This is a genomic window from Pseudomonas sp. BF-R-01 (assembly GCF_019946615.1).
GTDB classification, from domain to species: domain Bacteria; phylum Pseudomonadota; class Gammaproteobacteria; order Pseudomonadales; family Pseudomonadaceae; genus Aquipseudomonas; species Aquipseudomonas migulae.
The window spans coordinates 1-57,020 of sequence record NZ_JAGYFX010000033.1 but is presented as its reverse complement, the minus strand read 5'-3'; the positions used below and the strand labels follow the sequence as shown (position 1 = coordinate 57,020).

At 59.9% G+C, this 57,020-nt stretch carries 53 protein-coding genes (1 of these 53 running past the window's edge); 26 read left to right on the top strand and 27 right to left on the bottom strand.

The genetic code is table 11. The annotated features are described in order from the left end of the window. Positions 1-194, bottom strand: partial view of a dihydroorotase gene (pyrC, locus tag KGB27_RS14705; protein ID WP_008036439.1) — the start only. It extends 853 nt beyond the left edge of the window; only the first 194 of its 1,047 coding nucleotides appear in the window; its start codon is at positions 192-194; its stop codon lies off the left edge, out of view. Positions 195-353: 159 nt separating this feature from the next. Between pyrC and KGB27_RS14700 the strand changes: the two genes are divergently transcribed. Both KGB27_RS14700 and KGB27_RS14695 read left to right on the top strand, forming a co-directional pair. Further along, positions 354-1,262 (top strand): flagellar protein MotY, encoded by a 909-nt coding sequence (locus KGB27_RS14700; RefSeq protein ID WP_008036440.1) that lies wholly within the window; start codon positions 354-356, stop codon positions 1,260-1,262. A gap of 129 nt (positions 1,263-1,391) precedes the next feature. Then, the gene (locus KGB27_RS14695) at positions 1,392-2,609 is read left to right on the top strand and encodes an argininosuccinate synthase (RefSeq protein WP_008032151.1); all 1,218 of its coding nucleotides are present in this window, start codon (positions 1,392-1,394) and stop codon (positions 2,607-2,609) included. Positions 2,610-2,746: 137 nt separating this feature from the next. Here KGB27_RS14695 and KGB27_RS14690 read toward each other — a convergent pair whose 3' ends face one another. Beyond that, positions 2,747-3,382, bottom strand: coding sequence for a hypothetical protein (locus KGB27_RS14690; protein WP_223555094.1), 636 nt, complete (start codon positions 3,380-3,382; stop codon positions 2,747-2,749). A gap of 487 nt (positions 3,383-3,869) precedes the next feature. Here KGB27_RS14690 and KGB27_RS14685 point away from each other — a divergent pair, with 487 nt between their 5' ends. Further along, a complete protein-coding gene (locus tag KGB27_RS14685; protein WP_008032148.1) occupies positions 3,870-4,496 on the top strand; it encodes a response regulator transcription factor in 627 nt (208 codons plus the stop codon). Positions 4,497-4,586: 90 nt separating this feature from the next. On the opposite strand, the gene KGB27_RS14680 is transcribed toward KGB27_RS14685, so the two are convergent. From KGB27_RS14680 to metG, 8 genes are all read right to left on the bottom strand, one after another. Continuing rightward, complete coding sequence (locus KGB27_RS14680) at positions 4,587-4,766, bottom strand: PA3496 family putative envelope integrity protein (protein ID WP_007898493.1); 180 nt, start codon at positions 4,764-4,766, stop codon at positions 4,587-4,589. A gap of 107 nt (positions 4,767-4,873) precedes the next feature. Beyond that, complete coding sequence (nth, locus tag KGB27_RS14675) at positions 4,874-5,512, bottom strand: endonuclease III (protein WP_008032146.1); 639 nt, start codon at positions 5,510-5,512, stop codon at positions 4,874-4,876. A gap of 25 nt (positions 5,513-5,537) precedes the next feature. Then, on the bottom strand, positions 5,538-6,047 hold the full coding sequence (locus tag KGB27_RS14670) for an Rnf-Nqr domain containing protein (protein ID WP_223555091.1): 510 nt from the start codon (positions 6,045-6,047) through the stop codon (positions 5,538-5,540). Then, complete coding sequence (locus tag KGB27_RS14665) at positions 6,040-6,651, bottom strand: RnfABCDGE type electron transport complex subunit G (protein WP_223555089.1); 612 nt, start codon at positions 6,649-6,651, stop codon at positions 6,040-6,042. Before KGB27_RS14665 ends, KGB27_RS14670 begins: the two co-directional genes overlap by 8 nt. Then, positions 6,648-7,637 carry an RnfABCDGE type electron transport complex subunit D gene (locus KGB27_RS14660; protein ID WP_223555087.1) on the bottom strand — a complete coding sequence of 330 codons (990 nt, stop codon included), beginning with the start codon at positions 7,635-7,637 and terminating at the stop codon, positions 6,648-6,650. The genes KGB27_RS14665 and KGB27_RS14660 overlap by 4 nt, the downstream gene beginning before the upstream one ends. Next, positions 7,624-8,844 (bottom strand): electron transport complex subunit RsxB, encoded by a 1,221-nt coding sequence (gene rsxB / locus KGB27_RS14655; RefSeq protein WP_223555085.1) that lies wholly within the window; start codon positions 8,842-8,844, stop codon positions 7,624-7,626. Before rsxB ends, KGB27_RS14660 begins: the two co-directional genes overlap by 14 nt. Continuing rightward, positions 8,841-9,410, bottom strand: a complete 570-nt coding sequence (locus KGB27_RS14650) for an electron transport complex protein RnfA (RefSeq protein ID WP_223555083.1) — start codon at positions 9,408-9,410, stop codon at positions 8,841-8,843. Before KGB27_RS14650 ends, rsxB begins: the two co-directional genes overlap by 4 nt. A 129-nt stretch (positions 9,411-9,539) precedes the next feature. Continuing rightward, positions 9,540-11,591, bottom strand: a complete 2,052-nt coding sequence (gene metG / locus KGB27_RS14645) for a methionine--tRNA ligase (RefSeq protein WP_207285853.1) — start codon at positions 11,589-11,591, stop codon at positions 9,540-9,542. 267 nt (positions 11,592-11,858) lie between these two features. Here metG and apbC point away from each other — a divergent pair, with 267 nt between their 5' ends. Then, entirely contained in the window at positions 11,859-12,953 is a 1,095-nt protein-coding gene (gene apbC / locus KGB27_RS14640) for an iron-sulfur cluster carrier protein ApbC (RefSeq protein WP_192417145.1), read from the top strand. 120 nt (positions 12,954-13,073) lie between these two features. Here the strand turns inward: apbC and KGB27_RS14635 are convergent, their stop codons facing one another. Continuing rightward, positions 13,074-13,832, bottom strand: coding sequence for an SDR family oxidoreductase (locus tag KGB27_RS14635; RefSeq protein ID WP_223555081.1), 759 nt, complete (start codon positions 13,830-13,832; stop codon positions 13,074-13,076). Between the two features lie 164 nt (positions 13,833-13,996). Between KGB27_RS14635 and KGB27_RS14630 the strand changes: the two genes are divergently transcribed. The 4 genes from KGB27_RS14630 to groL all read left to right on the top strand — a co-directional run bounded on the left by KGB27_RS14630 (position 13,997) and on the right by groL (position 17,505). Then, complete coding sequence (locus KGB27_RS14630) at positions 13,997-14,728, top strand: HugZ family protein (protein ID WP_223555079.1); 732 nt, start codon at positions 13,997-13,999, stop codon at positions 14,726-14,728. A gap of 66 nt (positions 14,729-14,794) precedes the next feature. Beyond that, on the top strand, positions 14,795-15,271 hold the full coding sequence (locus tag KGB27_RS14625) for an FxsA family protein (RefSeq protein WP_008032127.1): 477 nt from the start codon (positions 14,795-14,797) through the stop codon (positions 15,269-15,271). Between the two features lie 247 nt (positions 15,272-15,518). Beyond that, the gene (locus KGB27_RS14620) at positions 15,519-15,812 is read left to right on the top strand and encodes a co-chaperone GroES (protein WP_008032125.1); all 294 of its coding nucleotides are present in this window, start codon (positions 15,519-15,521) and stop codon (positions 15,810-15,812) included. Between the two features lie 49 nt (positions 15,813-15,861). Then, the gene (gene groL, locus KGB27_RS14615; protein ID WP_008032122.1) at positions 15,862-17,505 is read left to right on the top strand and encodes a chaperonin GroEL; all 1,644 of its coding nucleotides are present in this window, start codon (positions 15,862-15,864) and stop codon (positions 17,503-17,505) included. Between the two features lie 168 nt (positions 17,506-17,673). Here groL and KGB27_RS14610 read toward each other — a convergent pair whose 3' ends face one another. Then, the gene (locus KGB27_RS14610) at positions 17,674-18,417 is read right to left on the bottom strand and encodes a phosphatase PAP2 family protein (protein WP_223555077.1); all 744 of its coding nucleotides are present in this window, start codon (positions 18,415-18,417) and stop codon (positions 17,674-17,676) included. Positions 18,418-18,636: 219 nt separating this feature from the next. On the opposite strand from KGB27_RS14610, the gene colR reads away from it, so the two are divergent. The 5 genes from colR to KGB27_RS14585 all read left to right on the top strand — a co-directional run bounded on the left by colR (position 18,637) and on the right by KGB27_RS14585 (position 22,359). Next, the gene (colR, locus tag KGB27_RS14605) at positions 18,637-19,320 is read left to right on the top strand and encodes a two-component system response regulator ColR (RefSeq protein WP_008032118.1); all 684 of its coding nucleotides are present in this window, start codon (positions 18,637-18,639) and stop codon (positions 19,318-19,320) included. Further along, positions 19,310-20,590, top strand: a complete 1,281-nt coding sequence (locus KGB27_RS14600) for a sensor histidine kinase (protein ID WP_008036469.1) — start codon at positions 19,310-19,312, stop codon at positions 20,588-20,590. Before colR ends, KGB27_RS14600 begins: the two co-directional genes overlap by 11 nt. 152 nt (positions 20,591-20,742) lie before the next feature. Next, a complete protein-coding gene (locus tag KGB27_RS14595) occupies positions 20,743-21,411 on the top strand; it encodes a class I SAM-dependent methyltransferase (protein WP_192228591.1) in 669 nt (222 codons plus the stop codon). A 4-nt stretch (positions 21,412-21,415) separates the two neighbouring features. After that, a complete protein-coding gene (locus KGB27_RS14590) occupies positions 21,416-22,129 on the top strand; it encodes a lipopolysaccharide kinase InaA family protein (protein WP_008036472.1) in 714 nt (237 codons plus the stop codon). 2 nt (positions 22,130-22,131) lie between these two features. After that, the gene (locus tag KGB27_RS14585; protein ID WP_032832295.1) at positions 22,132-22,359 is read left to right on the top strand and encodes a hypothetical protein; all 228 of its coding nucleotides are present in this window, start codon (positions 22,132-22,134) and stop codon (positions 22,357-22,359) included. A 156-nt stretch (positions 22,360-22,515) separates the two neighbouring features. Here the strand turns inward: KGB27_RS14585 and KGB27_RS14580 are convergent, their stop codons facing one another. The 10 genes from KGB27_RS14580 to KGB27_RS14535 all read right to left on the bottom strand — a co-directional run bounded on the left by KGB27_RS14580 (position 22,516) and on the right by KGB27_RS14535 (position 37,376). Next, positions 22,516-25,551, bottom strand: coding sequence for a multidrug efflux RND transporter permease subunit (locus KGB27_RS14580; RefSeq protein WP_223555075.1), 3,036 nt, complete (start codon positions 25,549-25,551; stop codon positions 22,516-22,518). A 14-nt stretch (positions 25,552-25,565) separates the two neighbouring features. Further along, positions 25,566-26,714 carry an efflux RND transporter periplasmic adaptor subunit gene (locus KGB27_RS14575; RefSeq protein WP_223481233.1) on the bottom strand — a complete coding sequence of 383 codons (1,149 nt, stop codon included), beginning with the start codon at positions 26,712-26,714 and terminating at the stop codon, positions 25,566-25,568. A gap of 213 nt (positions 26,715-26,927) precedes the next feature. After that, the gene (locus tag KGB27_RS14570; protein ID WP_223555072.1) at positions 26,928-28,028 is read right to left on the bottom strand and encodes a DUF1513 domain-containing protein; all 1,101 of its coding nucleotides are present in this window, start codon (positions 28,026-28,028) and stop codon (positions 26,928-26,930) included. A gap of 14 nt (positions 28,029-28,042) precedes the next feature. Next, entirely contained in the window at positions 28,043-29,107 is a 1,065-nt protein-coding gene (locus KGB27_RS14565) for an imelysin family protein (RefSeq protein WP_008036511.1), read from the bottom strand. 25 nt (positions 29,108-29,132) lie between these two features. Beyond that, entirely contained in the window at positions 29,133-30,560 is a 1,428-nt protein-coding gene (locus KGB27_RS14560; protein WP_223555070.1) for a di-heme oxidoredictase family protein, read from the bottom strand. A gap of 294 nt (positions 30,561-30,854) precedes the next feature. After that, a complete protein-coding gene (locus KGB27_RS14555) occupies positions 30,855-32,204 on the bottom strand; it encodes an imelysin family protein (RefSeq protein ID WP_223555067.1) in 1,350 nt (449 codons plus the stop codon). 239 nt (positions 32,205-32,443) lie between these two features. After that, positions 32,444-34,495, bottom strand: coding sequence for a putative bifunctional diguanylate cyclase/phosphodiesterase (locus KGB27_RS14550; RefSeq protein ID WP_008036514.1), 2,052 nt, complete (start codon positions 34,493-34,495; stop codon positions 32,444-32,446). 1,099 nt (positions 34,496-35,594) lie between these two features. Further along, positions 35,595-36,191 carry a superoxide dismutase gene (locus KGB27_RS14545; protein ID WP_008034365.1) on the bottom strand — a complete coding sequence of 199 codons (597 nt, stop codon included), beginning with the start codon at positions 36,189-36,191 and terminating at the stop codon, positions 35,595-35,597. Positions 36,192-36,366: 175 nt separating this feature from the next. After that, the gene (locus KGB27_RS14540) at positions 36,367-36,969 is read right to left on the bottom strand and encodes a LysE/ArgO family amino acid transporter (RefSeq protein WP_192228597.1); all 603 of its coding nucleotides are present in this window, start codon (positions 36,967-36,969) and stop codon (positions 36,367-36,369) included. A gap of 5 nt (positions 36,970-36,974) precedes the next feature. Continuing rightward, positions 36,975-37,376: an ACT domain-containing protein gene (locus KGB27_RS14535; protein WP_008034352.1), complete on the bottom strand. Its 402-nt coding sequence runs from the start codon at positions 37,374-37,376 to the stop codon at positions 36,975-36,977. A 96-nt stretch (positions 37,377-37,472) separates the two neighbouring features. Between KGB27_RS14535 and KGB27_RS14530 the strand changes: the two genes are divergently transcribed. The 4 genes from KGB27_RS14530 (at position 37,473) to KGB27_RS14515 (ending at position 41,365) form a co-directional block, all read left to right on the top strand. After that, entirely contained in the window at positions 37,473-38,366 is an 894-nt protein-coding gene (locus tag KGB27_RS14530; protein ID WP_008034351.1) for a LysR family transcriptional regulator ArgP, read from the top strand. Between the two features lie 54 nt (positions 38,367-38,420). Beyond that, entirely contained in the window at positions 38,421-39,413 is a 993-nt protein-coding gene (locus tag KGB27_RS14525; RefSeq protein ID WP_008034350.1) for an NAD-dependent epimerase/dehydratase family protein, read from the top strand. A gap of 108 nt (positions 39,414-39,521) precedes the next feature. Continuing rightward, positions 39,522-40,397, top strand: coding sequence for an ATPase (locus tag KGB27_RS14520; protein WP_008042021.1), 876 nt, complete (start codon positions 39,522-39,524; stop codon positions 40,395-40,397). A gap of 119 nt (positions 40,398-40,516) precedes the next feature. Then, positions 40,517-41,365, top strand: a complete 849-nt coding sequence (locus KGB27_RS14515) for a cache domain-containing protein (RefSeq protein ID WP_008042015.1) — start codon at positions 40,517-40,519, stop codon at positions 41,363-41,365. A gap of 107 nt (positions 41,366-41,472) precedes the next feature. Here the strand turns inward: KGB27_RS14515 and KGB27_RS14510 are convergent, their stop codons facing one another. Then, positions 41,473-42,990 carry an MDR family MFS transporter gene (locus KGB27_RS14510; protein ID WP_008042013.1) on the bottom strand — a complete coding sequence of 506 codons (1,518 nt, stop codon included), beginning with the start codon at positions 42,988-42,990 and terminating at the stop codon, positions 41,473-41,475. A 79-nt stretch (positions 42,991-43,069) separates the two neighbouring features. After that, complete coding sequence (pobA, locus tag KGB27_RS14505) at positions 43,070-44,254, bottom strand: 4-hydroxybenzoate 3-monooxygenase (RefSeq protein WP_223555099.1); 1,185 nt, start codon at positions 44,252-44,254, stop codon at positions 43,070-43,072. 188 nt (positions 44,255-44,442) lie between these two features. Between pobA and KGB27_RS14500 the strand changes: the two genes are divergently transcribed. Further along, positions 44,443-45,339 (top strand): helix-turn-helix domain-containing protein, encoded by an 897-nt coding sequence (locus tag KGB27_RS14500; RefSeq protein WP_008042009.1) that lies wholly within the window; start codon positions 44,443-44,445, stop codon positions 45,337-45,339. 9 nt (positions 45,340-45,348) lie between these two features. Here the strand turns inward: KGB27_RS14500 and KGB27_RS14495 are convergent, their stop codons facing one another. Continuing rightward, entirely contained in the window at positions 45,349-45,525 is a 177-nt protein-coding gene (locus KGB27_RS14495; protein WP_008034333.1) for a hypothetical protein, read from the bottom strand. A 195-nt stretch (positions 45,526-45,720) separates the two neighbouring features. After that, complete coding sequence (locus KGB27_RS14490; RefSeq protein WP_223555065.1) at positions 45,721-46,626, bottom strand: LysR family transcriptional regulator; 906 nt, start codon at positions 46,624-46,626, stop codon at positions 45,721-45,723. 211 nt (positions 46,627-46,837) lie between these two features. Between KGB27_RS14490 and KGB27_RS14485 the strand changes: the two genes are divergently transcribed. After that, positions 46,838-47,713 carry an MBL fold metallo-hydrolase gene (locus KGB27_RS14485; RefSeq protein WP_223555063.1) on the top strand — a complete coding sequence of 292 codons (876 nt, stop codon included), beginning with the start codon at positions 46,838-46,840 and terminating at the stop codon, positions 47,711-47,713. A gap of 41 nt (positions 47,714-47,754) precedes the next feature. After that, positions 47,755-48,369 carry an NAD(P)-dependent oxidoreductase gene (locus KGB27_RS14480; protein ID WP_223555061.1) on the top strand — a complete coding sequence of 205 codons (615 nt, stop codon included), beginning with the start codon at positions 47,755-47,757 and terminating at the stop codon, positions 48,367-48,369. Between the two features lie 88 nt (positions 48,370-48,457). Here the strand turns inward: KGB27_RS14480 and KGB27_RS14475 are convergent, their stop codons facing one another. Further along, positions 48,458-49,339, bottom strand: a complete 882-nt coding sequence (locus tag KGB27_RS14475) for a LysR substrate-binding domain-containing protein (protein WP_008034326.1) — start codon at positions 49,337-49,339, stop codon at positions 48,458-48,460. A gap of 160 nt (positions 49,340-49,499) precedes the next feature. On the opposite strand from KGB27_RS14475, the gene KGB27_RS14470 reads away from it, so the two are divergent. From KGB27_RS14470 to KGB27_RS14445, 6 genes are all read left to right on the top strand, one after another. Next, the gene (locus tag KGB27_RS14470) at positions 49,500-51,137 is read left to right on the top strand and encodes a 5-guanidino-2-oxopentanoate decarboxylase (protein ID WP_223555059.1); all 1,638 of its coding nucleotides are present in this window, start codon (positions 49,500-49,502) and stop codon (positions 51,135-51,137) included. Further along, on the top strand, positions 51,134-52,582 hold the full coding sequence (locus KGB27_RS14465) for an aldehyde dehydrogenase family protein (RefSeq protein WP_223481223.1): 1,449 nt from the start codon (positions 51,134-51,136) through the stop codon (positions 52,580-52,582). Before KGB27_RS14470 ends, KGB27_RS14465 begins: the two co-directional genes overlap by 4 nt. Positions 52,583-52,882: 300 nt before the next feature. Then, complete coding sequence (locus tag KGB27_RS14460) at positions 52,883-53,986, top strand: extracellular solute-binding protein (RefSeq protein ID WP_008034320.1); 1,104 nt, start codon at positions 52,883-52,885, stop codon at positions 53,984-53,986. A 142-nt stretch (positions 53,987-54,128) separates the two neighbouring features. Next, positions 54,129-55,037, top strand: a complete 909-nt coding sequence (locus KGB27_RS14455) for an ABC transporter permease (RefSeq protein WP_223555057.1) — start codon at positions 54,129-54,131, stop codon at positions 55,035-55,037. Beyond that, the gene (locus KGB27_RS14450; RefSeq protein WP_223415988.1) at positions 55,034-55,882 is read left to right on the top strand and encodes an ABC transporter permease; all 849 of its coding nucleotides are present in this window, start codon (positions 55,034-55,036) and stop codon (positions 55,880-55,882) included. The genes KGB27_RS14455 and KGB27_RS14450 overlap by 4 nt, the downstream gene beginning before the upstream one ends. 17 nt (positions 55,883-55,899) lie before the next feature. Then, positions 55,900-56,955 (top strand): ABC transporter ATP-binding protein, encoded by a 1,056-nt coding sequence (locus KGB27_RS14445; RefSeq protein WP_192228606.1) that lies wholly within the window; start codon positions 55,900-55,902, stop codon positions 56,953-56,955. The last annotated feature ends 65 nt before the right edge of the window (positions 56,956-57,020 follow it).

Here is a 57,020-nt window from a genome sequence, read left to right as displayed (position 1 = left end):
GGACGTGCAGCGAGAATCCGCTGGCGATAGCCGTCGGCTTCAGCGGCGTTGCGCACCGGAGGTACCAGGTTGGGCATGATGATGGCGCGACCAAAGGTGCGCGCGACATCCGCAACGGTATTGGTCAACACGGCACCATCGCGAAGATGAATATGCCAGTCGTCGGGACGCAGCAGGGTCAGGCGGTCGGACATGAGGGGATTCCAGGCGGGTCAAACTGAAGGGAATGCTACCGGAAAAGACTCTCTCAGGCACTCGCTATCAAGTTTTGCGGGAAGCTTCCGATATCCAACAGGTATGCCGTAAACATGTGTGTGTCGGTCTTTTTGTTGTAGAAGCCAGTGGAGCCTCCCGTGCGCCAGCGTTATTTAGCCTTGCTCAGCGTGTTTGCCAGCCTTCCCGCGATGGCGCTCACTTTCCAGACCCGTCTGGAGAGCATCGAGTGGACGGTCGAAGGGGACAAGTTCGAGTGCCGCCTGACTCAACCGATCACTGATTTCGGTTCGGGTGAGTTCGTGCGCCGCGCCGGCGAGCAGGCGACGTTTCGTCTGAAAGCCTATAACTCGATGGTCGGCGGCGGCTCGGCGACCCTGCTGGCAGCCGCAGCGCCCTGGCAGCCGGGGCGGGGCGACATCAATCTGGGCTCCGTGCGGATTGGTAGCGGCAATGTGCTGTTCAACAGTTCGCAAGTTCAGGCCGGACGCCTGATCAGTGGCCTGATGGATGGGCGCAGCCCGGTCATTCGACATTCTTCGGGCGATGGCCGAGTGTCGGAAGTGCGGTTGTTGCCGGTCAAGTTCAGCAAGGCGTTCAACGATTATCAAAGCTGTGTGGCGAAGCTGCTGCCGAAGAATTTCGAGCAAGTCAAACAAACGCAGATCGGCTTTCCCGGCGACGGCCTGGATCTCGACGCACAGGCCAAGGCTCAGTTGCAGGTCATGCTGGAGTTCATGAAGGCCGATCCGACGGTCAATCACATCGAACTCGACGGCCACTCCGACAACAGCGGCAATCGCCTGGCCAATCGTGACCTGTCGCGGCGTCGGGCCCTGGCGGTCATGGAGTTCTTCAAGGCCAACGGTTTTCAGGAATCGCAGATCACTGTGCGCTTTCACGGCGAGCGTTATCCGTTGGCACCCAACACCAATGCCGCCAATCGGGCGAAGAACCGTCGGGTCAATGTGCATCTGGCGCGGGTCGCACCCACCGAGCAGCCGGCGCCTCAGACAACCGCATCGGCGAGCCCCGCGAAGACATACTGAACCGGCTGTCATCGTCGCCCGCTCGACATAATCTGTCGCTTCGTCGTCATAAGCTGTCGCGCCTCTGTAAATTATCCTGCATGACCGGTAGACTTGACGGCTTTCCGTAGAACCCCGTGGAGTGATGGCATGGCGGACGTAAACAAGGTCGTTCTGGCGTATTCCGGCGGCCTGGACACTTCGGTGATCCTCAAGTGGCTGCAGGATACTTATAACTGTGAAGTGGTGACCTTTACCGCTGACCTGGGTCAGGGCGAAGAGGTCGAGCCGGCTCGCGCCAAGGCTCAGGCCATGGGCGTAAAAGAAATCTACATCGACGATCTGCGCGAAGAATTCGTGCGTGACTTCGTATTCCCGATGTTCCGCGCCAACACCGTTTACGAAGGCGAGTACCTGCTGGGTACTTCCATCGCTCGTCCGTTGATCGCCAAACGCCTGATCGAAATCGCCAACGAAACCGGCGCTGACGCCATTTCCCACGGTGCCACCGGCAAGGGTAACGACCAGGTTCGTTTCGAACTGGGCGCTTATGCCTTGAAGCCAGGTGTGAAAGTGATCGCTCCGTGGCGCGAATGGGACCTGCTCTCCCGTGAAAAGCTGATGGATTACGCTGAAAAGCACGCGATCCCGATCGAGCGTCATGGCAAGAAGAAATCCCCGTACTCGATGGATGCCAACCTGCTGCACATCTCCTATGAAGGCGGCGTGCTGGAAGACACCTGGACCGAGCACGAAGAAGACATGTGGAAATGGACCGTCTCCCCGGAGAAGGCTCCTGACAAGGCGCAGTACCTCGAACTGACTTACCGTAACGGCGACATCGTTGCACTGGACGGCGTCGAAATGACTCCGGCCACCGTGCTGGCGACCCTGAACCGTATCGGTGGCGAACACGGTATCGGCCGTCTCGACATCGTCGAGAACCGTTACGTGGGCATGAAGTCCCGTGGCTGCTACGAAACCCCTGGCGGCACCATCATGCTGCGCGCCCACCGTGCGATCGAATCGATCACGCTGGACCGCGAAGTGGCTCACCTCAAAGACGAGCTGATGCCTAAATACGCCAGCCTGATCTACACCGGTTACTGGTGGAGCCCTGAGCGTCTGATGCTGCAACAGATGATCGATGCGTCCCAGGCTCACGTGAACGGCGTCGTGCGCCTGAAGCTGTACAAGGGCAACGTGATCGTCACTGGCCGCAAGTCCGACGAATCGTTGTTCGATGCCAACATCGCGACCTTCGAGGAAGATGGCGGCGCCTACAACCAGGCCGACGCGGCGGGCTTCATCAAGCTCAACGCGCTGCGCATGCGTATCGCGGCAAACAAAGGTCGCAAGCTGTTCTGAGATCTTTGACACGCTGATGGAATGTGTGGCCTTGTCCAGGACAAGGCCACACATTTGAAAACAGGGATTTTCTGTCTGACATTGCGATTCAACATTCTTGTTGTTTTAAATTCCTTCCTGTCCGCCCCCCATTGATCCTAAAGAGCAACTGCCTGCTGTGTGTCAGCCCGGCAATATTGATCAATGACCGTCACGTCACGTGAACTCAAATTGTAAGCAATACAGAACGTTGCGCTGCTGCGTTTTTTTGCGTTTCGGCAAAACTTGAGTGCGCTTTCTTTCAGTAACGTCTCCGATTCGGCAACAACGAGAAACACGACAACGTGTGCCGGATTCCCCTTGGGCTGGCGAAGCTTTTCCAGAAGGGCGCGGAACTCATTTTTTTTGTTCATCCACCGCGCATCAATGATGTGCAGATCCTTGAGTGACTCAGGCAGCCGAATAGGGTACTGAACCGAGAGACTTGGCTGTAAGCCGATCTCGTCGGGCGGATCTTGCGCGTTACCTGAACGCTCTGCGTTGTCCATCACCTTTATGAAATGCTTTCCCTTTTCAAAGTCGGAAGGCGCGTAAAGCGATCGATAATTGAAGTTAAGGGTGGCGAAGAAAAGAAAAAGCAAATAAAAGGGAAAACTGATCAAAAACCAGATGTAGATCTCTTTATCTTCGTCATCGAGGAAGGGTAGAGAGATGGCGGCCGATGTTTCAGACAGTGTTGCGAATATCGCGATGACTGTCATGGGGTTGGTGATTCGTTGTTTGAGTTTTATCATATTTTTTACTCATATTAGTTCGTCTTTTCTCATTGTGTTAGTTGGTGGTTGTTAGGGTGTAGAGTTTATATGGTAGCGGTGGATTTATAGTTCGGATATATCAGTTTTGCTATTCATTTATTGTTAATTGGCTTTTGATGTAAGGTTTTGTGTTTGATGTTTCTGGTGTGGTGGGTAGGCCGGGAAATATCAATTACCCTACAAGGGTAGACTAATCGTTGGCGTGTGTCGGATCATCTTGGTCAACTGTTGTTGTGTGGCGCGCTGGTTGTAAGCCGAAACAAAAAACTGTTGAATACTGAAATATCATGAGACAGATAAAGTTTCTGGCGCGCTGTGTTTCAAGATTTTTTGTAAGATTATTCCGCGATGTTTGTAGGGAATGTCTCTCGGTGCGGGTGGCCGGGGGGAGCGGCATGCCATGGGTGAAACGACTAGGCTATTGTGCGGGCTCTAAAAATTCGAACAGCGAAAATTGGACTTGCCCATGAATAAAGTGCTGATCGTGGATGATCACCCCGTCATTCGTCTTGCGGTACGTATGCTGATGGAGCGTCATGGCTACGAAGTCATTGCAGAAACAGATAATGGCGTGGATGCATTGCAACTAGCTCGTGAACATATGCCGGATATTGTCATCCTGGATATTGGAATACCCAAACTGGATGGGCTGGAAGTCATTGCACGTCTGGCATCGGCAGCGATGCCAATGAAAGTACTGATATTGACTTCACAGGCTCCCGGGCATTTTTCGATGCGTTGCATGCAATCCGGTGCTGCAGGATATGTTTGCAAACAACAGGACCTCACTGAGTTGCTCAGTGCAATAAAGGCGGTATTGTCGGGCTACAGTTACTTTCCCAATCAAGCCTTGCATACCGTGCGCTCCAGTCTGGGGAATGCCAGTGAAGCCGATATGGTGGATCGTCTTTCGGGGCGGGAGATGATGGTCTTGCAACAGTTGGCTCGCGGCAAGACCAACAAGGAAATTGCCGATGGAATGTTCCTCAGCAATAAAACCGTCAGTACTTACAAGACGCGGCTGTTGTTGAAACTCAATGCGCGGTCCCTGGTTGACCTGATCGAACTGGCTCAACGCAATGGGTTGGTATGACTGGGCCAGTGCTTGACGGGGCGTAAAGAGTGGGCGTTTTCAAGGTTTCGCACCTAGTAAAAAGCCTCCGTTTCGGGAGGCTTTCAGGTGTCATAGGTCAAAATCGTAATCGGCCAATTGCTTTTGCAGTCGGCGCTCCTCCAGCAGATTGTCGATGGTGCGGCGTTTGCTCAGGTTGGTCTTTGCCACTTCAACCACCGGTTCCGCGTCATCGGCCTCAACGGGTGTGAAGTCGTCTTCTACGTCCAATTGCTCTTTGCCAGTGCTCATAAGGTTAACTCCAGGCTAAGACTGCCTTTGGCGCTCCTTATATCGATAATCGCCTCGCGGGTAAAAAAGATTTTTTCAATCGATAAATCAAAAAACCTAATAGCGCCTCAATCGTCCGAAGTCTTGTGCTTGTATTCGCACAGGTCTTCTATCCGGCAACTGCCGCAGCGAGGCTTGCGAGCCAGGCAAACGTAACGCCCATGAAGAATCAGCCAGTGATGGGAATCGAGCAGATATTCCTTCGGCACGAACTTCATCAGTTTTTTCTCGACCTCGACCACATTCTTGCCGGGAGCGATGCCAGTACGATTGCTGACCCGGAAAATATGCGTGTCCACGGCCATGGTCAGTTGGCGGAATGCAGTATTGAGCACCACGTTGGCAGTCTTGCGGCCGACACCGGGCAACGCTTCGAGCTCTTCACGGGTCTGCGGCACTTCCCCGCCATGGCGTTCCACCAGCAAGCGGCAGGTTTCGATTACATTTTTTGCCTTGCTGTTGAACAGGCCGATGGTCTTGATGTACTCGGACAGACCTTCCACGCCCAGGGCGTAAATCGCCTGCGGCGTATTGGCCACCGGGTAGAGCTTGGCGGTGGCTTTATTGACGCCGACATCGGTCGATTGTGCCGAGAGAATCACCGAGATCAGCAATTCGAATGGCGAGGAGTAGGCCAGTTCGGTCTTCGGCTCCGGGTTGTCTTCATGCAGCCTGCGGAAAATTTCCAGACGTTTTGCGGCATTCATGGGCAGTGCGTTTCCTCGAAAGCGATCAATGTGAGGGAGTCGGGCGGGGCCAGGCTTGCCAGGCGGCGATCAGCAGGCCCAGCAGAATGAATCCGCCAGGTGCCAACGTGGCCAGGCGCAAGCCTGCGTCGCCGAGGATTTCGCGCAGCAGGCCCAGGCCGACCATCAGCGCGCCGAACAGGACACACAGGCGCAGGCGCTCACGCCATGCACTCTGGAAAAAACCGGTGTGTTCCAACATGACGCACTGCAAAGCGATCAGTGCTGCATAAAACCCCGAATGCTGGTGCCATTGAAGTGACCAGACCTGCGCGGCGAGTTCTGCACAACCGGTCAGCGTGGCCGCCAGCAGGACGCCTGCGAACAAGCGAGCCGCCGGGATCAGTCGGGATCGCAAGGCAGCCATGCTCGCACCAAACGCACTGATCACCACGATGAATATCAACCACACACCCAGTGCGGTCACTAACGAGTCAGTGGCGCCGATCAGCGGCGCGAGCATCAGCGAGTTCTGTAACTTCGCGGACTTATTCATGGCGGTCGCTCCCGATCAGCTGGCGCGAGTGTTCATCAAAGTAGCGCAGAGCCTCGTGGATCGCATTGATCACGGCTCTGGAGGTAATGGTCGCGCCAGCGATTTGATCAAATTGCCCCTGATCCTTTTTCAACGCCCAACCGCTGTCGGCGGGTTCATTCAAGGATTTGCCAGTGAACGCCTGAAGCCAGCTATTGGGCCAGTCGGCGATACGCGCACCCAGGCCCGGGGTTTCCGATTGTTTCAGGGTCTTGACCCCTAGCAACTTGCCGTTCGCGTCAATGGCGATCAGCAAATCGATGGAGCCCGCATACCCGATCGTCTGGCTGCGCAGCAGGACCGCAACGGGTTGGCCGGCCTTGGTGGCGAGGTAGCCGCCCAGCAAGGTGCTGTTGGTCAACGCCAGGTTACCGAGGTGCAGCGGCTGCTCCAGCGGTTGATTGTCGTAACTGTCGGAAGGCAGCAAATCGAGCAGGTTGCGGCTGTCGATCCGTCGTTGTTCGGCTGCGATACGTGGCGCGCTGCTGTACTGCACAAGCCAGGTCGCGCCAATCCCCAGGCTTGCCAGCAACAGCAGAATCACAACGCTCGACGTTCGGCTCATGGCGAAAGCTGCTCCTGCCTGGACGCGACAAACCGCTCCAGCGCCGGCACGCAAAGATTCATCAACAACACTGCAAACGCAACGCCGTCCGGATAGCCGCCCCAAGTGCGAATCAGGTACGTCAGCAATCCCACGCCCGCGCCGAACAGCAGTCGGGCGCCAGGGATTTTTGCACCGGACACCGGCTCCGTGACGATAAAGAATGCGCCCAGCATGCTCGCGCCCGTGAGCAGATGAAACAGGGGGGAACCATGGGAGTCTGAGCCCGAACCGTTCCAGCACAGCAGGCTGATGACGAACAGGCTGGCAAGCATGCCCACCGGCGCATGCCAGCTGAACACCCGCCGTTGCAGCAGAAACAAACCGCCCGCCAGAAACGCCAGGTTGACCCATTCCACGCCGCGCGCGCCGAAGTGACCGAACGCTGGATTGCCGGCGAAGAGTTCGTCCATGGTCAGGCTTTTGTTGATTCGCAAGCTGTCCAGCGCCGTGGCCTGGACCCACGCATCCGGTGTCTGGCTGAGGCTGAAACCGAACACTTGCTGCAGACCACCGAGCAGGTCCATGCCGTGGGACGAAGGCCAGTGAGTCATTGGTTGGGGAAAGGTCACCAGCACGAAAGCGAAACCGAGCATCGCCGGGTTGAACGGGTTTTTCCCTACACCGCCATACAGTTGTTTTCCGATCAGCGCGAATGCCGCGGCGCAGACCGTCAGCCACCATGGGCAATACGGCGGCAAAGCCAGGGCCAGCAACGTCGCACTGACCAGTGCGCTGCCATCGCTCAAGGTCGGTTTGATCTGGCGTTTGCGCAGCCATAACACCGCCGCTTCAACGGCCAGCGCGGTAACGCCGGCCAGGATCAAATTGATCAACACGCCCCAGCCATACAACCAGAACAGCACCAGCATTCCCGGCACGGTGGCCAGCAACACCAGCTTCATGGCCTGCTGAAGGCGCTCGTCGACCGATTCAAGGGGCGACATAGGCATCCACCTGACGCTCGGCTTCTTGCAGGCGGGCGCGTGCCTTGTCCATTACCTCGGCGGGAGTGTCAGTGCGACGTTCGAGTTTGCTGACATCCGCGCGAGCGTAGGCCAATTCGGTTTTCAGCTGTCGAAGCTGGCTGTCGATGGGGCGTTTTTCGATACGCGCCAGGTCAGGTAAAGGCTGCTCGCTTGCAGTTTCTGCCGCGTTCAGGGCTTTTTCAGCGTCGCCGAGTGCGCGCTCCAGGGCTTCGATCTGCTCGGCCGGCGCGTCACTGGTTTGCGCTTTCTTGAGTTCGGCGCGGCGCATGGCCAACTGTATTTTCGCCCGCTTCAGATCCGCGTCTTTCACTGGCGCCGCAGGCGCAGCGGCGGGTGGTGCGCTGTTTTCCAACTGCGCCAAGGCGTGTTCAGCGGCGTCGAATTGCTGTTGCAGGACGATCAGTTGCGACTGCTGTTCGAAGGTCGGCGGATGGCCGAACGCCTTGAGCGATTTGTTCAGTTGCGCGCGGCTCATCGCGAGATCGATTTTGGCTTTCTTCAACGCCGCGTCGGCATTGGCCGCTTTCTGCGCACGAACTCTTTCCAGCGCGGCTTGAACCGGGTCGAGCGTTGTCACTTCACTGTGCTGCTGTTGCGCAGCGCGATGTGCCCGGGCCTGACGCTCGGCGAGTTTCTGTTCTTCTTCGCGGTGCAAGCGGGCGTTGCGCTGTTCAAAGCGACGCCGGGCGTGATTGCGTTTGGCGGTACGCGCCTGTTGTTCTTCAGGGCTGAATGCCAGGCCACCGACAATCGGCAACACCGTGGCCAGCGGTAACGGCCGCATTTCGATGCAGTCCACCGGGCAAGGAGCCACGCAAAGGTCGCAACCGGTGCATTCGTCGATGATCACCGTGTGCATCAATTTCGCTGCGCCGACGATGGCGTCTACCGGGCAGGCCTGAATGCACTTGGTGCAACCGATGCACTCGGCTTCGCGGATGTAGGCGATTTGCGCCGGGGCCGAACCGCGACTGACGTCCAACTCCAGCACCGGCACTTTCAGCAACTCAGCCAAGGCTGCGATGGTTTCGCTGCCGCCGGGCGGGCACTTGTTGATCGGCTCGCCGCTGGCGATGCCTTCTGCGTACGGCTTGCATCCGGGATGGCCACATTTGCCGCACTGGGTCTGCGGCAAGAGGGCGTCGATGCGTTGAATCAGACTCATGTTTTGATCAGTCCGCTGAAACCGAGAAAAGCCACTGCGATCAGTCCGGCGCCGATCAGGTCGATCGGCAGTCCGCGAAAGGGCAGGGGAACATCGTTATCGAGGGTGCGCTGGCGCAAGTCGCTGAACAGACTCAGCACCAGCCAGAACCCCAGCCCGGCGCCGAGGCTCAGGGCTGTGGCGTGGAAAAATCCGTAGTTTTCCTGGGCGTTGATCAGCGCCAGACCGAGCACGCCGGCATTGCCGAGCAGCAGCGGCCAGAGCCCTTCGAACGAAAGCGTCGAAAACACTTTCGGCAGCAGCTTCAGCAGCGGTGTGATCAACAACACGCTCAGCGGCAGAAACGCGAACAAACGCAGCGAAGTCAGCTCAAGCGGCGCCAGTAGCCAGTGGTAGAGCGCGTAGCCGAGCATTCCGACGATCAGCATCAGGCACGTCGTCGCAATGCCCAGCGCATGCACCTGGCGGCGCTCGGAGCCCAGCAGCGGATCGACGCCCAGCGGCCAGTGCAACACGACGTTGTTGATCAGGGCAGCGCTGATAAGCGTAAGAAGCATCTCGGTCATGATCGTGCCGGAAGAAAGAAGCCTTGCTAACAAGGTTAGGCATTATCCGGCAAGGAAGGAGGGGGGGCCAGACATGAAAATCCCACAGTCGCGTCGGGCACGACTGTGGGATCGGTTTGCCGCAGGATCTTACTTGATACGCTGACCTGGCTTGGCACCGCTGTCGGGGCTGAGCAGGTAGATTTCTTCACCGCCAGGACCGGCCGCCATCACCATGCCTTCGGAGATGCCGAACTTCATTTTCCGTGGCTTGAGGTTGGCGATCATCATGGTCAGGCGACCATCGAGCTTGGACGGGTCCGGGTAAGCGCTCTTGATCCCGGAGAACACGTTGCGTTGCTCGTCACCGATGTCGAGGGTCAGGCGCAGCAGCTTGTCGGCGCCTTCCACGGCTTCGGCCTTGACGATCAGCGCAACGCGCAGGTCGACGGCGGCAAACGCATCGAATTCGATCTCTGGCGACAGCGGATCCTTCGCCAGTTCGCCGTTGCCGGCAGGTGCAGCTTCGCCGGTGTCGGTCTGGCTGGCGGTCAGGTCTTCTTTCGAAGCGTCGGTCATGGCTTGCACTTTCACCGGGTCGATGCGGGTCATCAGCGGCTTGAACTCGTTCAACTGATGGTTGCTGAGCAGGGTCGCGTGATCGTTCCAGGTCAGCGGCGCGACGTTGAGGAACGCCTCGGCATCGGCGGCCAGCAGTGGCAGCACCGGTTTGAGGAAGATCACCAGTTGGCGGAACAGGTTGATGCCCAGCGCGCAGATCGCCTGGACTTCGTCGTGCTTGCCTTCCTGTTTGTTCAGCGACCAAGGCGCCTTGTCGGCGATCCAGGCGTTGGCGCGGTCGGCCAGGCCCATGATCTCGCGCATGGCACGGGCAAAGTCACGAGCCTCGTAGGCTTCGGCGATGCTTGGCGCTGCGGCGAGGAAAGCTTCGGTCAGTTCTGGCGCGGCGTTACCGGCTACCAGCACGCCGGCATTGCCTTTGTGGATGAAACCGGCGCAGCGGCTGGCGATGTTGACGACTTTGCCGACGAGGTCGGAGTTGACCTTCTGCACGAAGTCTTCGAGGTTCAGGTCGAGGTCGTCGACGCCGCGTCCCAGTTTGGCCGCGTAGTAGTAACGCAGGTATTCCGGCGACAGGTGATCCAGGTAGGTCCGGGCCTTGATGAAGGTGCCGCGGGACTTGGACATTTTCTGACCATTGACGGTCAGGTAGCCGTGCACGTTGATGCCGGTCGGTTTACGGAAACCGGCGCCTTCGAGCATCGCTGGCCAGAAGAGGGCGTGGAAGTTGACGATGTCCTTGCCGATGAAGTGGTACAGCTCGGCAGTGGAATCCTTGCCCCAGAACGCATCGAAATCCAGCTCCGGCGTGCGGTTGCACAGGTTCTTGAAGCTGGCCATGTAACCGATTGGCGCGTCCAGCCAGACGTAGAAGTACTTGCCCGGCTCGCCTGGGATTTCGAAACCGAAGTACGGCGCATCGCGGGAGATGTCCCACTGTTGCAGGCCGGCATCCAGCCATTCGGCGATCTTGTTGGCGACGGCGTCTTGCAACGTGCCGCTGCGGGTCCAGGTTTGCAGCATTTCCTGGAAGTCCGGCAGTTTGAAGAAGAAGTGCTGGGAATCCTTGAGCACCGGGGTGGCGCCAGAGATGGCCGACTTCGGATCCTTCAAGTCAGTCGGTGCATAGGTCGCGCCGCATTTCTCGCAGTTGTCGCCGTACTGGTCTTCGGTGCCGCATTTCGGGCAGGTGCCCTTGATGAAGCGGTCGGCCAGGAACATTTTCTTTTCCGGGTCGAAATACTGCGTGATCGAGCGCGTAGCGATGTGCCCGGCGTCGCGCAGCTTCAGGTAGATCTGGCTCGACAGCTCACGGTTTTCTTCGGCGTGAGTGGAGTGGAAGTTGTCGAAGTCCACCAGGAACTCGGCAAAGTCGGCGCTGTGTTCAGCCTGGACGTTGGCGATCAGTTGTTCCGGGGTGATGCCTTCCTTTTCCGCGCGCAGCATGATCGCCGAACCGTGGGCGTCGTCGGCGCAGACATAAATGCATTGGTTGCCGCGGTGCTTCTGGAAGCGCACCCACATATCGGTCTGGATGTATTCCAGCATGTGGCCAAGATGGATCGAACCATTGGCATAGGGCAGGGCGCTGGTGACGAGGATCTTGCGTGGCTCGGACATGGGGCTCGGCTACTTGATGAAACGGAGGTCGGCCACTATAAAGCGCCGGCGCATATTTTTCACCCCGTGCGCCTGTTTCATTGGATGACTGACGTGGATTCATGCGATGCGCCGCGTTCCTGTAGGAGCCCGGCTTGCCGGCGATGGCGCCTTCTAGTCAGCTATCGTCGGAACGCCGGCTCCTACAGATCTTTTCGACATGCCGCCAAACGATCAGAACAGGTACGATACCCGCCTGATTTTCCAGTCTTGCTATCGGAGTTGCCCATGAGCGCCGTCAATCGCGCAGCGGTGGAAGCCGTCCTTCGCCAATACACCGACCCTTACCTGAACCAGGACCCGGTCAGCGCCGGGTGCGTGCGCAACATCGACATCCAGGGTGATCGCGTCAGCGTCCAGCTGGAGTTGGGTTACGCCGCCGGCCTGTTCAAAAGTGGCTGGGCGCAGATGCTGCAGATGGCCATCGAAGGCCTCGACGGCGTCACCAGCGCCCGCGTTGATATCACCAGTGTGATCGCTGCACACAAGGCTCAGGCACAGATCCCGGGCCTGGCCAACGTCAAGAACGTCGTGGCCGTGGCATCCGGCAAGGGCGGCGTGGGCAAGTCCACCACCGCCGCCAACCTCGCGTTGGCCCTGGCCCGCGAAGGCGCCAAGGTGGGGATTCTGGATGCGGACATTTACGGCCCGAGCCAAGGCATCATGTTCGGCATTCCCGAAGGCACCCGACCAAAGGTCAAGGATCAGAAGTGGTTCGTGCCGATTGAGTCCCATGGCGTCGAAGTGATGTCCATGGCGTTTTTGACCGACGACAACACGCCGATGGTCTGGCGCGGGCCGATGGTCTCTGGCGCACTGTTGCAACTGGTGACACAAACCGCCTGGGGCGATCTGGATTACCTGGTCATCGACATGCCGCCTGGCACCGGCGACATCCAGCTGACCCTGGCACAGAAAGTCCCGGTGGCCGGCGCTGTCATCGTTACCACCCCACAAGACCTGGCGTTGCTGGACGCGCGCAAAGGCGTGGAGATGTTCCGCAAGGTCAACATCCCGGTGCTGGGCGTGGTGGAAAACATGGCGGTGCACATCTGCTCGAACTGCGGGCATGCCGAGCATCTGTTCGGTGAGGGCGGGGGCGTGAAGCTGGCCAGCCAATATGGCGTCGAGCTGCTGGCCTCTTTGCCGCTGGCGATGGCCATTCGTGAACAGGCCGATGGCGGCAAGCCAACGGTCATTGCCGAGCCGGACAGCCCGATCGCGCTGGTGTATCAGGAACTCGCCCGCCATGTCGGCGCGCGGATCGTGTTGCAGGAAGCGGCGACCCCGGCGATGCCGAACATCACCATCAGCGACGATTAAACGCGATCCAATTGTGGGAGCGAGCCTGCTCGCGATAGCGGATTAACATTCAACGGATGCGTTGACTGGCACACCGTTATCGCGAGCAGGCTCGCTCCCACATTGGTTTTGCGGTGTTGGTTAGATGCGCAACCCGCCATCCATTTCCAGGATCCGGCCGGTGTAGTAGTCGTTCTCGAAAATGTACGCCGCCGAATGGGCGATCTCTTCCGGCTTGCCCATGCGCTTGAGCGGAATCCCGGACGTCATTTTCTCCAGCGCTTCAGGCTTCATGCCCAGCGTCATCTCGGTCTCGATAAAGCCCGGTGCAATGCCCGCAACGCGGATGCCGTAACGCGCCAATTCCTTTGCCCAAGTGACGGTCGCCGCAGCAACCCCGGCCTTGGCTGCCGAGTAGTTGGTCTGGCCGACGTTGCCGGCGCGGGAGATCGACGAGATGTTGATGATCGCGCCGCTATTCTTCAGCTCGACCATTTTCGCCGCGACTTCGCGGGTGCACAGGAATACGCCGGTCAGGTTGACGTCGATGACCGCCTGCCATTGGGCCAGGCTCATCTTGGTCATCTCGCCGTCCTTGACCTTCAACAGCAGCCCGTCACGCAGGATCCCGGCGTTGTTGATCAGCCCATGGATCGCGCCGAAATCTTCGGCCACCTGGGCGACCATGTGCGTCACTTGCTCTTCATTGGCCACGTTGCACAGGTAGGCGCGGGTCTCGACGCCCTTGGCCTTGCACGCGGCAACGGCGTCATCGAGCTTTTCCTGGTTCAGGTCAACCAGCGCAAGCTTCGCGCCTTTACCGGCTAAATACTCGGCCATCGAACGGCCTAAACCCTGGCAACCGCCAGTGATAATGATTACTTTGTCAGTGAGTTGCATTCGCGTGCCCCAGTTGCAGGTTGGAGTGGTCTTCCTTCTAGAGAGCCTCTCGATCTGCACCTGATGTGGCCTGGTTGCACATGAGAACTGCCCCGATGGCGGACTGGAACTTTCAGCAGTCGCCTGTCCGTTTTTTCGACGGATTCTATATAAGGAGTCATAAATTGAGCGTTGAAGCGGCCAAGAATGCCCGAGAATTGCTTCTCAAGGAATACCGCGGAGTGCTGTCGACGCACTCCAAGGCGATGCCCGGTTTCCCGTTTGGCTCCGTGGTTCCTTACTGTCTGGACGAGCAGGGCCGGCCGCTGATCCTGATCAGCCGCATCGCCCAGCACACCCACAACCTGCAGAAAGACCCGAAGTGTTCGCTGTTCGTCGGTGAGCGCGGGGCCGAGGACGTGCAAGCGGTCGGCCGCCTGACGTACCTCGCCGAAGCAGAAAAACTCGAGGACGCGGCTGCAATTGAATCGGCCGCTGAGCGCTACTACCGTTACTTCCCGGATTCGCAGAATTACCACAAGGCCCACGATTTCGATTTCTGGGTGCTCAAACCCGTGCGTCACCGTTACATCGGTGGCTTCGGCGCGATTCATTGGGTCGATCAACTGACGTTGGCCAACCCGTTCGCCGGCAAGGCCGAGGTGAGCATGGTCGAGCACATGAACGCCGATCACGCCAAAGCCATCGCCCACTACGTCGAACTGGCGGGGCTGCCGAAAACCGAGCCGGCGCAATTGGCCGGGATCGACACTGAAGGCATGCACCTGCGCATTGGTCAGGCGCTGTACTGGCTACCGTTTCAAGCCCCGTGTAATACGCCGACACAAGTTCGGGAGGCCTTGGTTTTCCTGGCTCACGCCGAACATTGGCCGAAAAATGAAGTGGCCGGAGCTTGAATTCACGAAAGGGCGACGTCATCTAGGGAAGACTGGCAAGGCATTCTTGCGTTGAGGAACCTTTTGATGCGCCCTTTTTTATTGCTCTTTGTACTGTTTCCGGTGTTGGAGCTGTTCGTATTCGTCAAGGTCAGCGGTGCGATCGGGTTTTTCCCGGCGCTGCTGCTGGTCATTCTCGGCTCGATGCTCGGCGTGTTCGTGCTGCGCATCGCCGGCCTGGCCACTGCGCTGCGTGCGCGTGAAAGTCTGAACCGCGGCGAACTGCCAGCCCAGACCATGCTCGAAGGCCTGATGCTGGCCCTGGCCGGTGGTCTGTTGATTCTGCCGGGCTTCGTCACCGACGTGCTGGGCCTGATCATGCTGCTGCCGATCTCGCGTCGACTGCTGGCCAATAAAATGCGCCAGCGCGCCGAAGAGGCGGCGATCCGTCAGCGTGCGTTCGCCGATGATCTTCAGCCGCGTGGCGGTCCTGCCCCGCGCGAGCCGTTGGGCCGAGAGCCGAACGTGATCGAAGGTGAGTTCGAACACCGCGATTCCAAGTAAATCGTTTCACCTGCACGGCACCTTCGGGTGCCGTGTTCGTTTTCGGGGCATCAACGTAAAAAATTTCGATCCCCGCCCTTGTAATAAGCTTATGCGCCCTTATGTAACGGTCACCGCAAGGTTTCTGGCAATCACGCCAGACAGACTTCCGCGGTTCGCTTGACGAGCCGCACCCGGCACCGCCGGATTTGTTAAACCCGCCGGGACTACACCGGCCGATGAAAACCACAATTAGGAGAGATCGACAATGAAGCTTCGTCCTCTGCATGACCGCGTCGTCATCCGTCGCAGCGAAGAAGAAAAGAAAACCGCTGGCGGTATCGTCCTGCCAGGTTCGGCTGCTGAAAAAGCCAACAGCGGCGAAGTGCTCGCTGTAGGTACCGGCCGCGTGCTGGACAACGGTGAAGTGCGTGCGCTGGCCGTGAAAGTGGGTGACAAGGTTGTGTTCGGCCCGTACTCCGGCAGCAACACCGTGAAAGTCGACGGCGAAGACCTGCTGGTAATGGCTGAGAACGAGATTCTCGCTGTTATCGAAGGCTGATTCCCCGCTCATTTTCCCGCTACTACAAAGTATTTAAGGAATATCGATCATGGCTGCTAAAGAAGTTAAATTCGGCGACTCCGCCCGCAAGAAAATGCTCGCCGGTGTAAACGTCCTGGCTGACGCAGTAAAAGCGACCCTGGGCCCTAAAGGCCGTAACGTGATCATCGAGAAGAGCTTCGGCGCTCCGACCATCACCAAGGACGGCGTGTCCGTCGCCAAAGAAATCGAGCTGAAAGATCGCTTCGAAAACATGGGCGCGCAGCTGGTCAAAGACGTTGCCTCCCGTGCCAACGATGACGCAGGCGACGGCACCACCACCGCTACCGTTCTGGCTCAATCGATCGTCAACGAAGGCCTGAAAGCCGTCGCTGCCGGCATGAACCCGATGGACCTCAAGCGCGGTATCGACAAAGCGACCATCGCTATCGTCAAAGAGCTGAAAGCCCTGTCCAAGCCATGCGCTGACACCAAGGCAATCGCTCAGGTCGGCACCATCTCGGCCAACTCCGACAACTCCATCGGCGACATCATTGCCGAAGCCATGGAAAAAGTCGGTAAAGAAGGCGTGATCACCGTTGAAGAAGGCTCGGGCCTGGAAAACGAACTGTCGGTTGTTGAAGGCATGCAGTTCGACCGTGGCTACCTGTCCCCGTACTTCGTCAACAAGCCAGAGACCATGACTGCCGAGCTGGACGGTCCGCTGATCCTGCTGGTCGACAAAAAGATCTCGAACATCCGCGAAATGCTGCCAGTACTGGAAGCCGTTGCCAAAGCCGGCCGTCCACTGCTGATCGTGGCCGAAGACGTTGAAGGCGAAGCCCTGGCGACTCTGGTTGTGAACAACATGCGTGGCATCGTCAAAGTCGCAGCCGTCAAGGCTCCAGGCTTCGGCGACCGTCGCAAGGCCATGCTGCAGGACATCGCTGTTCTGACTGGCGGTACCGTTATCTCCGAAGAGATCGGTCTGAGCCTGGAAAGCACTACCCTGGAACACCTGGGTAATGCCAAGCGCGTAATCCTGTCCAAAGAAAACACCACCGTGATCGACGGTGCCGGCGTTGAGGCTGACATCCAGGCTCGCGTTCTGCAGATCCGTCAGCAAGTGGCCGACACTTCGTCCGACTACGACCGTGAAAAACTGCAAGAGCGTCTGGCCAAGCTGTCCGGCGGCGTTGCAGTGATCAAGGTTGGCGCTGGTTCCGAAGTTGAAATGAAAGAGAAGAAAGCCCGCGTTGAAGACGCCCTGCACGCTACCCGTGCAGCCGTTGAAGAAGGCGTGGTACCTGGCGGCGGCGTGGCACTGGTTCGCGCTCTGCAGGCTATCTCCGAGCTGAAAGGCGACAACGATGACCAGAACGTTGGCATCCAGTTGCTGCGTCGCGCTGTAGAAGCTCCACTGCGTCAGATCGTTGCCAACTCCGGCGACGAGCCAAGCGTAGTTGTGGACAAGGTCAAGCAGGGTTCGGGTAACTACGGTTACAACGCTGCCACCGGCGAATACGGCGACATGATCGAAATGGGTATCCTGGACCCGGCCAAAGTGACTCGTTCGGCTCTGCAAGCGGCTTCGTCGATTGCCAGCCTGATGATCACCACCGAAGCCATGATCGCCGAGATCAAGGAAGACGCACCAGCTGGCGGCGGCATGCCAGACATGGGCGGTATGGGCGGCATGGGCGGCATGATGTAAGCCAGCCTTACCCCGTACGAAAAAACCCCGCCTGCGAAAGCAGGCGGGGTTTTTTATTGCGTGCCGGAAAGTTGTGTTGCTTTTGAGGACCCCTTCGCGGGCAAGCCTCGCTCCTACAGGTTCTGCGCGATCCTTGTAGGAGCGAGGCTTGCCCGCGAAGGCGTCAGATCAGGCGCCGACAGGTTCTGCCTTGGTTACTCGATCAGCCTTCAACGCCGGTCGATAAAGGATGTAGTAATACGACCCCAGACAAATCAGCCAGCAGAAAATCGCTGTCCACACGTTGTGCGAGAAAAAATGCGCGCCCTGCAGCATCCGGCCGATGGAAAACACCGTGCCCAGCGCAAACGCGAACACCAGCGCCTTGCGCGCCAGACGCGGACGTCGGTCGCGCAGCACGAAAAACAGCGCAAACAACGTGAAACCGGTGGCGGCATGGCCACCTGGCCAGCAACGGCCGGGTTTTTCGGTAGGTGGGCGCGGGCTGAGCAGTTCGCTGTAGGTTTCATGACCGCCGAATTGCTCCAGGCTCCATGGGCATTGAACCGCGGTCACCGCTTTGACGGGCGTGACAAAAGAGGTCGCCAGGCCAAGGGACAGCACCAGGCAGCCCAGTTCCCGTTTGAACGGTTTGAGCCGGCCGATGAAAAAGGCGCCGATGAAGCCGAAGATGGCCAACACTGAAAACGCGATGACCACCTGTTTGGCGCGGTCATGCAGGATGTTTTCGAGGAAGTAACTGTGCCGTCCGATGAAATCCCCCGCAGCCGGGTCGTAGAACATCCTCGCCAGGTCCATGTCCACGGACGTCAGTTCGAGCAGCACCAGAATGATCGCCGCAACGGCGGGCACACCCAGGCACACCCAGAAGTTCAGAGGGCGAGAGGCGGGGCGGGCAGTGGTCGAAACCATGGCAGTTCCTTGGTCGGTTAAATGTTCTTGAGAGCGCAGCCGCGCGGAGTTTGGGCCTGTTTCTGTCGCTGCTGTGTGAACCGATAGTGAAAAAATCGTCAACGTCACACCGGGTTTATCAATGGGTTTGGCCACTGCACACAGTTCTGGCTCTGCGCCACGCCAGGCCTTAAGCTGCGCGGGCCAAGACGGCCGTTACTGTGTACGGAGGAGGTGCCCATGCGAATTCTATTGGTTGAAGACAACCGCGATATCCTGGCCAATCTGGCCGATTACCTGGGGCTCAAAGGCTACACCGTGGATTGCGCGCAGGACGGTTTGTCTGGCCTGCACCTGGCAGCCACCGAGCACTACGACTTGATCGTGCTCGACATCATGTTGCCCGGCATCGACGGCTATACGTTGTGCAAACGCCTGCGCGAAGACGCTCGCCGTGACACCCCGGTGATCATGCTGACCGCTCGCGATCAATTGGACGACCGGCTGCAAGGCTTCAAGTCCGGGGCGGATGATTACCTGATCAAGCCTTTCGCCCTGTCTGAACTGGCCGCGCGGATCGAAGCGGTGATGCGCCGGGCGCAGGGCGGCGGTCGTCGTACCCTGCAAGTCGGCGATCTGAGCTACGACCTCGATACCCTGGAAGTCACCCGCGAAGGGCGCTTGCTGAAACTCAACCCGGTCGGCCTGAAACTGTTGGCCGTGCTGATGCAGAAAAGCCCGCACGTCTTGCGCCGGGAAATTCTCGAAGAGGCCCTGTGGGGCGATGACTGCCCGGACAGCGACAGCCTGCGCAGCCACGTCCACCAATTGCGTCAGGTGATCGACAAGCCGTTCGCCAAGCCGTTGCTGCAAACCGTACACGGTGTGGGTTATCGCTTGGCCGAGGGCCGTGATGGAGTTTAAACAGAGCCTTGCTCAACGGATCATCATCGCCTTTGCGCTGATGAGCGCATTGGTGGCAGGCGCCTTCGCCATGGGCATTGTGGCAACCGTGCACCTGGTGGAAGAAAAACTGATTTCGGCAGGTCTGGGTGGCGATCTGCAACGTCTGTTGTTGATGGACAGTGTCTCGGACTGGAGCCATCGCCCCGAACCAGACCAGCTGTTCTACTTCAGCGGCGGGCCGGGCGATTTCGACTTGCCCAAGGATTTGCGTCATCTGGAGCCGGGTTTTCACGAGGTGTTCCGGGAGCAGCTGTCGTATCACGCGATGGTCGAAGTCGTCGACGGCCGGCATTATGTGCTGCTGCAAGACCAGAGTGATTTCGAAGAGCGTGAGCGGGTGCTGTTCGCGGTGGTGCTGGTGGGCTTCGTCTTGAGCCTGGCGTTGGCGGTGTTCCTCGGCTGGGTCCTCGCGCGCAAAGTGATGGCGCCGGTGGTGCGCCTCGCTCGGCAGGTGCGTCACCGCGATCAGCTCCTGGGGCTGGCGCCCCCGTTGGCACCGGACTACGCCGCTGATGAAGTGGGCGAGCTGGCGGTAGCCTTCGACGCCACCCTCGGGCGCTTGCGGCAGGCATTGACCCGGGAGCGATTGTTCACCAGTGACGTCAGCCACGAATTGCGCACGCCGTTGATGGTGCTGGCCAGTTCCTGTGAGCTGTTGCTGGAAAACCCCGGCATCGACCAGCGGGGTCGGGCTCAGGTTGAACGAATCGCCCGCGCCTGCGAAGAGATGCGTGAGCTGGTGCAAACCTTCCTGATGCTGGCCCGCGCCCAACATGAAGACGCCAGCATGGCGCCGCAGCAGTCCTTGAGCCAGGTCGCCGGCGGGCTGCTCAATTTATGGCGAGAACCGATCGAGGCAAAAGGGCTGTCGCTGATATTTGAACCGGGCAATCCGGCCAGCACCTGCTACAACGCAACCCTGTTGCACGCAGTCATGGGTAACCTGCTGCGTAACGCGCTGCATTACACCGAACGGGGCTTCATCCGCTTGACGCTGACGACCGCCGGTTTCACGGTCGAGGACAGTGGTGTGGGCATTCCCGAGGAAAAACGCGAGGCGATGTTCGAGCCGTTCGTGCGTGGCAACGAGAAGCGCGGTGAAGGCCTGGGGCTGGGCCTGTCGCTGGTGCAGCGGATCTGCGAGAACCAGGGGTGGAATGTCAGCCTGACGAACATGGAGCCCAATGGCTGTCGTTTTCAGGTGACGTTGAGTCAGCGCGATAGTTGATTTCGTTGCTGGCCCTCGGCCACTGCCATCAACCTGTAAAACCTCGAAATAAGTCGGGGTTTTACACCACGATTTTTTCACGAAGGCATGACCTGGCGCTGACACACCATTCCTTAGGGTAGTGGTCATCAGAAACGCAGGAGCCCTTCGTGATGGCTGGCCCGATCAAACTTGATTTTTCCGAAAAATACGACGATCAACACGCTCAGAAATACCTGCGCAAACATCAGGACGGACTCGGTCGCCGACTGTCCCATTGGCGTGACGAGCAACTGGCGCGCAAGGCTTTGACATTGGCCGGTGAACCTGGCCTGGTTCTCGATTTACCCTGCGGTGCCGGGCGCTTCTGGCCACTACTGGCGGAAAAAGCCAATCGGGTGATTATCGGTGCGGACAACTCCGAGTCCATGCTGAAAATCGCTTTGAAGGCGCAACCGGCCGATGTGGTGAAACGGGTACAACCCTTGCACACATCTGCGTTCGACATTGCCTTGCCTGATAACGCCGTCGACAGCATTTTTTGTATGCGTTTGCTGCACCACATCGGTGAAGCCGAGCATCGACTGGCCATTTTGCGTGAGTTCGAACGCGTCACGCGTGACAGCGTGATTATTTCGTTGTGGGTGGACGGCAATTTCAAAGCCTGGAAACGCAGGCGGCTTGAAAAAACACGTGGGCATCTCGGTTACCAAAACCGATTTGTGTTACCGGCGGCTACGGTCGAAAAGGAGTTCGAGCAAGCGGGTTTTCGAGTCCAGGAACAACTGGACTTTTTACCGCTCTATGCCATGTGGCGGGTTTATGTATTACGCAAGAGGTAACTCAATGGCAGTGCAGTGTGCAGCAGAAACGGACGTCGCTTCCCAAGACCGCTTTGACTATTTCTGGAATCAGCGCGGTGAGTGGGTTGAAGAACCCAACGTCCGTCGCGGCGGCGAAAGTGGCGTGCAGCGTATCAAGAGCAGCAAGGGACAACTGCTTTACGTCAAACGTCAGACCGGACATATCTATCGGAGTTGGCTGCATCCTTTCGGTCGGCCGACGGTGTTGCGTGAGCGAGATGCGCTCATGGGCATGCGCCTGATCGACGTGCGCGTTCCGGAAATCGTTTTCTGCGGTGCGCAGCATGACCCGGTTCACAAGTGGCGCGCATTGCTGGTGACTAAGGCACTGGACGGTTTCGAAGAAATCGAACACTGGTATGCAGGTGGTGGTCGCGAACGTCATGGCGAGGCGGTGCATGATCGGGTCCTGAAGGATCTGGCCGAGAATCTGGCTCGCATGCACAAGGGCCGCTGGCAGCACGGCTGCCTCTATATGAAGCACGTATTCGTACGCGTCACTGGTGAGGGCGAGGCCGCCAACGTCGAGATTGCCATGCTCGATCTGGAGAAGAGCCGGAAGCGTTTGACCGCCCGTCGCGCCGCTACCCATGACATGCGGCAACTGCGCCGCCACTCGTCGTTCAGCGACACGGACTGGAAAAATCTCGTCTACCTTTATGAGATGGCGTTTGGCAGCGCTATCAAAGGTTTATAGCAATGAAACTCGAAATTGCTAGAGGTTTGTTCCTGATAGGAGCCTTGGCAGTTGCTTCACTGGCGGTGGCGGCTTGGGAGCAGCCCCGCACGCAGGTCCTCAGTTCAGTGAGCGGGGACGTGCGTTGTCCGATGCCACGGGTTGCGAAGGCGACCGTTGCAACCCAACCCGATCATGATCTATTGCTGTTCATGTTCGGACTTTCTCAAGGACTGAGGCCGCAGAGTTGACCAGATTGAAGCCCAAATAAAAGGCCTCGCAAATGCGAGGCCTTTTTCATTTCCGTGTCTCTTACGCTCTGTAGGAGCCGGCTTGCCGGCGATGGAGTGTCAGTCGACATCACCGCCGCTGACACACCATCGCCGGCAAGCCGGCTCCTACAAGGATTATGCGTTCACTGGTTTATCGGGTTTAGCCAGCAACGTGTACACGCACGGCAGCACAAACAGCGTAAACAACGTCCCGATCGACATCCCCGTGGCGATCACTGTGCCGATGTCGAACCGGCTGACAGCGCCCGCGCCCGTGGCAATGATCAACGGCACCATGCCAAACACCATCGCCGCGGTGGTCATCAGCACCGGACGCAGACGAATGGCCGCTGCTTCCTCAACCGCTTCGCGCGGCGTCAGGCCCTTGTCCTTGCGCAACTGGTTGGCGAACTCGACGATCAGGATCCCGTGCTTGCTGATCAATCCGATCAACGTCACCAGCCCGACCTGGGTGTAGATGTTCATGCTCGACCAGCCGAGGAACAGCGGGATCAGAGCGCCGCAGATCGACAGCGGCACGGTCACCAGAATCACCAGCGGGTCGCGGAAGCTTTCGAACTGCGCCGCCAGCACCAGGAAAATGATCGCCAATGCCAAGGCAAAAGTGACCCACAACGCACTGCCTTCCTGCACGTACTGCCGCGATGCACCGGCATAGTCGACGGCAAAACCTGCGGGTGCCTCTTCCCGGGCAATCTGACGCACCGCGTCGAGGGCTTCACCCATGCTCACCAGCGGGACCCCGGACAGGATCGCCGAGTTGAGCTGCTGGAACTGATTCAGTTGCCGTGGGCGTGCCCGGTCGGTCACGGTAATCAGGGTCGACAGGGCCAGCAGTTCGCCCTTGGTGTTCTTCACGTAATAGTTGTTCAGCCAGTCGGGGTTGTCCCGGAAGGGCCGTTCGACCTGCGCGATGACTTTGTAGCTGCGACCTTCAATGGTGAACCGGTTGATCTCCGCCTCGCCCAGCAACGTCGCCAGCGTGCCGCCCAGATCCTGCATGGACACGCCCATCTGCGCGGCCTTCGCCCGATCGATATCGACCACGACTTCGGGTTTGTCAAAGGCCAGGTCAACGTCGACGAAGGCAAACTTGCCGGACTCCATCGCGCGTTTTTTCACCCGGTCCATCACTTGCAGCAACGACTCGTAATTGTTGGCGGTATTGACGACGAATTGAAACGGCAGCCCTTCGCCGGTCCCGGGCAGGGAAGGCAGGTTGAAGCCGAAAATCTGCAACCCTGGAATGCTTTCCAGTTTGCTCTGGACCGCAGGCAGGATCTGCATTTGCGTGCGCTCACGCTCGTTCCACGGTTTGAGCAGGAAACCGCCAATCCCCGATTGCACGCCGTTGAAGCCGTTGATCTGGAACGAGGAGTAGTACTCGGGAAACGCCTTGAAGATGCTGACGAACTCGTCGGTGTAGGTGTTCAGGTAATCGAGGTTGGTCGGCTGCGGAGCGCTGGCCAGCATGAAAATGACGCCCTGGTCCTCGTCCGGTGCCAGTTCCGATTTGGTGAAGTTGAGCAGCACCGGAATCAGGCACAGCACGATCACCGCGAACACCAGCACCACCGGCCGCGTGTTGAGCGTGCCGTGCAGCATGCGCTGGTAGCGGCGCTTGAGACCTTCGAAAATCAGGTCCAGCCGGTGAGCGAGGCCGCTGGGGTTTTCGTCGTGGCGCAGCAGAAAGGCGCACATCATCGGCGACAACGTCAGGGCGACGATGCCGGAGATCACCACCGCACCGGCCAGTGTCAGGGCGAACTCCTTGAACAGCGCCCCGGTGAGGCCGGTCAGGAAGCCGATCGGGGCGTAGACCGCCGCCAGGGTGATGGTCATCGAGACCACCGGCATGGCGATTTCCCGGGCACCTTCAATGGCGGCATCCAGCGGCGTCTTGCCTTCTTCGATGTGACGGTGGATGTTTTCCACCACCACGATGGCGTCGTCCACCACCAGGCCAATGGCCAATACCATCGCCAGCAGGGTCAGCAGGTTGATCGAGTAGCCCATCATCTGCATGAAGAACATCACGCCGATCATCGACAACGGAATGGTCACCACCGGGATCACCACCGAACGCAGCGCACCGAGGAACAGAAACACCACGACGATCACGATCAACACCGCTTCGAACAGGGTTTTCACCACTTCGTCGATCGAGGCCTGGATGAACAGCGTGGCGTCGTAGGCAATTTCACCCTTGAGGTTCGGCGGCAGCTGGGCTTCCAGGTCCGGCATGATCTTGCGCACTTCCTTGATCACGTCCAGCGGGTTGGCGCCGGGCGTTGCCTTGATGCCGATGTACACCGAGGGCGTGCCACCGAAGGAGCTGATGGTGTCGTAGTTTTCCGCGCCCATCTCGACCCGCGCGACATCGCTGAGCAGCACCCGGCTGTCACCGTCGACCTTGAGCGGAATCGCGGCGAAGGCTTCGGCGGATTTGAGCTCGGTGTTGGCGTTGATGCTGGTGACCACGTACTCGCCTTTCACTTCGCCGGCGGCGGAGAGGAAGTTGTACTTGCGCACGGCATCGGTCACATCGCTGGCGCTGAGGCCGAAACCCGCCAGTTTCACCGGGTCCAGCCACAGGCGCATGGCGAATACCTGGTTGCCGAGAATCTCGGCTTCGGCCATGCCTGGCAGGGTCGCCAGTTTTGGCTGAATCACTCGCGACAGGTAATCGGTAATCTGCGGGTTACTCATTTCCTTGCTGAAGAAGCTGATGTACATCAGCGCCGACGCATCGGCGGCTTCCTTGCTCAGTACCGGGTCTTCGGCGTCCTGAGGCAACTGGTTTTTCACTTCGTTGGCCTTGGCCAGCAACTCGGTGAACAAGCGGTCGCTGTTGGAACCGATGCGCGCGTAGATCGAGATCACCGAGAAGTTCTGGCGACTGACCGAGGTCATGTAGTCGATGCCCTCGGCGCTCGCCAGGCTCTGTTGCATCGGTTGGGTGATGTAGCCCTGAATGGTTTCGGCGTTCGCCCCGGGGTACGCGGTGGTCACCGTGATCAGGGCGTTTTCCATTTGCGGGTATTGGCGCAGCGGCAGCTTGCTCCAGGCCTGAAAGCCCAGCAGCACAATCAACAGGCTGACCACGGTGGCGAGCACCGGGCGGCGGATGAACGGGTCGGTAAAAGCCATTGGGGGTTCCTTGATCAGTCAGCGCGCGGCTGACTGTTCTTCTCGGCCAGGGTCTTGTCGTCGCTGATGGCGATGTGCGCACCGTTGTCCAGTTTGATCTGGCCGGCGGTGACCACTTTTTCGCCGTTCTTCACGCCTTTGGTAATCATCACCTGCCCATCGCGTCGCTCGCCGGTTTCGATGAAACGGCGTTCGGCGATCAGGATCGGTTGGCCCTTGTCGTCTTTTTCGATGCTGCCGTCTTCGGTTTTTTTCTGCGCAGCCACGTACAACGAATTACCGTACAGCGTGTACGTGATCGCGCTTTCCGGCACGACGATGCGCGGCTGTGGGTCGGGCAGCATCACCTGCAGGCTGGCGAACATGCCCGGTAACAGTTTGCCGTCGGGGTTGGCCAGGGTCGCGCGGACCTGCATGTTGCGCGTGCTGTTCTCGATTTTCGGGTTGATCGCGCTGATGGTGCCGGGGAAGGTCTGCGCCGGGTAGGCCGCGACGATGATTTCAACCGGCTGGCCGATGGCGATCTTCGGCACCGACTGTTCGGGCACGAAAAAGTCGACGTAGAGACTGCTGAGGTCTTGCAGGGTGGCAATCATGGTGCCGCTGGCAAGATAGTCGCCAACGTCCACCTGCCGAATGCCGATGGTCCCGCTGAAGGGGGCAACGATGCTTTTTTTGCCGAGCGCAGCCTTGAGTTGATTGACCGTGGCTTTGCTTTTTTTCAGCACCGCCGAAAGTCGGTCGAATTCACCTTTGGAAATGGCCTGGCTGCCCACCAGTTGGCTACCGCGACCGTAATCGAGCTGGGCCAGCCCGAGGTCGGCCTGGGCGGTTTCCAGCAAGGCACTTTCCACGGCGCTGTCGAGGCGCAGGAGTGGTTGACCTACCTTGACCTTCTGCCCTGACTCGAACTGCAAATCGATGACGGTGCCGTCGGTTTCAAGGCTCAGGTCCACGCCTTGCAGCGCCTTGAGCGTGCCGACGGTAGGCAGGCGTTCCTGCCACGGTTGCTCGGTAGCAGTAGCCACGGCGACGCTGATCGGCGGTTTCGGCACAGCGAAGCCTTGAATCATCGTGTAGATGGAGAAGGCTTTGTAACCGGCCAGAACCAGCACGATCAGCAAAACAACACCCAACATGATCAGCATGCGGCGACGCAGCATATTTCCACTTCCTTGGAGAAAATCAGGTGAGACAGTCGGGCACATTACCGCGAGTGCACAGGGTATTCCAATCGATGTTTTCGGGGTTTCCCCTAACCTGTAGGAGCCGGCTTGCCGGCGATAGGGCCACAAGATATTGCGGTGATCTTCAGAACGCCATCGCTGGCAAGCCAGCTCCTACAGGGGAAAGCGTTTGCTGAAGGAGCTGCGTCATTACGCCATCAAATGCAGGTGGTTATCCCAGAGCCCCGCAGGCAGTTCGAGGGGTTTTGCAACAAGGTTTGTCTGGCGGCAATCGTAGTACCGGCATCGGCCTTGACCCGAGGTCACGACAAAACCGTCGGCCACCGCACCCACCCCGGCGCAATCGGGAAGCGGCGCATCCAGGCGCACTTCACCGCTGTCCATGTCCCAGATGAAAAAGCGATTGCCCCGTGGCGCCGTCAACGCGACCAGGCGCAAATCACTGTGCACCGCGACGCTGGCGGTGTAATGCCCCATGGCCTGCAACTGATGCTCGGGCACCGGGAACGCCACGAACGGTTGCCCTGGACGCTTGATCGCCAACAGATCCGATGACTCATGGGACGGCCCCATGAATTGTTGACCGGCGACGATGGTGCCATCACTGGCGATCCCCAGGTGCCGCACGCTGTTCATCTGTTGCGCGAGGGTTTCCTTGCTCAGCAATGTACCGTCGCGCTGCATCAGCACCAGGCTTGGTTCCATGGCGTTGAGGTTCATCTCGACGCGGCTTTCAGCCTCGGTGCGAATGCCGCCGTTGGCCACCACCAGGGTTTCGCCATCGGGCATCCACGACACCTGATGCGGGCCGATGCCATGGGTCGAAATCTCGCCGCTGTGCACCAGACGCTCGCCTTCGAACTTGTACACACCGAGCAGGCCGCGACCGGGATCGGACGTGTCGTTCTCGGTGGCGTACAGCCAGTCGCCGCTCTGGTGAATCACCGCGTGACCGTAGAAGTGCCGGTTCGGTTGCGAGGCCACGGTTTGCAGCAGCGTGCCGTCGCGCAGGTCGATCAGGTAACTTTCGGTGCCTGGACGCCGGGCGACGAACAGCGCGATCGGCAGCGTCGGGTGGTTGATGATGTCGTGGCAGCGCTGGCCGACCTGGGTGGCGAACACCCGCGTACCGTCCAGCCGATAACCGACGGCGTAGTGCTTGCCGTCGCCATCGTCCCGCGCCGAGAGCAGCAGCGGGCTCTTGTCCTTTTGCTTGAACAGCGTCCAGCCGCCCAGTGTCACTGCTCCCAGCAGCAAACTACCTAACGTCAGAGTCTGTCGTCGCAGCATGGCACTCGCCCTCATCAGTCACCGTCGTTGGCGTTGAAGCCCAGTTGGATGCCCAGCGCCTTGGCCAGTTCGCCTTCGTGCAGGCGGTGGACGACGTTGAGGCTGTCGTAGATGTCGTTGAGCTGCTGGCGACCGGCGTCGTCGTTGAGCATTTCAGTCAGCGAACGCTGGTTGCTGGCGAACAGTTTCAGGGACGCGGCGTAGGCGGCGTCGATCTTGTCGGCCAAGGGTTTCTGCTCGCTTGGCAGCAAGCCGCGCAGGCCTTTGTTGTCGACGCCTTCCCACACGGTTTTGGCGGCGGCGAGGCTCGCTTCCATGCTCGTCAGGGACGACTGGCTGCGCCACTGGTCAGCCTGGAATGGTTGCGGCACACCCTTGGTCTGGCGGCCCATCGGCGTGCCGAGTTTTTTCTTCAGGCTGTCGAGAGCGGTGACCTGTACACGCAACAGATCGGCAATCGCTTCGTGGGAGTCGGCGTAACGCTGGTTCGGGAATTTGCTCAACTGCGCGAGCATGCCGTCGGTGTTGTTCCAGGTTTGCAGAATCTCTTCGGCCAGCTGTTTCTGACGCTCGCCGATGGCTTTCAGCAGAGGGCAATACTTGGCTTTTTGCGCCTCGTTGGCCACGTCAGGTTTGCTGTCGAACAGGATGTATTCGTAGGCCGAGAGGCCTTGCACCACAACGCTGGATTTGGCCAGGGCGGTGGCATCGATCTGCGGTTGCGCGGTCACCAGTTGCTCGACCTGACGGCCCACCAGGTTTTTCTTGTCCGGCCAGAATTGCACCTGCCAGGCGCGATTGCCTTCGGCCAGCGGCCCGATCAGCAACGGTTGCAGCTCGGCCCAGGCTTTCTGCGCATGCAGGAAATCGGCGCGGGCGGTGTCGAGGTTTTCCTTGCCTTCGCAATAGGCCAGCGCGCTGACGGCCAACTGGCGGTCGGCTTCAACCCAGCGCGTGTAGGTCGGCAGGATCACCGACTTGGCGATGGCCGCCGACGTGACAGCCTGCGGATCCTGCGGTGAGCAGGCGCCGAGGGCGAGTGCGGCAAGGCTGGTGAACAACAACTTGGGACGGAACATTTAGGGCTCCCGCTAAGGAATACGTTTAAAGGGAATTCAAAAACGCCAGCAACGCCGCGCGCTGCTCGGCATTGAAAGACAAAACCTGTTGCTGGGCCGCTTTTGCTTCGCCGCCATGCCAGAGCACGGCTTCGAGCAGATTGCGGGCGCGGCCGTCATGCAAGAACTGGGTGTGGCCACTGACTGCCTGCGTCAGGCCGATGCCCCACAACGGCGGCGTGCGCCAGTCGCGGCCACTGGCCTGGAATTCGCTGCGGTTGTCGGCCAGGCCGTCGCCCATGTCGTGCAGCAGCAGATCGCTGTAAGGGCGAATCACTTGATTGGCCAGTTCAGGTTCTGCCGCGTTGGCGGCGGTGGTGTATTTCGGTGTGTGGCAGGACTGGCATCCAGCCTGGAAAAACAGGCTCTTGCCGGCCAGCACTTGCGGTGTGCCGACATCGCGGCGAGCCGGTACGGCAAGGTTGCGGCTGTAGAACAGCACCAGACGCAGAATGTTATCGCTGACTTCCGGTTCGCCGTCCGGGCCGTTGCCGTTCGGCGCCTGTTTGCAGGCGGTTTGCGCCTCGGTGCAGTCATCAAAGGGTCTCAGGCTGGTCGTGAGGCCCATATCACCAGAAAACGCGTGAACATTCTGTTGATTGAGGTTCGGCTGCCCGGCCTTCCAGCCGAATCGGCCGAGGACAGTTTTCTGCAGGGCGTCATCCCAGACCTGGTTCGGTCGGCCATTGATGCCGTTTTTCTCTTTGGCCTGCGCGGCGGCATTGGCGAGGATCGCTTCTTCCGGGATCGCCTCGAGCAGCCCGAGGCCAATCATCGGCGGGGCGACGCGCGCGGAGAAACGCGTGTCCGGGTGCATCGGGCCGTAGCCGAGTTGGGTGATCTGCAATGTCGGCTTGCGCAACTCGACTTCGGTGCCGTCCTTGAAACGCACCGGCACCGGCGTGTAATCAACCCGAACCTTGCCTTCCGGAACCACGCCGGGCACCGACATGTCCTGGAACTGGCCGCCGTAGACCGGCTCGGGCACGACACCTTGCTGCTCGATGATTTTGGCGTAGGTTGGTGAATCGGGTATCGACAGGCGCACCAGCATCGAAACGGCATTCAATGCATCAGGTGCAGGCGGGTGACCGCGACCGTCCTTGATATGGCAGCCCTGGCAAGCGTTGGTGTTGAACAGTGGGCCGAGGCCGTCGCGGGCCGTGGTGGTCGACGGGGCGATCACCCAGGGGTTGCGGAAGAAGCTGTTGCCGACGCTGAAGTCCACGCGCCGTGACGGCGGCAGGTTGGCGGAGGGCAGGGAAAAGGCGTTCTGATCGGTCTTGCGCACGGTCGCGCTGCCACCGGACCTGGCTTCACCGGGTTCGGCCTGGGTAAAACGCGGGGCGTCATCGCAGGCACTCAGGCCCAGGGCCAGAAACAGTGCGGACAAGCGAAGAGGCAGCGAGGGCATCAGACATCCTGCAAGACGAGCAAAACAAGGGCGCAAAGTCTAACAGGGCAGGGGAGATTGAATAAGAGGAATTATCGTTTGGTTGATGTGGGGCAGGGTTTTCCCGCAAACCACGATCCCCTGTAGGAGCGAAGCTTGCTCGCGAAAGCGGTGTACCAGTCGCCACTGTCGTTGAATGTGACGCCGTCTTCGCGGGCAAGTCGGGTCGCCGCATCGCTCGCTCCTACAGTAGTGAGCGTTCGGCAGGCATGAAAAAGGCGACCCGAAGGTCGCCTTTTTTTCAGCCAGCGTTGATCAGAATTCGTGATCAGCGTTGTCCGGGTTCAGGTCGCTGATGCCCAGCTTGCCAGCGGCAGCTTCGATCGAACCGGTCTGCTTGACCAGCGAAGCGATGGCGTCACGAACGATCTGGTTGCCAGCGGTGTTGCCGGCAGCGATCAACTGGTCGTAGTGCTCACCCTTGTTGGCGTGATCGACAATGACCTGCATCTTGGCTTCGGTCGCAGCCAGGTCGGCTTTCAGCGCGGTGTCGGCCACCGGGTCCGCCTTGGCCACCAGAGAGGACAGGCTGGCGCCGGTCATTTTGGTGCCGTCGACACGGGTGTATTCGCCCAGGTACACGTTACGAATGCCTTTGGCATCGTAGAACTGCGAGTTGTGGGTGTTGTCGCTGAAGCAGTCGTGTTCGTCTTCAGGGGAGTTGGCTTCCAGGGAAACCTTCATGCGCTCGCCCGCCAGTTCGCCCAGGGACAGGCTGCCCATGCCGAACAGCATTTTGCGCAGGCCGGAATCCACAGGTTCCGCTTCCAGGGTGGCGCGGTAGTTGTCGGCCACGTTCGGCTTCCAGTTACCGACCATTTCTTCCAGGTCGCTGACCAGCAGTTGGGTCACGGACTTCAGGTAAGCGCGACGACGATCGTTGTGACCTCCGGTGGCGCCTTTGCCTTCCAGGTAGTCGGAGGCTGGACGGTTGCCGGCGCCAGGGCCGGTGCCGTTCAGGTCCTGGCCCCAGAGCAGGAATTCGATGGCGTGGTAGCCGGTCGCGACGTTGGCCTCGGAACCACCCAGCTCGTTCAGGCTGGCGAGTTTTTCCGGGGTGATGTCTTTGACGTCGATCTTGTCTTCGCCGACCTGAACTTGAGTGTTGGCGATGATGTTGGCGGTCGCGCCCGGGTTACCCAGTGCGTGCTCGTAGGATTTGTCGACGTAGTCGATCAGGCCTTCGTCCAGTGGCCAGGCGTTCACCTGACCTTCCCAGTCGTCGATGATGGTGTTGCCGAAGCGGAACACTTCGCTCTGCAGGTAAGGAACGCGAGCAGCGATCCAGGCAGCCTTGGCGGCTTTCAGGGTGTCGGCGTTCGGCTTCGCGAGGAAGGCGTCGACGGCGGTTTGCAGGGTTTTCGCGGTGGATTCGGCATCGCTGTAAACGGCGAAGACGATGTCGGCGTAATGCGCGACAACGGCTTTGGCAGCGGCTTCGTCGACTTTGCCGGCAGCAGCTGGCGCAGGCGCAGCGGCCGGGGCCGTGGTAGTGGCGGCTGGCGTAGGCGCTGGGGCGGCAGCTTTGTCTTTGCCTTCGCCACAACCGGCGAGGGAAATAGCGATGGCCAACAGACTGGCGGTAGCCAGAGGCATACGAATCATGGCGAACATCCTGCTTCGAGAGGGGGTGGAATGGCGCAGCTAGCGCGCAAAACTGCGACATAATGCAAATCTTTCGCATTATGTGTAAAGAGTTGTTCTTGGAAATATTTCTTATTCAGACAGTGATTGTGTCGCAGATCAAAAGATCGCCGCCTCGTTTCACTCGACAGCTCCTACAGGCGCACGAGGTCCAATGTAGGAGCTGTCGAGTGAAACGAGGCGGCGATCTCTTTTGATTTTTACAAAATAGCCGCGTTGCTGCGCTGGGCCTGCTTGAGATAGGCGCCCAGTTCTCGCGCCGGCAGTGGCTTGCTGTAAAAGTAGCCCTGACCTTCGTGGCAGCCTTCGGAAATGATGTAGGCCTCTTGCTCGATGGTTTCCACCCCCTCTGCAATGACCTGCATGCCAAGGCTCTTGCCCAACTGGATGATGGCCCGAACGATGGTTGCATCGTCGTCGTCATCGAGCAGGTCTTGTACGAAGCTCTTGTCGATCTTGATCTTGTCCAGCGGCAGACTTTTCAGGTAACTCAGCGATGAGTAACCGGTGCCGAAGTCGTCGATGGCGATCAACGCACCGGAGCGACGCAGGCTCAGCAGATGCTGGGCGGCGGTGCTGATGTCTTCCATCAGGCCGGTTTCGGTGACTTCCAGCTCCAGGCTGCGCGGTGGCAGGCGGTACATTTGCAGCAGGTTATTGACCACCCGCGGCAGCTCGGCGTGGTGCAACTGCACCGTGGACAGGTTCACCGCCATGCGCAGGTCGGTGAAGCCCTGGTCATGCCAGTCGCGCAATTGTTTACAGGCCTGATCCAGCACCCATTCGCCAATGGCAATGATGGTGCCGTTCTGCTCGGCCAGCGGGATGAACAGGTCCGGCGGCACCAGCCCGTGTTCGGGATGTTGCCAGCGAATCAATGCTTCGACGCCCACCACCCGATGATCGCGGTAGCTGATCTGCGGCTGGTAGACGAGGTAGAACTGGTCGCGGATCAACGCGTCGCGCAGGTCCTTTTCCAGTTCGCGACGGCGACGCATCTCGGTGTCGACACTGGCGATATAGAACTGGTAGCGGTTGCGCGAGCGAGTCTTGGCCAGGGTCATGGTCTGCTCGGCTTTTTGCAGCAGCTTCTCGGTGCTGTCGCCATCCTCGGGGAACAGGGTGATGCCGATGGTGGCGCGCAGGCGAATCTCTTGATGATCGAGGGCGAATGCCGCTTCCAGGTCATCGAGAATGCTTTGCGCCAGTTCGGCGGCTTCGTAGGGTTGTTCGATATCGGCCTGAACCAGGGCGAACTGATCGCCGCCCAGTCGGGCGAGGGCGCCAAGGCGACCGCTGTGGCCCCGCAGGCGATCAGCCAGCGCCAGCAGCAGTTGGTCACCGGTCTGATAGCTGAATTGTTCGTTGATGCCCTTGAAGTCATCGAGGCCGACACACAACACCGCGACCCGGCGTTGCAGTTTGCCGGCGTCGACGAGGATCTTGTCCAGTTGCTGTTGCAATTGCTGGCGGTTCGGCAGGCCGGTGAGGAAGTCGTACTGGGCCATGCGCAGCAGGCTGTTTTCCGCTTCGTGGCGCAGGTGGGTGTTGCGCTCGATGGACTCGAGCAACTGGTTGGCGGTGTTGATCCAGATGCCCAGTTCGTTTTTCTCGTGGCCCCTGAGCTGTGGAATCTTGTGCTCGCTGGGGCGGTCCGGGTTGATTTCGGTCAGGTGCTCGATGATCCGCGACAGCGGTTTGGTCAGCAGCCAGTGGTAGACCAGATACAGCACCAGCCCCATGGCGAGGGCGCGCAATACCCCGGAAATGAAGATGATCACCGAGCTGACGATGAACCCTTGTCCGTAGGTGGCGGTGTCGAGGGTGATGCTCAGGTCGCCGTAGTACTCGCTGTACGGGCCGCGACCTACCAGTTGAGTGGTGAAGGTGCGTTCCTTGCCGAGGATCAGGTCGGTCAGCCAGCGGCTGTTGGATTGCTGCAACTCGCGGGATTTTTGCGCCAGCATGGCTTCATTGGGGTGGCCGATGGAGGCCTGGCGGACGGCGTCGTCCTGAAACAGGCCTTCGATCACTTGCATACCCATCTCCCGGTCCAGGCTGTAGACGGCCTGGGTCGAGGGGTCGCGGAACATGTCGAGGATGCGCTGGGCATCGCCTGCCACGGCCTGGCGTGTTTTATAGGCATCGAAAACGATCTGCGCGCAGCTCAAGACCACGCCGACGATCAATGCCGACAGGAGCACGACCCGGAGCAACTTCACCGACAAGCTGTTCTTGAGTTCCAGCTTCAAAGAGTCATTCCTTGTTCCGTGCAGGTAGCATCAAGTTGCCATGAGTATTGGCAATCCGGTGATGGCAGTCAAAGGGACAATCAAACACAGGGGAATTTGCCTGTGGGTTGGCCGAAATGCTGTTGCCTGGAGTATTTGCCCTATTAGTACTGTGTCGGTAGTCGAGTCCTTCAACTTGAGGGGGATTTGGACTTATTTTCCATTTGGTTGATGGTAGACGGGTATGGCGTTGGGGCAAGGGGGGGAAGACTGGTTTCATTATCGGAAATCGACCTTCTCTGGATTCAACTTGTTTCCCTGTAGGAGCCGGCTTGCCGGCGATGGCGGCGTCATGGCGGACCATTTTTTTGGGGTGTACATATCCATTCCTGCGGTAACGGCCGCTTATGGTTTCGCCCTTACGGCGAGTCCCTTTTGTCAAACGCCACAAAAGGAACCAAAAAGTCTTGCCCCAGCGTCCGGCCCCTCGCTTAGGCTCGGCGTTCCCTCGCTCCGGTCCTGCTCCGTGGGCCCGCCGCCATCGGCCATCCATGGCCGGGGGCGGCTAACCCGGCATCCATGCCGGGTTGCCCACTGCGCAGAACCTTCACTCGGCCTCCCGAAGGGGCGCTCAGATCAAAAGCTGAAGGCGAGCTAACGCTCGGCCTGATGAGTGGTGAGAAGCAGGTGTATGCCAGCCTGCTTTTGTAGGAGCCGGCTTGCCGGCGATGACGGCCTGACAGCCAACCTGTTTTCACGGATGTACCCACCCCCTGTAGGAGCCGGCTTGCTGGCGATGGCGTCCTGACAACCAACCTGCTTCCACGACTGTCCCCACCCCCTGTAGGAGCCGGCTTGCTGGCGATGGCGTCCTGACAACCAACCTGCTTCCACGACTGTCCCCGAACCTTGTAGGAGCCGGCTTGCCGGCGATGGCGGCCTGACAACCAACCTGTTTTCACGGCTGTCCCCGAACCTTGTAGGAGCTGGCTTGCTGCGGGCGGCGTTCCGGCGATGGCGGCCTGACAACCGACCCGTTCTACGGGAACACCTGGCTTTGTACGTTTCCAAACCCATAAAAAAACCCGGCAAAAGCCGGGTTTTTTGACTGGCGTCGAGCTTAAGCGGTGAAGGTTTTGCCTTCGAACTGCTCAGCCACGAATTTCCAGTTGACCAGGTTCCAGAACGCTTCGACGTATTTCGGACGAACGTTGCGGTAGTCGATGTAGTAAGCGTGTTCCCAGACGTCGCAGGTCAGCAGCGGGGTGTCGCCGTTGGTCAGCGGGTTGCCGGCGCCGATGGTGCTGGCCAGGGCCAGGGAACCGTCAGCCTTTTTCACCAGCCAGCCCCAACCGGAACCGAAGGTGCCGATGGAAGTCTTGCTGAATTCTTCCTTGAACTTGTCGAACGAACCGAAGGAAGCATTGATGGCTTCAGCCAGTGCGCCGGTTGGTTGACCGCCGGCGTTTGGCGCCAGGCAGTTCCAGTAGAAAGTGTGGTTCCAGACTTGAGCGGCGTTGTTGAAGATACCGCCCGAGGAAGACTTGACGATCTCTTCCAGGGTCTTGCCTTCGAACTCGGTGCCTGGCACCAGGTTGTTCAGGTTCACGACGTAGGTGTTGTGGTGCTTGTCGTGGTGGTATTCCAAGGTTTCCTTGGAAATGTGCGGCTGCAGGGCATCGTGTGCGTAAGGCAGCGGCGGCAATTCGAAAGCCATGATGATTCTCCTAATCAGGTCAGTTGCGGTGAGCGCAAGGCCGATCACGGGCGGCCAGACAAGCGCCGGGGAGTTTGTACTCTTTGCGGCGCATCGAACCGGATCATAGCACCGGGGGTGCGGCATAACCACGCAACAACTGTGTGGAATAGAGGTTCCAGAGCCATTTGGAATATCAGGACGCGATGATCAGTTGGCCGGCTACAGCGAACATCATGACGGCCACCAACAAATCAAGGATCCGCCATGTGCTTGGCCGAGCCAGCCATGGCGCCAACCATGCGGCGCCCAGCGCCAACGTGAAAAACCAAAGCAGCGAAGCGCTGGCCGCGCCGACAACATAAGCCCCGGGCTCGGTTTGTTGCGCACCGAGAGAGCCAATCAGTAAAACGGTATCCAGATAAACATGCGGGTTGAGCAAGGTCACCGCCAGGGCGCTGAGCATCACCGCGCGCAGTGAGCGGACCGTCTGGTTTTCACCCTGTTGCAGGCTTTGCTTCGAGCAGGCCCGGCGCAGCGCAAGGCTGCCGTACCACAGCAGAAACGCCGCGCCGCCCCAGCGAGCGATAGCCAGCAATGTCGGGTTTTGCGCCAGCACGGTCGCCAGACCGAATACACCGGCCGCTACCAGCAACGCGTCGCAGGTCACGCAGAGCGCTGCCACCGGCAGGTGGTGTTCACGTCGCAGGCTCTGGGCCAGCACAAACGCGTTCTGAGTGCCGATCGCCATGATCAGCCCCGCGGCCACCAACAGGCCGTTCACATAGCTTTGCCACATAAGTTTTACTCCGCGTTGGCTGCCAGATCCCGCAACACTTGCAGGGCGCGTTCGGCATCGGCCTGGCCGACGAATAAATGGTCGTGGAAGTAACCGGCGATCACGTTGCAACTGATCCCGGCCTGGCCCAGCGCGGTGGCGAACGCGGCGGTCAGGCCGACGGCTTCCAGGGCCGAATGCACGTTGAGGGTGATCCAGGCTGCGACGTAGTCGAAGCTGAAACCGGCCCGTTCTGCGTGGGAACGTTCCAGAATCACCGTCAGACCTTCCTGCTCGCGAAAGCTGCCGACAATCTCAAGGTTCGATGGCAATTGACCGTCCCGCAGGGTGCAGAACACGTATTCGCCAGCGTTGAGTTGCGGGCTCATGCTGCGTAGCAGTGTTGCCAGTGAAGTTTCGCCAGCCATGTCGGTAATCCTTGTTCAAGAGTTCTTGCCGCGCATTCTCTGCTGCTAACCTGTATAAGAAAAATCAATCATGCTGATCGCTCATTAGGAAAACTGATGTTCGACTATAAATTGCTTTCTGCGTTGGCCGCCGTGATCGAGCAGGCCGGTTTTGAACGTGCCGCAAAGGTGCTTGGCTTGTCGCAATCGGCGATCTCCCAGCGCATCAAACTGCTGGAAGCGCGGGTCGGCCAACCGGTGCTGGTGCGGATGGCGCGACCGGCGCCGACGGAAATCGGCCGGCGTTTGCTCAACCATGTGCAGCAGGTGCGCTTGCTGGAGCGGGACTTGCAAACGCTGGTGCCGGCGCTGGATGAAGAAGGCCTGCCGGAACGTCTGCGCATCGCACTGAACGCTGACAGCCTTGCCACCTGGTGGGCCGAGGCGGTCGGTGACTTTTGTGCCGAGCAACATTTGCTGCTCGACCTGGTGGTCGAAGACCAGACCGTCGGCCTCAAACGCATGCGTGCAGGCGAAGTGGCGGCGTGTGTCTGTGCCAGCGAACGTCCGGTGGCGGGTGCGCGCAGCGTCCTGTTGGGTGCCATGCGTTATCGCGCGCTGGCCAGCCCGGCGTTCATCGCCCGGCATTTTCCGCATGGCGTGCGCGCCGATCAGTTGTCGAAAACGCCGGCGCTGGTCTTTGGCCCGGACGATTTCCTACAGCATCGCTACCTCGCGTCCCTCGGCGTAGACGGCGGTTTCGAACACCATTTATGCCCGTCATCCGAAGGCTTCATTCGCCTGACGGAAGCCGGTCTCGGCTGGGGACTGGTGCCGGAATTGCAGGTGCGCGAGCAACTTGAGCGCGGCGTTCTGGTGGAGCTTTTGCCAGATAAGCCCATCGATGTGCCGCTGTACTGGCATCATTGGCGCAATGGCGGTCAGTTGCTGGGGTTGCTGACCGATCAATTGGTGCGCTCGTCGAAGCAATGGCTGGTGCCGTTGACCTGACCGGCAGCGTCAAGACCTCACGCACTACGCAAAACGAAATATTCGGAGCACTACATGAAGATTCTGGTCACCGGCGCAAGCGGCTTCATCGGCGGGCGCTTTGCGCGTTTCGCCCTGGAGCAGGGCCTGGACGTGCGGGTCAACGGTCGCCGGGCCGAAAGCGTCGAACATCTGGTGCGCCGTGGCGCCGAGTTCATTGCGGGCGACTTGAGTGACCCGCAACTGGCGCGCGATCTGTGTTCCGATGTCGAAGCCGTGGTGCATTGCGCCGGTGCTGTCGGCGTGTGGGGACGTTATCAGGACTTTCATCAAGGCAACGTGCAGGTCACCGAAAACGTGGTCGAAGCCTGCCTGAAGCAACGTGTGCGGCGACTGGTGCATTTGTCCTCGCCGTCGATCTACTTCGACGGCCGCGATCACCTCGGATTGACCGAAGAACAGGTGCCCAAGCGCTTCAAGCATCCCTACGCCGCGACCAAATTCCTGGCCGAGCAAAAGGTCTTCGGCGCCCAGGAGTTCGGCCTCGAAACCCTGGCCCTGCGCCCGCGTTTCGTGACCGGTGCCGGCGACATGAGCATCTTCCCGCGACTGCTGAACATGCAACGCAAAGGTCGCCTGGCAATCATCGGAAACGGTTTGAACAAGGTCGATTTCACCAGCGTGCAAAACCTCAATGAAGCGTTGCTCAGCAGCTTGCTGGCCAGCGGTTCGGCCTTGGGCAAGGCCTACAACATCAGCAACGGCACGCCGATTCCGTTGTGGGACGTGGTCAATTACGTCATGCGCAAAATGGACGTCCCACAGGTGACCCGCTACCGTTCCTACGGCTTGGCCTATGCCGTGGCGGCGCTTAACGAGGGCGCGTGCAAGCTGTGGCCGGGTCGTCCAGAGCCGACCCTGTCGCGCCTGGGCATGCAAGTGATGAACAAAAATTTCACCCTGGACATCAGCCGCGCGCGGCATTATCTGGACTACGACCCGAAGGTCAGTCTCTGGACTGCGCTCGATGAATTCTGCGGCTGGTGGAAGGCTCAGGACATTCACTGACAAATCCCGTTACTGAACGCAGAGTGGGGTTCAGGGTCAATCGATGCGGCTGACGGGTTTATACTTCGCCCCATCAAGCCATCACCGCGTTCCACAAAGGTTGACTCAATGTCCATGCGTAACGATGCCAACGACGACTTCGACGATGTACCGAGCCTGCGTGCCGACAGCCTCGACGATGATGATTTTGTACCCACCGCCCGCACCGCCGTGCATTCGCGCACGCCGCCGGTGGTCAAGGTCAGGGCGGCCAGCACCGGTCCGTTGTGGGCGCTGGTCGGTGCCTTGTTCTTTGCGTTCGCCGGTCTTGCGTGGTGGAGCTTTCAGCAGATCTCGCTGATGGAACAGCAACTGGTGGCGACCCAGGAAAGTTTCGCGCGTATCAGTGAGGATGCAGCGGGGCGCTTGCAGGACATTTCCGGCAAGGTGGTCGCCAGTCAGACCAACGTCACCAGCGACAGCGAAGCGCTGAAACTGCAAATCAGGCAGCTGGAAAGCAAACTCCAGGACCAGAGCAAACAGCAGCAGGGCGTTGCCGGCCAGACGTCGGACCTGGACAAGCGTCTGGCGCAAATGACTGCGCAAACCGCCGATCTGGACAAGCGCCTGGCGCAAGCCACCGCCCAGAACACCGAGCACCAGACCGCCAACACGCAATTGCAGGCCCAGGTCAAAGCCCTGAGCAGCGAACTGGCCGCCCTGAAAAGCGCCCCGGCGGACACTGAAAAATTCGAAGCCCAGCTAAAAAGCCTCGGCGCCGACATCACCGCGCTGAAAAAACAAGGCAACCCGAGCGCCGCCATCGAACGCCTGGAACAAGACCTGATCGTGCTCAAAAGCGAGCAGGACAACCGCCCGGCCGCCGCGTCAGGCCCATCCAGTACCGCCGAGTTCGACGCCTTCCGTAGCCAGGTCACCCGCAACATCAACACCCTTCAGGCGCAGATTCAGAATTTGCAGCAGCAGTTACGGGCCAGGCCTTGAGGCTGAAGGCGCGGTAATGCACTGCAATACCATTTTGCAGACTGCGGTTCGCTGAATATCCATACATGCCCCATTGCCGTCTACGCTCTTCAAACACCGAAGAGAACGAGGGATGCGCAATGGGGTTTTTGCACAGGTTGGCCCTGCTGGGCGGGATGCTGTTGCTGTGCCTGGGGCAGGCGCAAGCCGCCGGCACCGAGAAGGACGACAGCCAGGCCGCCATCGCCTTGCTGGAAAAAGCCCTGGCCTATTACCACGACAATGGCGACAAGGCGTTCGCGGCCTTCAGTCGTCAGGGCGAGTTTGTCGACAAGGACCGCTACGTGTTCGTGCTCGATACCAAAGGCGTGATGCTCGCCAGCGGTGGGCCTTCTTCGGCGTTGATCGGGCGTGATGTATCGGATGTGCTCGGGCCGGATTTGCAGAAAGCCTTCAAGGACGCATTGAAAGTGCCGGAGGGCAATGGCATTCAGCAAGCGGAGTATCGCTGGCAGAACTGGTCCGACGGCAAGGTCGAACGCAAGCATGTGTTCTACCAACGGGTCGGCCAACGGATTCTGGCGGTGGGTTACTACTTGCCAAGGGCGTCGGCGGAGCAGGCGATGGCGTTGCTGAACAAAGCGGCGACCGATCTGGCCAAGGACGAGAAGGGCACGCTCACGTCGATCAACTCGCTCAAGGGCGGTTATTTGCAGGATGACTTGTATGTGTTCGTCGTCGACTTGAATACGCAGCGTTATGTCGCCCATGGCACCAATCTGCGCTTGATCAACACCGATTTCGGCAAGATCAAGGACCCTGAAGGCAAGCCGGTCGGCGAGCCGATCCTGGCGTTGATGGCCGGGCAGGATTATGGCGAATACGCGTATCGGTGGAAAAATCCGGTGACCGGCAAGGTCGAGGACAAGCATGCGTACCTGAAGAAGGTCGGGCATTTTCTGGTGGCTGTGGGGTATTACAGCCCTTGAATCTCTATCACATGGGATGACGTCTTCGCGGGCAAGCCTCGCTCCTACAGATTTGCATGGCTCTTGTAGGAGCGAGGCTTGCCCGCGAAGGCCGCGACTCGATTCAACTACCGAGCCTTGTCTTCCCGCCCACGCAACACCCGGTTCGGCATGGCTATCGCCGCGGCCAACCCAAGCAACGACACCGCCGCACTGACCATCAACAAATGCCGGAAGGTCAGCAGCAGTTCGGCGCGCAAGGCGTTCTGCGCATCCCCCGGCGCGGCGTTCAGGCCATCCAGCAAAACGTTCCCGGAGCTGCCCTCGGCAATCAGCGTCGAACCGGCCAGATGGGCGAAACTCGAGTCTTGCAGCAATGCCAGCAACAACGCCGACATCAATGCCACGCCCACCGCGCCGCCCAGGGAGCGGAACAGGTTGGTGGTGCTGGTCGCCACGCCGATGTCCCGTTGTTCCACCGAATTCTGCGTCCCGACCAATGACGTCGGGAACTGCATGCCGGAGGCGATCCCGCTGAGCACCATGAACAGACTGCTGAGCACCACCGCCTGTGGCGGACTGAACGCCATCCCGAGAATCGAGATCGGCATGAGGAGGGCGCCCGCGAGAATCATCGGTTTATAGCGCCCGGTCACCGAGGTTCGGCGCCCGGCGAAATACGCGCCGATCGGCAAACCCATGGCCAGTGGCAACAGGTGCAGCGCGGCACTGTCGGCCCCGGCGCCGGTCACGCTCTGGAAGCGCAACGGCATCAGCACAATCAACGAAATCGCCTGGAAACTGGTGAAGAAAATCGTGCACCAGCACAGGATCGCATTGCGGTTGGCGAACAGGTGCATCGGCAGCAACGGCTCCCGTGCACGGCGCTCATGCCCGACGAACAACGCCAGGACCACCACCGCACAACCCAGCAAACCCAGCACCTCGGCGCTGCGCCACGAATGCCCCTGGCCGACCTGAGTAATGCCGAGCAACAAGGCGGTCAAACCGATGATCATCAACACGGTGCCGAGGTAATCGATGATCGGTTTGCGCTGCGGCACCGGGAGCCCGACCAAGGTGTGACGGGCGACCAGCCAGGCGCCAAGGCCCAGCGGCAGGTTGATCAGGAACACCCAGCGCCAGGACAGGTACTCGGTCATGTAACCGCCGAGTACCGGCCCGGCGACGCTGGCCACCGCGTACATGCTGCTGAAATAGCCTTGATAACGACCGCGTTCGCGAGGCGGCACGATGTCGCCGATGATCGCCTGGCTGACCGAAATCATCCCGCCGGCGCCAATGCCCTGAAGAATCCGCGCCAGCACCAGTTGCTCCATGCTCTGGGCCATGCCGCAGAAGAACGAAGCAATCGTGAACAGCCCCATGCCGAACAGCATCAACTTGCGCCGACCGTACAGGTCGCCGAGTTTGCCGTAGATCGGCACGGCCACGGTCATCGCCACCATATAGCCGGAAATCACCCAGGCCAGCAGGCTGACATCCTTGAACTGCGCGGAGATGGCGGGCATCGATACAGCGACGATCGTCTGATCCAGCGCCCCGAGAAAGATGGCCAGCATCAGGGCGATCAGCACGCTCCGGATGGCCGGTTTGGGCGTTTCAGGCTGGTTGAGATTGGTCACGGGAAAACCTGCGGGCAGTGAGGGTCCCGCAGGAGGCAAGGGCGAGCGGGGATGCTCGCCAGTGTAAGTCGGTAGCAGGCTATTCGATAGCCTCATACGGAAGTCCGACGTAATTTTCTGCAATGGTTTTCCGACCCGCTTCGGAGCTGACGAAGTAGTCCAGCTCCGACGCGCTGATGCGCTGGCTGAACCCGTCGTGATCGTCAAAGCGGTGCAACATCGAGGTCATCCACCAGGAAAATCGTTCGGCTTTCCAGACCCTGCGCAGGCAGACCTCGGAGTATTTCTCCAGCAAATCGACACGGCCTTCGCGGTAAACCTTCAGCAGGATATTGAACAACGTACTGACGTCGCTGGCCGCCAGGTTCAGGCCTTTGGCGCCGGTCGGCGGGACGATGTGCGCGGCGTCGCCGACCAGAAACATCCGCCCGTATTGCATCGGTTCGACCACGAAACTGCGCAACGGCGCGATGCTTTTTTCGATGGACGGCCCGGTCACCAAAGACTCGGCCAGCGCAGCAGGCAGCCGGGATTTGAGCTCATCCCAGAAGCGTTGATCGGACCAATTCTCGACAGCCTCGTCGGCAGGCACCTGAAGGTAATACCGGGTGCGAGTCGCCGAGCGCATGCTGCACAGGGCAAAACCGCGCTCGTGACGGGCGTAGACCAACTCATCGTGAACCGGTGGCGTGTCGGCAAGAATCCCCAGCCAGCCGAACGGATAAACCCGTTCGAACACCTTCAGGTTCTCGGCGGGAATCGATTGCCGCGCTACACCATGGAAGCCGTCGCAACCGGCGATGTAGTCGCAATCGAGCCGATATGTTTCGCCGTCCTTTTCGAACGTCACGAACGTTTCATCGGTTTTCATACCGTGAGGCACGACGTTGCCGGCTTCATAGATCGTCTGCGCGCCGGCCTCCCGACGAGCGGCCATCAGGTCGCGAGTGACCTCGGTTTGCCCGTAGATCATCACGGTTTTGCCCCCGGTCAGGGCGTGCAGATCGATGTGCACCTGGCGCCCGTCGAGGGCCAGTTCGAAGCCGCCGTGAACCAGTCCTTCGGCGTCCATGCGCTGGCCGACGCCGGCCTGACGCAGCAGCTCTACCATGCCTTGTTCGAGGACACCGGCACGGATTCGCCCGAGCACATAGTCCGGGGTCTGGCGTTCGAGAATGAGGGTGTCGATACCGGCGTTGTGCAGCAATTGGCCGAGCAGCAAACCGGAGGGGCCGGCGCCAATGATGGCGACTTGGGTTTTCAGTGTTTTCATTGTTTTTATGACTCGCAAGCTCCACACGACCTGCGTCGGTGAATTATTTTTATGGATCGAGTGCTTGCATTTTTCACTTGCGGGTCTGTCAATTGAAGGTGAAAACTGAGCCGATAGCTGTACTTTCTGCCAATCGGTGCGATTATCGCCCGTCACTTCCCGAGGCCTGGATTGAAGTTATGAACAAGCCTGCCCTGCCTTCGATACCGGTGTTCAAGCTCTACGGTGAAAGCCTGGACTGGCCGACCCCGGACTTGCTGCACTGTGAAACCATTTCCAAACGCAGCCGCGAACACCAGTGGGAAATCAAACCCCATCGCCACGCCGATTTATGCCAATTACTCTTCGTGTTCAAAGGTCAGGCAGAGCTTGAAATCGAAGGCAAACGTACGCAATTGGGCGAACCGGCGATCCTGGTTCTGCCGCCGTTATCGGTGCACGGTTATCGTTTTTCCGAGGATGTCGAAGGCTTTGTCGTGACCCTCGCCGCGCCGCTGGTCGCCCATCTTCAGGCGCAACTGGGCAACTCGGTGAATGCTCTGGCCCAGGCCGAAAGTTATCCGGCCGGCAACGACAGCGAGTACCTCAACAGTCTGTTTTCTGCGCTGCAAACCGAATACACCGGTCATCAACCGGCCCGGGAAATGCTCATGCATTCGCTGGTCAGCGTGATCATGGTGTGGGTCAGCCGGCAGGCGTTGCAGCGTCGCTCGGCCAGTCAGCGTCCGCAACGTGCGCGGGAATACCTCAACGGGTTTATCCAACTGGTGGAAGAGACGTATCGCCAGCACGTCAAGGTCGAAGACCTGGCGCATCGGCTGGGGATTTCGGTGTCGCACCTCAACGGCACGTGCCGTGAATTGGCGGGACAACCGGCGTTGCAGATCATGCACGAGCGGCAATTGCTGGAGGCCAAGCGTTTGCTGACCTACACCAGCATGACCATTTATGAAATGTCCGATGTGTTGGGGTTTTCCGATCCGACCAACTTCACGCGCCTGTTCCGGCGTCGTGTGGGGATCTCACCCAAGGCGTTTCGCGACCGCTTGAAGGCCGATCAGGACAACGAGGCCTGATCCCCTTCATCACCGGAGGGCGTTGAGGGTCGCGTTGTGGGGAATGCAGCGCTCGAAGTTGCAGCTCGCGTACTCACGGGGCAGGTTTCGCAATTGCTCAACGCGCCACGCCGCGGTGCCGTACAGCGCCAGCGTCACCGCGCAGGTGATGAAAATGGCGAGGTATCTTCTTGTTTTCGTGTTCATGGCGTTGACCTCTGAACGAATACCCTTCGGTACTAAGTTCAGCATAGGTCAGCGGCAGTGAGTTGCCAGTCATGCATTCCCCCCTGTAGGAGCCAGCTTGCTGGCGATGAACGTAAAGGCACCGCGTTCATCCGGTAAGCCCGCGTTATCGTTAACGACCATCGCCGGCAAGCCGGCTCCTACAGGGGGGCGTATCTACAATCCTGCATCCCACTCTGGTTCTTCCGGAAACCGCAGCACCAGAAAATCCAGCACGCTGCGCAATGCCGCCGGCATGTGCTTGCGTGAGGCATACACCGCGTAGATGTTCATCTGGCGCGGTTCGGCCTGGGGCAGCAGGCGGATCAGTTCGCCGCTGTGGATATGCACACCCGCCTGATAGCTCGGCAGCATCGCCACCCCGGCGCCAGCGATTGTTGCGCGCAGCAGGGTGCTCGCTTCGTTGGCGCTGATGTTGCCCTGCACCGGCACCGAGACCGGTTCTCCGTCCTGCTCGAAATGCCACAGGCTTTTGCCGAAGTAGGAGTGGGTCAGGCAGTTGTGCTGGCTCAGGTCTTCCACCCGAATTGGCGTCGGGTGCTCCTGCAGGTAAGCGGGGGCGGCGCAGATCACCGAGCGGCAGACCGTCAGCCGCCGCGCAATGAGGTTCGGGTCCAGGTCATTGCTGGTCCGAATCGCCAGATCGATGCGCTCATCCACCAGGTTCACCGTGCGGTCGAGCATCTGCAGGTCGATGCTGACGCCGGGGTAACGTTTGACGTAGGCGGCCATCGCATCCGCCAATTGCGCCTGGCCGAACGAGGTGCTGACGCTGATCCGCAGAAGGCCGCGCGGCGCATCGTCCGGCTCGCTGACGGCGGCCTGCATGTCCGTGGACAGGTCGAGCATCTGCCGACAGCGCGGCAGGATTTCACTGCCGGCGGCGGTCAGGCTCAATTTACGCGTGGTGCGATGCATCAGGCGCGCGCCGACCCAGTCTTCCAGTTCCGCCAGATACCGCGAAACCACCGGCCGCGACAGGTCCAGGTGGTCGGCGGCGGCCGACTGGCTGCCGAGGTCGACCACCGTGACGAATACGCGCATTGCTTGTAGACGATCCATGATTTGCCCGCTTTCAGAAACAAACTATGTCTAAGCATCGCATTTTTTGTAATGAATAAGGCAACTAAGCTCTGTCCATATTCTGTAGGAGCCGGCTTGCTGCGGGCGGTGTTGATAACGCGTAGTTCCTGGATAAACGCGGCGTCTTCAAATCCATCGCCAGCAAGCCGGCTCCTACACAAAGGGCGTCTATCAAACAACGGAGCAACAGATGATCGGTTTCAACCTCAAGCGTATTTTGCTGGCCACGGCCACCCTCGGTTTCGCGGCCCACGCGGCGGCATCGACGCTGACGCTGGATGTTTACAACCCCGGCGAGAAAGCGATCTTCCCGGTGACGTCGGTGCTGGTCAGCGGCGAGAAAGACGCGATTCTGGTGGACGCGCAATTCGGCAAATCCCAGGCCGAGCAAGTGGTGGAAAAAATCCGCGCCAGCGGCAAGCAACTGACCACCATCTACATCAGCCACGGTGACCCGGATTACTACTTCGGCCTCGACACCCTGACCGCCGCGTTCCCCAACGCCAAGGTGCTCGCCTCGCAACCGACCGTGGACCACATCAAGCAAACCGTCGACGGCAAACTGGCGTTCTGGGGGCCGAAAATGGGGGCCGACGTGCCGGCCAAAACCATCGTGCCGGACGTACTCAAGGGTGACAGCCTGATGCTCGAAGGGCAGAAGTTGCAGGTGGTGGGTCTTGAGGGCAAACAACCGGATCGCACCTTTGTGTGGATCCCGTCGATCAAGGCAGTGGTCGGTGGCGTGGTCGTCGCAGAAAACATTCACGTGTGGATGGCCGATACCCAAACCGCGCAGTCCCACGCTGACTGGCTATCTACGCTGCACTCCATCGAAACCCTGAAACCGCACACCCTCGTGCCGGGTCACTACCTCGGCAAAAGTGCCCGCTCCCTGGCTGCCGTGCAGTTCACCGCGGATTACATCAAAGCCTTTGACGAAGAAACCGCCAAGGCCAAAGACGCCGCCGCGCTGATCGCCGCGATGAAAAAACGCTACCCGAAACTGGGCGAAGAAAGCTCGCTGGAGCTGAGCGCCAAAGTCGCCAAGGGCGAGATGAAGTGGTAACCCGATTCACCCACTCACACTGATCCACACTGGAGAACGTCATGAGCAACATCGCAATCATCGGTGCCACCGGCCGTGCCGGCAGCCAACTGTTGGAAGAAGCCCTGCGTCGTGGTCATAGCGTTACGGCCATCGCGCGCGATACGTCGAAAATCGGCCAGCGTGCCGGGGTGGTCAGCAAGAATGTCGACGTGCTGGATGGCGACGCCTTGCAAGCCGCTGTGACGGGGCATGATGTGGTCATCAGCGCGGCACATTTCGCCACGATTCCCGCCGCTGCCGTTGTGGCGCCGGTGAAGAAGGCCGGGGTGAAACGTCTGCTGGTGGTGGGCGGTGCCGGTTCGCTGTTGCTGCCGGACGGCACCCGCGTCATCGACAGCGAAGGCTTCCCGGCGGAATACAAGGCAGAGGCCAGCGCCGGTGCGTTGTTTCTCGAAAACCTGCGCAAGGAACAGGAACTGGACTGGACCTTCCTGTCGCCCTCGGCGGAGTTTGTCGAAGGTGAGCGTACGGGCACGTTCCGGGTTGGCAAGGATGATTTGCTGGTGAGCGGGGCGGGGCGCAGCTGGATTACGTTTGCTGATTATGCGATTGCGATGTTGGATGAAGTGGACGTGCCGAAGCACTCCCGTCAGCGGTTTACTGTCGGGTATTGATGGCGCGGCTTAAACCTTCGCCGGCAAGCCGGCTCCTACAGGGATTTGCCCTTGTAGGAGCCGGCTTGCCGGCGATGCTTTTGGGCCTTCACCGACTCTGCGCCTGCTCCACCAACCACCCCATCAATTCGCGCAACTTCGGCGAAGGTGCAGGTTTCTCCGGGAATACCAGGTAATACGCCAACCCGGTTTTTACCTTCAATTCAAACGGCATGACCAGCCGCCCGGCACTCAGGTCATCGCCAATCAACGACCAATCGCCAATCGCCACACCTGTCCCCTGAGACGCCATCGACATCGCCAGGTCCAGGGTTTCGAAATGCTGACCCTTGCTGACATTGCTCAGTTGAAGATCCGCCGCTTTCAGCCAGGCATTCCAGTCGCGCTCATCCCGCGTCGGGTGCAGCAGCAAGTGCTGTTGCAGATCCGCCGGTGACTGCAAGGCCTGCGGCCCTTCCAGCATCGGTCGTGAACACACCGGCGTCAGTTGCTCGTCAAATAGCAGATAAGACGTCAGCGCGTTGTCCGGCGGCGCGCCATACATCACCGCCGCGTCGAATTGCTCGCGATGAAAATCCACACCGTGCTTGACCGTGGTGGTCAGCTCCACCGGCACATCCGGACGCTCCCGCTGCCACTGCAACAGGCGCGGCAACAACCAGCGCATCACACAGGTCGGCGCCTTGAGTTGCAGGGTTTCGCGCTTCTCGCCGATCTGCTCCACCGCCTCGTCGATCAAGCCGAAAATCTGCTGCACCCGTGGCAGCCACTCCCGTCCTTCCGCCGTCAAATCCAGGCCGCGGGCCTGGCGAATGAACAGCTCATAACCCAAATGTTCTTCCAGCCCGGCGATCTGTCGACTCACCGCGCCCTGGGTGATGAACAGCTGTTCGGCGGCACGGGTGAAGTTGCAGCACTGCGCGGTAATCAGAAAAGTGTGCAGCGCCGGCAGGGGAGGCAATCGTTTCATTGGGATCCAAGGTATGACGTGAGGACATGGCTAGTATGACTTTTTATCCATTGTTGCGGCTACGTGTCGCCCGTTCCAATGAGGCCATCCCTGGACCTGCCCGCTCATCATAAACACTGCGCAGGCCCGGCGTCTCAAACGAACAAAAAGGGCAAAAGACATGGCGACGTGCGGCGAAGTATTGGTCAAGTTACTCGAAGATTACGGGGTTGAGCAGGTGTTCGGCATCCCCGGGGTTCACACCGTGGAGCTGTATCGCGGGCTGGCCCGTTCGAGCATCAACCACGTCACTCCGCGTCACGAACAGGGCGCTGGTTTCATGGCCGACGGTTATGCACGCACCAGCGGCAAACCGGGTGTGTGCTTCATCATCACCGGCCCGGGCATGACCAACATCACCACCGCCATGGGCCAGGCCTACGCCGATTCGATCCCGATGCTGGTGATCTCCAGCGTGCAGACCCGCAGCCAGTTGGGCGGTGGTCGCGGCAAGCTCCACGAGCTGCCGAACCAGAGCGCATTGGTCGGCGGCGTGGCGGCGTTCTCCCACACCCTGATGTCGGCGTCCGAACTGCCGGGCGTGTTGGCCCGCGCTTTCGCGCTGTTCCAGGCCGGTCGTCCGCGTCCTGTTCACATCGAAATCCCACTGGACGTTCTGGTTGAAGAAGCCGACGACCTGCTCAGCAGCCTGCCGGTCAACATCGACCGCGCCGGTGCTTCGCCAAGCGCGATCAGCCGCATGACCGAACTGCTCGCCGGCGCCAAGCGCCCACTGATTCTCGCTGGTGGCGGTGCCATCGATGCCGCTGCGGAATTGACTGAACTGGCTGAATTGTTGGACGCGCCAGTCGCGCTGACCATCAACGCCAAAGGCATGCTTGAATCCGGCCATCCGCTGTTGATCGGTTCGACCCAGAGCCTGGTCGCGACTCGCGCCCTGGTTGCCGAGGCCGATGTGGTGCTGGCCATCGGCACCGAGCTGGCCGAGACCGACTACGACGTCACTTTCGCCGGTGGTTTCGAAATTCCCGGCAAGCTGCTGCGCGTTGATATCGACCCGGATCAGACCGTGCGCAACTACCCGCCGCACATCGCACTGGTGGCCGATTCGCGCAACGCTGCCCAAGCCTTGCTGAGCGCGTTGTCCCACAAATCGCTGGCCGAGCGCCGCAACGATTGGGGCCAGGTCCGCGCCGCACGTCTGCGCGAAGACCTCGCCGCCACTTGGGACGCGCCGACTCTGGCCCAGACCCGTTTCCTCGAAACCGTCCTGCACGAATTGCCGAACGCGGTGTTCGTCGGTGACTCGACCCAACCGGTGTACACCGGCAACCTGACCTTCAACCCGGAGCGCCCGCGCCGCTGGTTCAACTCGTCCACCGGCTACGGCACCCTCGGTTACGCCTTGCCGGCAGCGATTGGCGCCTGGCTCGGCGGTAGCGTTGAAAACGGCGCACGTCCTCCAGTGGTGTGCCTGATCGGCGACGGCGGCCTGCAATTCACCCTGCCGGAACTGGCCAGCGCCGTTGAAGCGCGTACTCCGGTGATCGTCCTGCTGTGGAACAACCAGGGCTACGAAGAGATCAAGAAATACATGGTCAACCGCGCCATCGAGCCGGTCGGCGTAGACATCTACACCCCGGACTTCATCGGTGTCGCCAAGGCATTGGGCTGTGCGGCCGAAGCGGTCGACGGTGTCGAGCAACTGCGCGGTGCATTGCGCTGCGCGGCTGATCGCCAGGGCCCGACCCTGATTGAAATCGATCAGACTGTGTGGATGAAGGCGGTGTCGAAATGACTTTCCCCACCACGCTTGACGGTCTGTTCATTGACGGAAAATGGTCGGCGGGCAGCGAACACCTGCGCGTGATCAACCCGGCCACCGAAGCGTTGCTGACCACCGTGAATGGCGGCGATGCACACGCCGTTGATCAAGCCGCGAACGCAGCGACCGAAGCCTTCAAGGCCTGGTCGCAAACCACCGGTGCCGAGCGCGGTGCCATCCTGCGCAAAATCGCTGCGGGCGTGCAGGCCGGTCGCGACAAGTTGATGCACTTGCAGTCGAGCAACAACGGCAAACCGTTGTTCGAAGCGGCCATCGACGTCGATGACGTGATCGCTACGTTCGAGTACTACGCAGGCCTGGCCGAAGGCCTCGACGCCAAACAGGACAGCAACGTCGAGCTGCCCACCGACGACTTCAGCGCCCGTGTGCGCCGTGAGCCGTGTGGTGTGGTCGGCCTGATCGTGCCGTGGAATTTCCCGATGGTCACCACCGCCTGGAAACTCGCCCCGGCCCTGGCCGCCGGTTGCTGTGTGGTGCTCAAGCCTTCCGAAGTGACGCCGCTGCCGGAGCTGGAACTGGCGGCGATCATCGCCGAGGCCGGTTTGCCGAAGGGCGTGTTCAACGTGGTCTGCGGCACCGGTCTGGCGGTCGGCGCGCCGATGTCGGCGGACCCGCGCATCGCCAAGATTTCCTTCACCGGCAGCAATGCGGTCGGCGTGCAGGTGATGCAGCGCGCGGCAGAAACCGTGAAGGGCGTGAGCCTGGAACTGGGCGGCAAATCCTCGCTGCTGGTGCTGGCCGATGCCGACATTGAACTGGCCGTGGAAGTGGCCTGTGGCGGTGGTTTCTTCAACGCCGGGCAGATGTGTTCCGCCACCAGCCGCGTGCTGGTCGCCGATGAGCTGGCCGACGAATTCCTCCTGCGCCTGAAGGCGCGTACTGAAGCCATCCGCGTGGCCGACCCGTTCGACCCGAACGTGGAAATGGGCGCACTGGTCAATCAGGCGCAATACCAACGCGTGCTCGGCCATATCGACCGCGGTTTGAGTGCTGGCGCCAAGCTGATCTGCGGCGGCAATCGCCCCGCAGACTTGCCGCGCGGTTATTTTTTGCAGCCGACGATTTTCACCGAAGTGCCCCTCGACAGTGCGCTGTGGTGTGAAGAGATTTTCGGCCCGGTGATCTGCGTGCGCAGTTTCGCCACCGAAGCCGAGGCGATTGCCCTGGCCAACGACAGCCAGTTCGGCTTGGTGGCCAGCGTGGTGACGCGCAACGCCGAGGCGGCGGATCGGGTTGCCAACGCCTTGCAGGCGGGGCTTGTGTGGATCAACGCGCCGCAAGTGATCTTCCCGCAGACCGCCTGGGGCGGCTACAAGCAGAGCAGCATCGGCCGCGAATTGGGGCCATGGGGCTTGCAGGCTTTCCAGGAAATCAAACACGTGATTCGCGCCGTCTGACGCGTATCTCTGTAGGAGCGAGACCGGCTTGCCGGCGATGGACGTCAACGATAACGCGGGGAGTCAGAAAACCCGCGTCGTTCATGCACTTTTCGCGAGCAGGCTCGCTCCTACATGAGGCATGCGCTGGCGTCATGGCTTCAATGAATTTTTATCGATAGTCAGGTGTTTTACACGACCTCAGGATGAACTCACTGGTTCAGCCAAGCCCCCGAAAATACGGGGGATAACACTGATCCGGCCGCGCGGATGCAACAGTTTCGACCTGCCTTATACCTACAAAAACAAAGGGAGTCCGTAATGGGCGAGCATGATCTGAACAGACGTCAATTCATCAAAACCGTAGGCGTGGCCTCGGTTGCCGCGGCAGCCATGAGCTTGCCCTTCGTCAAGGCCAATGCCAGCGACACGCGCTTCCAGGGCAAGACCCTGCGCCTGCTGACCTGGTCCGATGACACAGGCCTGGCTGCACTGCGCAACATCGCCGCAACGTTCGAAGACAAGTACGGCTGCAAGGTCATCGCTGACCGCACCGGCAGTACTTCGGAAATGGTCGCCAAACTCAAGGCCGGCGGTGATCGTCCGCAATACGACATCATCACCCTGGCGGGCGTTGGCGCCGAAGGTCTGGCCGCCGCCAACCTGCTGGAAAAACCCGACCTCAATCGCATCCCCAACCTGGTGGATGTCCCGGAGAAATACCGCACCGGCGCCAATGGCCACGGGATCGGTTACCTGCTCTGGTGCAACAGCCTGGTCTACAGCACCCGTACCATCAAGGAAGCACCGGACAGTTACGCCGCCCTGTGGGACGCCGAGCTGTCGCCGAACATCTTCCTGCCGCCGCCTAACTGGACCGAAGCGATGGACCTGATCATCATCGCCGCCAAACTGGCCGGTGGTGACGAACACAACATCGAACCCGGCTTCAAGAAACTCGCCGAGCTGAAGGATCGTGTGGTGACCCTGGGTGAAAACCCGAACCAGATCGCCGAGCTGTTCCGCACCGGTTCCCTGGACATGGGCGGCTTGTACGCACCGGCCTTCTTCCCGAAACAGATCCGCGATCCGGCCTACGGCCTGGGCGCCACGTTCGGCATGAAAGAAGGTTTCTACACCGACCTGATGCTGTCGGTGATGCCGAAAAACCGTCCGGGCGATACCGACCTGACCTACGCGTTCATCAACCACTCTCTGGACCCGCTGGTGCAGGGCAAGATGGCTGAGGACATTTACAACGGCCCGGTCAACGCCAAGGCGATCATCTCCGCCGAAGCGCGCAAGAGCCCGTACATCCTCACGCCTGAGCAGATTGCCGAGAAGGCGATCATGCACGACAACGCCTTCCTGGCCTCCGTGCATGACCAATGGATTCGTCGCTACACGGAAATCTTTTCTTCCTGATCTGAATCGCAGGGAGGTTCTTCGAACCTCATCGCTGGCAAGCCAGCTCCTACAAATGCAGCGCTAAGCCCTGTAGGAGCCGGCTTGCCGGCGATCGAGTGCGCAGCACTCGCCAGGATCTTCCATTGACGAGACCCTTGCTATGGAACACCAACCTCTGACTCATCCGGTCGATGCAGCTCCTGTGCGCGCCAATCGGGGTGTTTCGCCGACGACCCGCGCCTGGTTTTTTCTGACGCCGTCGATGCTGTTTCTCGGCGTGCTGATTGCCGCCAGCCTGCTGGTGCTGCGCATGAGCGTCGGCACCAAAGGCGCGGAATGGACCGGGTTCAGCCTGGCCAGCTACGCCCAATTGCTGGAACCGTATTACCTCAAATCCTTGCTGCTGACCTTGCGCCTGGCGCTGATCAGCGCAGTGATCGCCGTGGTGCTGGCGATCCCGGTGGCCTACACCATGTCGCGCCTGACGTCGCCGTTTGTGCGCAGGATCTTCCTCGCTGCGGTGCTGCTGCCATTGCTGGTCAACCTGCTGCTGCAAAGCTACGGCTGGCTGGTGATTCTCGGCCCGGGCGGCATGCTCAATCAGGCACTGATGGGCCTGGGCCTGATCAAGCGCCCGATCATGTTGCTGTACAACCAGAACGGCGTACTGATGGGCCTGGTGCAAACCGCGTTCCCGTTGGCCGTGCTGCCGATCGCCAGCGCCATGCGCGGCGTCGCCCGCACTTACGAAGAGGCCGCCGCCACGCTGGGCGCCAGTCGCTTTCAGGTGTTCCTCCAGGTGGTTCTGCCGATGAGTTTTCCGGGGATCATCACCGGCGCGACACTGGTTTTCGCTTACAACGCCAGCAGCTTCGTGGTGCCGTTGCTGCTGGGTGGCCGACGCGTGCCGATGCTGGCGGTGATGGTCCATGACCAGATCGCCCCGCTGATGAACTGGCCCGCCGCGTCCGCCGCCGGTGTGGTGCTGATTGTCACCACGCTTGCGATCATGACTTTGTCCGAATACATCACTGGCCGTCGTCGGCGCATGCTGGAGGCTTCGCAATGAGCTCTGTGATCAAGAAGCGTTATTCGCTGCTGCCAGGCGAAACCGGCAAGTTTGCCGGCATCCTCTCGGGGTTCATTTTGCTGCTGGCGGTGTTGCCGATCCTGACCATGATCGTCATGTCGTTCAGCGGTTCGTCGAACCTCGACTTCCCGCCGAGCAGCTACAGCCTGCAATGGTACAAGGCTGCCTGGCACACCTTCGTGTCGCCGGACGCGAGTGATGTGCTGAGCCTCGGCAAAGCCATGACCACCAGCCTGATGGTGTCGTGCCTGACCATGGTCTTCGCCACGATCATCGCGGTGCCGGCGGCTTATGCGCTGACCCGTTGCGAGTTCCGCGGCAAGGCGGTGGCGCTGCAACTGATGTCGCTGCCGCTGGTGTTTCCGATGGTGGTATTGGGCCTGGCATTGCTGCTGGTGTTCGACAGCCTGCCGTTCCAGATGACCACCTCGCGGCTGGTGATCGCTCACGTGATCCTGGCGCTGCCGTTCGTGGTGAAAAACTGCACGGCGGCAATGCTCTCCATCGGCAGCGAAGTTGAAGAGGCCGCACAAATGCTCGGTGCTTCGCCAACGCGGGCGATCATCGATGTGGTGGTGCCGCTGATGAAATCGGGGATTCTGGCGGGGATGCTGCTGGCGTTCATCGTCTCGTTCAACGAATTCACCGTGACCTATTTCCTTTACACCATCGACGTGATGACCGTGCCGATCTGGATGTACAGCCGCACCGTGTCCTCGCTCGACCCTACCGTATTTTCGTTTGCCGTGCTGATCGTGCTGATCGACTTCGTCCTGATCTGGGCGTTGGAGAAGCTGGTCGGTGAAGGTGGCGTTTCGTTCTGATTCTTGAGGTGATTCATATGTCTGGTCTGATTCTGGAAAACGTCGAGAAACATTACGGCTCGGCCTGCGCGGTAAAGGATGTGAACCTGCATTTGCCGGAAGGCAAGCTGGTGTGTTTCCTCGGCCCTTCGGGCTGCGGTAAAACCACCTTGCTGCGGATGATCGCCGGCCTCGAAACCCTGACCGGCGGCGAGATTCGCCTGGACGGTGAAGACATCGGTCAAACCCCGGCGCATCTGCGTAATTTCGGCATGGTGTTTCAATCGTTGGCGCTGTTTCCGCACATGACCGTTGGGGAAAACATCGCCTATCCGCTGAAACTGCGCGGGGTCAGCAAGGCTGATCAGCACAAGCGCGTAGTGGAATTGCTGGAACTGATCCAGTTGCAGGAAATGATTGACCGCCCGGTGGCGAAACTGTCTGGCGGTCAACGTCAGCGTGTGGCGATTGCCCGGGCGATTGCCAACCACCCGAAAATCCTCCTGCTGGACGAACCGCTGTCGGCGCTGGACGCCAAGCTGCGCGAGTCGATGCAGGTGGAAATCCGTCAGCTGCAACAACGCCTGAACATCACCACCATCATGGTCACCCACGACCAGCGTGAGGCGATGACCATGGCCGATATCGTCGTGGTACTGGGTGAGCATCGCGTGCAGCAAGTGGGCACGCCGATCGAGATCTATCGTCATCCGGCCAACGAGTTTGTCGCGGACTTCATCGGTTCGGGCAACATCTTCCCGGCGACCGCGCTGGGTAACGGCCAGGTCAGCCTGCCGGGGGGCGATGCGCTGCAAGTGCCGATCTGCACGAGCATTGCGGCGGGAGAGAGGGTCAAGATGCTGATCCGCCCTGAGGACCTGCAACTGTCGCATCCGCAGGCGACGGCGGGGAATCGCTTGTTGGGCACCGTGACGTTCGTGCGTGATATCGGCGCGACGATCGAGACGACCGTGGAGTGTTCCGGGGTGTCGTTTACCGCGTTGAGCACGCCGTGCCAGGGGTTCGGGTTGAGCATTGGCAACCCGGTGTCGGTGACGTTGCCGGCAGAAGCTTGCCGAGTACTCGGCGCGTAAAAAGCGCACCCCCTGTAGGAGCGAGGCTTGCCCGCGAAGAAGGCAGCGCGGTACTTCTGGAAAAC

Bases quoted from the DNA above. Each gene is read 5' to 3' on its own strand.
- KGB27_RS14695 (WP_008032151.1), top strand. From the start codon at position 1,392: ATGGCGGACGTAAACAAGGTCGTTCTGGCGTATTCCGGCGGCCTGGAC.
- KGB27_RS14690 (WP_223555094.1), bottom strand. From the start codon at position 3,382: ATGATAAAACTCAAACAACGAATCACCAACCCCATGACAGTCATCGCG.
- KGB27_RS14685 (WP_008032148.1), top strand. From the start codon at position 3,870: ATGAATAAAGTGCTGATCGTGGATGATCACCCCGTCATTCGTCTTGCG.
- KGB27_RS14680 (WP_007898493.1), bottom strand. From the start codon at position 4,766: ATGAGCACTGGCAAAGAGCAATTGGACGTAGAAGACGACTTCACACCC.
- nth (WP_008032146.1), bottom strand. From the start codon at position 5,512: ATGAATGCCGCAAAACGTCTGGAAATTTTCCGCAGGCTGCATGAAGAC.
- KGB27_RS14670 (WP_223555091.1), bottom strand. From the start codon at position 6,047: ATGAATAAGTCCGCGAAGTTACAGAACTCGCTGATGCTCGCGCCGCTG.
- KGB27_RS14665 (WP_223555089.1), bottom strand. From the start codon at position 6,651: ATGAGCCGAACGTCGAGCGTTGTGATTCTGCTGTTGCTGGCAAGCCTG.
- KGB27_RS14660 (WP_223555087.1), bottom strand. From the start codon at position 7,637: ATGTCGCCCCTTGAATCGGTCGACGAGCGCCTTCAGCAGGCCATGAAG.
- rsxB (WP_223555085.1), bottom strand. From the start codon at position 8,844: ATGAGTCTGATTCAACGCATCGACGCCCTCTTGCCGCAGACCCAGTGC.
- KGB27_RS14650 (WP_223555083.1), bottom strand. From the start codon at position 9,410: ATGACCGAGATGCTTCTTACGCTTATCAGCGCTGCCCTGATCAACAAC.
- metG (WP_207285853.1), bottom strand. From the start codon at position 11,591: ATGTCCGAGCCACGCAAGATCCTCGTCACCAGCGCCCTGCCCTATGCC.
- apbC (WP_192417145.1), top strand. From the start codon at position 11,859: ATGAGCGCCGTCAATCGCGCAGCGGTGGAAGCCGTCCTTCGCCAATAC.
- KGB27_RS14635 (WP_223555081.1), bottom strand. From the start codon at position 13,832: ATGCAACTCACTGACAAAGTAATCATTATCACTGGCGGTTGCCAGGGT.
- KGB27_RS14625 (WP_008032127.1), top strand. From the start codon at position 14,795: ATGCGCCCTTTTTTATTGCTCTTTGTACTGTTTCCGGTGTTGGAGCTG.
- KGB27_RS14620 (WP_008032125.1), top strand. From the start codon at position 15,519: ATGAAGCTTCGTCCTCTGCATGACCGCGTCGTCATCCGTCGCAGCGAA.
- groL (WP_008032122.1), top strand. From the start codon at position 15,862: ATGGCTGCTAAAGAAGTTAAATTCGGCGACTCCGCCCGCAAGAAAATG.
- KGB27_RS14610 (WP_223555077.1), bottom strand. From the start codon at position 18,417: ATGGTTTCGACCACTGCCCGCCCCGCCTCTCGCCCTCTGAACTTCTGG.
- colR (WP_008032118.1), top strand. From the start codon at position 18,637: ATGCGAATTCTATTGGTTGAAGACAACCGCGATATCCTGGCCAATCTG.
- KGB27_RS14600 (WP_008036469.1), top strand. From the start codon at position 19,310: ATGGAGTTTAAACAGAGCCTTGCTCAACGGATCATCATCGCCTTTGCG.
- KGB27_RS14595 (WP_192228591.1), top strand. From the start codon at position 20,743: ATGGCTGGCCCGATCAAACTTGATTTTTCCGAAAAATACGACGATCAA.
- KGB27_RS14590 (WP_008036472.1), top strand. From the start codon at position 21,416: ATGGCAGTGCAGTGTGCAGCAGAAACGGACGTCGCTTCCCAAGACCGC.
- KGB27_RS14585 (WP_032832295.1), top strand. From the start codon at position 22,132: ATGAAACTCGAAATTGCTAGAGGTTTGTTCCTGATAGGAGCCTTGGCA.
- KGB27_RS14580 (WP_223555075.1), bottom strand. From the start codon at position 25,551: ATGGCTTTTACCGACCCGTTCATCCGCCGCCCGGTGCTCGCCACCGTG.
- KGB27_RS14575 (WP_223481233.1), bottom strand. From the start codon at position 26,714: ATGCTGCGTCGCCGCATGCTGATCATGTTGGGTGTTGTTTTGCTGATC.
- KGB27_RS14570 (WP_223555072.1), bottom strand. From the start codon at position 28,028: ATGCTGCGACGACAGACTCTGACGTTAGGTAGTTTGCTGCTGGGAGCA.
- KGB27_RS14565 (WP_008036511.1), bottom strand. From the start codon at position 29,107: ATGTTCCGTCCCAAGTTGTTGTTCACCAGCCTTGCCGCACTCGCCCTC.
- KGB27_RS14560 (WP_223555070.1), bottom strand. From the start codon at position 30,560: ATGCCCTCGCTGCCTCTTCGCTTGTCCGCACTGTTTCTGGCCCTGGGC.
- KGB27_RS14555 (WP_223555067.1), bottom strand. From the start codon at position 32,204: ATGATTCGTATGCCTCTGGCTACCGCCAGTCTGTTGGCCATCGCTATT.
- KGB27_RS14545 (WP_008034365.1), bottom strand. From the start codon at position 36,191: ATGGCTTTCGAATTGCCGCCGCTGCCTTACGCACACGATGCCCTGCAG.
- KGB27_RS14540 (WP_192228597.1), bottom strand. From the start codon at position 36,969: ATGTGGCAAAGCTATGTGAACGGCCTGTTGGTGGCCGCGGGGCTGATC.
- KGB27_RS14535 (WP_008034352.1), bottom strand. From the start codon at position 37,376: ATGGCTGGCGAAACTTCACTGGCAACACTGCTACGCAGCATGAGCCCG.
- KGB27_RS14530 (WP_008034351.1), top strand. From the start codon at position 37,473: ATGTTCGACTATAAATTGCTTTCTGCGTTGGCCGCCGTGATCGAGCAG.
- KGB27_RS14525 (WP_008034350.1), top strand. From the start codon at position 38,421: ATGAAGATTCTGGTCACCGGCGCAAGCGGCTTCATCGGCGGGCGCTTT.
- KGB27_RS14520 (WP_008042021.1), top strand. From the start codon at position 39,522: ATGTCCATGCGTAACGATGCCAACGACGACTTCGACGATGTACCGAGC.
- KGB27_RS14515 (WP_008042015.1), top strand. From the start codon at position 40,517: ATGGGGTTTTTGCACAGGTTGGCCCTGCTGGGCGGGATGCTGTTGCTG.
- KGB27_RS14500 (WP_008042009.1), top strand. From the start codon at position 44,443: ATGAACAAGCCTGCCCTGCCTTCGATACCGGTGTTCAAGCTCTACGGT.
- KGB27_RS14495 (WP_008034333.1), bottom strand. From the start codon at position 45,525: ATGAACACGAAAACAAGAAGATACCTCGCCATTTTCATCACCTGCGCG.
- KGB27_RS14490 (WP_223555065.1), bottom strand. From the start codon at position 46,626: ATGGATCGTCTACAAGCAATGCGCGTATTCGTCACGGTGGTCGACCTC.
- KGB27_RS14485 (WP_223555063.1), top strand. From the start codon at position 46,838: ATGATCGGTTTCAACCTCAAGCGTATTTTGCTGGCCACGGCCACCCTC.
- KGB27_RS14480 (WP_223555061.1), top strand. From the start codon at position 47,755: ATGAGCAACATCGCAATCATCGGTGCCACCGGCCGTGCCGGCAGCCAA.
- KGB27_RS14475 (WP_008034326.1), bottom strand. From the start codon at position 49,339: ATGAAACGATTGCCTCCCCTGCCGGCGCTGCACACTTTTCTGATTACC.
- KGB27_RS14470 (WP_223555059.1), top strand. From the start codon at position 49,500: ATGGCGACGTGCGGCGAAGTATTGGTCAAGTTACTCGAAGATTACGGG.
- KGB27_RS14465 (WP_223481223.1), top strand. From the start codon at position 51,134: ATGACTTTCCCCACCACGCTTGACGGTCTGTTCATTGACGGAAAATGG.
- KGB27_RS14460 (WP_008034320.1), top strand. From the start codon at position 52,883: ATGGGCGAGCATGATCTGAACAGACGTCAATTCATCAAAACCGTAGGC.
- KGB27_RS14455 (WP_223555057.1), top strand. From the start codon at position 54,129: ATGGAACACCAACCTCTGACTCATCCGGTCGATGCAGCTCCTGTGCGC.
- KGB27_RS14450 (WP_223415988.1), top strand. From the start codon at position 55,034: ATGAGCTCTGTGATCAAGAAGCGTTATTCGCTGCTGCCAGGCGAAACC.
- KGB27_RS14445 (WP_192228606.1), top strand. From the start codon at position 55,900: ATGTCTGGTCTGATTCTGGAAAACGTCGAGAAACATTACGGCTCGGCC.